Origin of the sequence: Streptomyces sp. NPDC005761 (assembly GCF_040630635.1) — a bacterium.
In the GTDB taxonomy this organism is placed as follows: domain Bacteria; phylum Actinomycetota; class Actinomycetes; order Streptomycetales; family Streptomycetaceae; genus Streptomyces.
Map to the genome: position 1 here is coordinate 13,373 of NZ_JBEXXX010000012.1, position 57,068 is coordinate 70,440.

The window sequence follows — 57,068 nt, forward strand, 5'->3', positions numbered from 1 at the left end:
GGGCGCGAGACCCGGGCGGGCGCGAGACCCGGGCGGGCGCGAGACCCGGGCGGGCGCGAGACCCGGGCGGGCGCGAGACCCGGGCGGGCGCGAGACCCGGGCGGGCGCGAGACACTGCGTGCCCCTCGGACCGGCGGGCACGGAACACCGCGAGTGCCCCGGACCCCGCAGGGCGGACACCGCGGGCCCTCGGACCGGGCGGGGAGGAACACCGCGGAACCCCCGGCCGGCGGGCGCGAGACACCGCATGGACCGTCCGGCGACCGGGGCGAGCCGGTCGCCGGACTGATCCGGCAGCCTACGCCGCCGGAGCCGCCGAAGCGGTCAACACGTCCGCGAGCACCCGCGCCGCGCGTTCCGCGTCGGCGAACCCCACGTACAGCGGGGTGAAGCCGAACCGCAGCACGTCCGGCCGCCGCAGATCCCCGACGACGCCGCGCGCGATGAGCGCGCCCATCACGGGTTCGGCGTCCTCGCACCGGAGCGCGACCTGGCTTCCGCGTTCCGCGTGGGCGGCCGGGGTGACGGAGGTGACCCGGCCCTCGGGGGCGTACGCGGCGACGCACTCCAGGAAGAAGTCCGTCAGCGCCAGGGACTTGGCCCGCACCTCGTCGATCCCGACGCCGTCCCAGACGTCGAGGGAAGCCTCCAGGGCCAGCATGGACAGGATGTCGGGGGTCCCGACCCTGCCCCGTACGGCGCCGTCCGCGGGCGCGTACCCGGGCGTCATCGCGAACGGGTCGGCATGCGACGTCCACCCCGGCAGGGGCGAGTCGAAGGCGGCCTGATGCCGCTCGGCGACGTACAGGTAGGCGGGCGAACCGGGCCCGCCGTTCAGGTACTTGTACGTGCAGCCGACCGCCAGGTCCACCCCGTGGGCGTCCAGCCCGACGCGAAGCGCGCCCGCGCTGTGGCACAGGTCCCAGACGGTGATCGCGCCCGCGGCGTGCACGGCGGCGGTGAGGCCGGGCAGGTCGTGGAGCCGGCCGGAGCGGTAGTCGACGTGGTTGAGCAGCACGGCTGCGGTACGCGGGCCGAGCGCGCCCGGGACGTCGGCGGGGGCGACCGGGACGATCCGGTGGCCGGTCATCCGGGCCGCGGACGTGGCGATGTACCCGTCGGTGGGGAACGTGGAGGCGTCGACCAGGATCTCGTCACGGCCCGCCGGCGCGAGCCTGCTCGCGGCGACGACGGCCTTGAAGACGTTCACGCTCGTCGAGTCGCCGACGACGATCTGTCCCGCGGCCGCGCCGACGATCGGGGCGATGCGGTCTCCGATCCGCTCCGGCGCCGTCCACCAGCCGCTCTCGTCCCAGGACCTGATGCGCAGCTCGCCCCACTCGCGGGTGAGGACCTCCTGGAGCCGGGCGGGCACGTGGCGGGGCAGCGCGCCCAGCGAGTTGCCGTCCAGGTAGACGGTGTCGTCGAGGGTGAAGAGCTTCCGCAGCGGTGCGAGTTCGTCCGCGGTGTCGAGCGCCTGTGCGCGCTCCTGGAGATCAGACATGGCTGCGGGCCGTCCAGAGCTCGGGGAACACGTTCTTCGTGGCGCGCTTCTCCAGCCAGGCCACCCCGGCGGAGCCGCCGGTGCCGGTCTTGGAGCCCATGGCCCGCCGGGTCGCGACGAGGTGGTCGTTGCGCCATCGCCAGACGAGCTCACCCACGTCGGTGAGCACCTCGCCGAGCCGTACCAGTTCGTCGTTCTGGTCGGGGTTGGCGTAGATCTCCGCCCAGACGGCCTCGACCTCGGGCGAAGGCTCGTACTTCTGGGTCAGGTCGCGGCCCAGCACGTCCTGCGGTATCGCGTGGCCGCGCCGGGCGAGCAGGGCGAGCGCCTCGTCGTACAGACCGGGCTCGCCGAGGGCCTTCTCCAGCTCCGCGTGTACGCGGGGCGCGCCCCGGTGCGGTACGAGCATGGACGCGGACTTGTCGCCGAGCAGGAACTCCATCCGCCGGTACATGGCCGACTGGAAACCGGAGCCCTCGCCCAGCGAGGACCGGTAGGAGTTGAACTGGGCGGGGGTGAGCTGGGCGAGCGGCGTCCAGGAGGCGTTCAGCGCCTCCAGCTCGCGCAGGGACCGCTTCAGGGCGTCCTGCGCGATGTCCAGCCGGTCCTCGCGCATCGCGTGCGCGGCGGTCTCCCACTCATGGACGATGACGGTGAACCACAGCTCCATGACCTGGGTGGTGACCAGGAAGACCATTTCGCCGGGGTCGTCCGAGCGGAGGTGCTGGAGGTGGGTCAGGACATCCGCCTGGACATAGTCCTCGTACGGAGTCGTTCCCGCGAAGTCGAGGTGCGGGGTCTGCGCACCGGTGGCTTCGGGGTCGGGGTGAATCGTCGACATTGCTGTCTCCTCGACACGAGCTTCCGGGTAGCGGTCCGCCCCCACCCTGAGGTGGTGGAGCTCCGGTCCCCTGCCCGCATCCTAAGCGGAGATCCGCAGGCCGCGACAGCGCACGGGCCCCGCGGACGGCGATCGTCCGCGGGGCCCGGCCGGGGCGTGCGCCTGCTAGCCGAGGGTCTCGGCGGCGGTCGGCGAGGAGTCCCGGAGGAACGACGAGCAGCGCTCGTACTCCTCCTGCTCACCGATCGACTGCGCGGCCCGCGCGAGGGCGTGCAGGGCGCGCAGGAAGCCGCGGTTCGGCTCGTGCTCGAACGGTACGGGGCCGTGGCCCTTCCAGCCGGCCCGGCGCAGGGCGTCCAGGCCACGGTGGTAGCCGGTGCGGGCGTAGGCGTACGACTCGATGACCCGGCCGCCCTCGTACGCCTCGTCGGCGAGCTGTGCCCAGGCCAGCGACGAGGTCGGGTACTTCGCCGCGACTTCGGCGGGCGCGGTGCCGGCGGCGAGCAGTTCGCGCGGCTCCGGGTCGTCGGGCAGATGGGTCGGGGCAGGGCCCCCGAGCAGGTTCTCGTGGATCGACATGGGTTCAAGTGTGCCTGCCTCCGGCGCCGCCCGGGGCATCCGGTGCGCACAATGCCGCGAAACGTCTAGGACCTGTCCGGAGCGGGTTCCAGCGGAGGGCTCGTGACGCCGCAGTGCATGGTGCACTCCGGCTGCGCGGTGTCCTGCACGGCCGGCGGCGTACGCACGGTCGTCCACGCGATGAGGGCGCCGAGAACCAGCAGCCCCGCGCACATGGGGATGGCACGCCGGAAGGTCGCGGCGAACTCGCCGGCGTCCCGGTAGGCCTCCGGCCCCATCCCGGCGAGCAGTGGCAGGGCGGCCACCGCGATCAGTCCGGCGGCACGGGCGGCGGCGTTGTTGATGCCGCTGGCGAGGCCGGCCCGTGCGGTCTCCACGGAGGCCAGGACGGTCGCGGTGAGGGGCGCCACGAGGGTGACGAGGCCGACGCCGAGTACCGCGACGGCGGGGAGCACGTCGGCCAGGTATCCGGTCACGGAACTGGACCCCGGCCCCACGCGCAGCATCAGCAGCATTCCGGCGGCGGCGATCAGGGGACCGGCGGTGAGCGGGATACGGGGGCCGATGCGCCGGCCCAGCTCGCCGGACGAGGCGGAGAACAGCAGCATCAGCACGGTGGTCGGCAGCAGGGCGGTGCCGGCGCCTAGCGCGGAGTAGCCCGCCACGACCTGGAGCTGGATGGCGGAGAGGAAGAAGAAGCCGCCGAGCGCCGCGTACACGCAGAGGGTGACGATGTTGACGGCGGTGAACTGCCGGGACGCGAACACCGACGGTGGCAGCATGGGGTCCGCCCGCCGCCGCTCGACCTGGACGAACGCGGCCCCGAGCAGCACGCCGCCCACGGCCGCACCGATCACGGCCGGGGAAGCACCCTGCCCCGGCGCCTCGATCAGCGCGTACGTCACCAGCGCGAGCGCGAGCGCGGCGAGAGCGGCCCCCAGGACGTCGAAGCGGCCGTGCGCGTGCGGGTCCCGGGACTCCGGTACGTGGCGCAGGGCGACGGGCACGCAGATCGCGGCGAGCGGCAGGTTGAGGAGGAACACCCACCGCCAGCCGGGCCCGTCGACGAGCCATCCGCCGACGAACGGCCCGACGGCGGCACCTACCCCGCCGAGCCCCGACCACAGCCCCACCGCGCGGGCCCGGTCGTCCGGGTGGAAGCTCGCCTGGATCAGGGCCAGCGACCCCGGGGTGAGCAGCGCGCCGCCGACACCCTGGAGGGCGCGGGCGGCGATGAGCACGTTCGCGTCGGGCGCGACTCCGCAGAGCAGCGAGGCGGCCGCGAACCACACCACGCCGACGACGAAGACCCGGCGCCGCCCGTACCGGTCACCGAGCGCTCCCCCGAGCAGGATCAGCCCGGCAAGGGTCAGCATGTAGGCGTTGACGGTCCACTGGAGCGCGGCCAGGCCGGTGCCGAGGTCCTCACCGATGCGGGGCAGGGCGACGTTGATGACCGTGGAGTCGAGCATGGCCATGCTCGACCCGAGCACGGTCGTGAGGACGACCCAGCGTCCGGTGGGGGAAGCGACGCGAATACCGCCGGGCCCTGCTGCTTGCTCCGCCATGGGCTCAGCATCGCAAAATCGGGCCCCTCCGGCGATCGAGGAGCGGAGGTCCGGGGCAGCGTTCCTGAACGGCCCCCACTCCCCGCCCCCCTATGCGGCGCCCCGCACCGCCTCCACCGCCCTGATCAGCGCCTCCACTCCTGCCTCCACCTTGCTCCGCGCACACCCCACGTTCAGCCGTACGAAGCCCTCCGCCCCGTACACGCTCCCCGGCATCACCGCGACCCGCTCCCGCTCGACCAGCACGCGCTGGAGCGCCTCGTCACTCTCGACGCCGGCCCGCCGCAGGTCGATCCAGGCCAGGTACCCGGCCTGCGGCGGCTCCCACTCCAGGCCGGGGAACGCCGCGTTCAGCCGCTCCGCGACCAGCGCCAGGTTCCCGGCGACGTACGCGCGCGCGGCGTCCAGCCACCCCGCGCCGTCCCGGTACGCGGCGATGTGCGCGGTGAGCGAGAGCACCGCCGGTGAGGCCAGGCCCTCCGCGGTCTCCATCCGGCGCAGGAACTCCGTCCGGTCCTCGGAGCGGCCGATGAGGCCGTACGAGCCGGTCAGCGCCGGGAAGTTGAAAGCCTTCGAGGCCGAGGTGACGAGTGCCCAGCGCCCGTCACCCGCCACCCGCGTCCACGGCACATGGACGCGCCCGTCGTGCACGAAGTCCGCGTGGATCTCGTCGCTGATCACCGCCACACCGTGGAGCGCGGCGAGCGCGGCCATCTCCGTGAGCTCCGCCTGTGTCCACACCCGCCCCGACGGGTTGTGCGGCGAACAGACCACGAGCACCTTGCTGTCCTCCCGCGCGAGCTCCCGCTCCAGCGCCTCCGTGTCCCCGAGACCCACGCCCCGCAGCTCGCGGCCGAGCCCGGTGACCGCCTTGCGGAAGCCGTCGTACGTCGGCGTGTGGACGACGACCCCGTCCCCCTCGGCCGTCCACATCTGGAGCAGCTGCGACAACTGGCTGAGCACGGACGGCCCGTACACCAGGCCATCGGTGTCGATCACGGTGCCGTAGCGGGTCGCGAACCAGTGGGCCACCGCCGGGCGGAAGTCGCCCAGCCGCCAGTCGGTGTAGCCGAACACGCCGTGGTCGAGCCGCGCCCGCAGGGCGCTCAGCACCTCGGGAGCCGTCTCGAAGTCCATGTCCGAGATGGTGAACGGCAGCAGCCCGTCCACCCCGAACCGTTCCGCGACCCCGTCCCACTGCACACTCCAGGTGCCACGCCGGTCGATGACGGTGTCGAAGTCGTAGGACGTGCTCACAGCTCTTCCCTCACATCGTTCGTGCCGGGTACGGACATGCCACGGGCCCGGCACCCCAAGGGGTGCCGGGCCCGGGCAGGCATCCGTACGGGTTACTTCAGCTTGGTGCCGGTGGACCGCAGGTTGGCGCAGGCCTCCGTGACGCGCTTGGCCATGCCGCCCTCGGCGGACTTGCCCCAGCTGCGCGGGTCGTAGACCTTCTTGTTGCCGACCTCTCCGTCGACCTTCAGCACGCCGTCGTAGTTACGGAACACGTGGTCCACGATCGGACGGGTGAAGGCGTACTGCGTGTCGGTGTCGAGGTTCATCTTCACGACGCCGTTCTCCAGCGCGGTGGCGATCTCCTCGGCGGTGGAGCCGGAGCCGCCGTGGAAGACGAAGTCGAACGGGGAAGCCTGGCCGTACTTGGCGGCGACGCCCTCCTGGAGGTCCTTGAGGAGCTCGGGGCGCAGCACGACGTTGCCCGGCTTGTAGACACCGTGCACGTTGCCGAAGGACGCGGCCAGCAGGTAGCGGCCCTTCTCGCCCAGACCGAGCGCCTCGGCGGTGCGGAGCGCGTCGTCGACGGTCGTGTAGAGCTCGTCGTTGATCTCGTGGGTGACGCCGTCCTCCTCGCCACCGGTCGGGGTGATCTCGACCTCGAGGATGATCTTGGCGGCGGCAGCCTTGGCCAGCAGCTCCTGGCCGATGGCCAGGTTGTCGGCCAGCGTCTCGGCCGAGCCGTCCCACATGTGAGACTGGAAGAGCGGGTTGAGACCCTTGGCGACGCGCTCCGCGGAGACGTCGATCAGCGGACGTACGTACGTGTCCAGCTTGTCCTTGGGGCAGTGGTCGGTGTGCAGCGCGACCGTGATGTCGTACTTGGCGGCGACGATGTGCGCGAACTCGGCGAGGGCAACGGCGCCCGTGACCATGTCCTTGTTGTACTGGCCGCCCAGGAACTCCGCCCCACCGGTGGAGATCTGGACGATGCCGTCGCTCTCGGCCTCCGCGAAACCGCGCAGCGCAGCGTGCAGGGTCTGCGTCGACGTCACATTGATGGCCGGGTAGGCGAACTTGCCTGCCTTCGCCCGGTCGAGCATCTCGGCGTAGACCTCGGGGGTTGCGATGGGCATCTGTCCGCTCCTTGGGATGTGCGGTGTGCGTTGCTGGTTCCCTGACCTGGGGGCGACGTCATCGTCGCCCCCATCTTCCCAGACTCTGGCCCCGGCTCCACCCGGTGTACTCGCCAGCGTTCCCACGTTCTCGCTGCAGAGATACGACAAGGGGGGTCGGTTTCACGTGAAACCGACCCCCCTTGAGGGAAACCGCAGGTCAGGGCAGGTCGAGGTCCGGGACCGAGTAGACGTGGACATACGGGAGGCCCGCCTCGGCGATGGCCGGAGCCGCGCCACGCTCCACGATCACGGCGACGGCGACGACTTCGCCGCCCGCCTCACGGACCGCCTCGACGGCGGTCAGCGGGGAACCACCGGTCGTCGAGGTGTCCTCGACGACCAGGCAGCGGCGGCCCTTGACGTCCGTGCCCTCGATCCGGCGCTGCATGCCGTGGGCCTTCTGCGCCTTGCGCACCACGAACGCGTCCAGTTCCTGCCCGCGGGCGGCGGAGGCGTGCAGCATCGATGTGGCGACCGGGTCGGCACCCAGCGTCAGCCCACCCACACAGTCGTAGTCGAGCTCCGCGGTGGCGTCGAGCATGACCTGACCGACCATGGGAGCAGCCTTGCCGTCCAGCGTGATGCGGCGCAGATCGATGTACCAGTCGGCCTCGAGGCCGGAGGAGAGCGTCACCTTGCCGTGAACCACGGCCTTGTCCTTGATCTGCTGCAACAGCTCAGCGCGTACGTCAGTCATGACTACGAGGATAAGGCGCCCACCGGCTCCGTCTGCTCATCGCCCACCCCGACGCCCACCGGCTCCGTCTGCGTCATCGCCCACCCCGACGCCCGGTGGCGCCTGCGCGCTCAGAGCCTGCGCCAGCTCCAGGTCGTCGCGATCTCCAGGGGCTCGATCGGGGTGACGTAGCGGGGCGCGGTGTTCAGCCCGTTCGGCGGGCCCGACTGCGGCTCCACACAGACCGCCTCGTCCTGCTCGTCATAGATCACGACCCATTCGGTGCGGCTCTTCACCGTGAGCTCCAGCTGCTCCGGCCAGGTGAGGGTCACATCGACGCCGTCGGGCATACCGAAGCAGTCGTCCCACGGGCCGGCCAAGGGAGGGATCCGGCGCCCGGTCGGCAGATGGTTCGCCCCCCGCTCCTCCTGCCACGCGGCGTCGAAGTCGATCCGGACGTCCTCGCCCCCGCCGAGGCTGCGCCGGAACCACGGGTGCCAGCCCGCCTGGGCCGGGAAGGAGTCCCCGTACGTCTCGACGCCGAAGGCCAACGTCAGCGAGGACTCGGTCAGTTCGAAGGTCTGCGTCACCCGCCCCGGGTACGGCCAGGGGTCGGACAGGTCGTAGTAGAACGCGGCCTCCGTGCCGCTCTCCCGCGCAGTGCGCCAGGCAGTGTCACGTCCCGTGCCGTGGATGGCGTGCGGCGGGCCCGTCAGCGGCAGCTGATGCAGCACACCGCCGTTGTGGAACTGTCCGTTCTCGGTCCGCCCGCACCACGGCACCATCGGGAAGCAGCCGTACCGCTCCCCCTGCCGCAGCAGCTCGGTGCCGCCGATCCTCAGGCTGCTGATACGACAGCCGTTGGCGGGGTTCACGGTCAACTCTGCGTCGCCGACGGACAGCCGGACGTCCTTCTCGCTGCTGCTCACACGTCGACCCTACTGGCGCGGCTACCTCCGGCGCCGCAACGCCCGGCCCACGACCACCGCGGAGGCGAGGGCGAGCGCGGCCGCGGGGGCCACCCAGCGGAGGGTCGCACCCGCCCCGCTCGCATCGGGTGACGGCACAGGGGCGTACCGGCCGCGCGGCGGAGCGTGGTCGACCTCCTCCGCGCTGCGTCCGATCATGGTGCGCCGGGCGTGCGCGGCCTCGGCCGGCGGCCCGTCCGGGACGGTGAACTCGATCCCGGCCACCGGGTCCATCGACGACGGCGGCACCGGGGTATCGAAGACGGAGGACCGGTCCGGCGGCTGTTCCCCGGCCGGTGACTCGTCCGCGGCCGCATCGTGCGAGGGCAGGGCCTCATCGGCGCGCGAGGTGTCCGCCTCCTCGGCGGCCTCCTCGATGGCCTGCTCCACCGCCTCACCGACGGCCTGCTCCTCGGGGGCGATGGCTGCGGGCTCGTCCACGGCCCCACCCGCGGCGTCGTCCGGGGTGTCCTGCGGCCCCTCATGCTCGTCGTGCCCGGAGAGGGACTCCGTCACCAGCTGCTGCGCGAACCTGTCCAGCAGACGGTGGGCCGCCGACAGCGCGGCCGCCCGGTCCAGCTCCAGCAGCCGGCCGTCGCCGCTCACCGTGCCCTCGAAGGCGATCGCCGTGCCGTCCTCGCGAGCGGTCAGGCGGACGGTCAGGGACAGCTTCGCCGAGCCGCTGCCACGCGCCTCCGTCCCCTCGCCGGCCACGGTCAGCCCGTACGCGTCCTCCCCGGCGTCCTCACCCTGCAGCGGGGTGAGCCACAGCGCGCCCCGGTAGGTGATCGTGTGGCCGCCGGCCCGGACCTTGAGCCGGCCGGCCAGCGGACCCGCGGACGCGTCGGCGTCCTGCTGGAGACCCGGCACACAGCGCGCGACCCGTGCGGGATCGCCCAGCGTCCGCCGAAGGGCCGGGACCGGAACCGGAACGAACACCTCATGCTCCATAAAAACCGAGCCTACTCAGCCCCGGCCACCGCGTCAGCGCTTCGGGCTCCCCGAAGCCCCGCCGCAGGCCCGGCACGCGCCGCTCACTGCTCCTCCCGGTACCGGGGATGCACCAGGGTCGACGGGGCCTGGCCCCGCATCCGCCCGGCCTCAGCCCGCCGCCCCGCCTCCCGCAGCGCGGGAGCCGTCAGGGACCGCAGCGGCAGCACCCCGGGGTCCAGGCCGAGGGCCGGTGCGGTGACAGGTCCGGCCAGCACGAACCCCCAGCCGTGCGCCTGTGCCGTCCGGCCCGCGGCCCGGTCGGGACCGGCCGCGAATCCGGCGTACCGGCCGCTGACCCGGTAGGGGCGGGTGTGCAGCCCCGCCGCCCGGACCGACGCCTCGACCGTCCAGTACGTGCGCGGCCGGCTCACCGCCGGCCCCCCGTGCACCACCAGCCGGCCGGCCGGTGACAGGGTCCGGGCGACCAGTCCGTAGAACTCCGCCGAATAGAGCTTGGTACTGGCCGAGATCCCCGGGTCCGGCAGGTCCGTGATCACCACGTCGTAGCGGTCACGCACCGACCGCAGCCAGCTGAACGCGTCCCCGGTCACGGCCGTCGTCCGCGGGTCCCGGTACGCGTGTGCGTTCAGCTCGGACAGCGCGCGGTCGGTACGGGCCAACCGGGTGACGGCGGGATCCAGCTCCACCACCGTCACGCTCCGCACGTCCGGATAGCGCAGCACCTCGCGGGCCGCCAGGCCGTCACCGCCGCCCAGGATCAGCACCCTGGCGTGCGGCCCGTTCATCGCGGGGTGCACCAGCGCCTCGTGATAGCGGTACTCGTCGCGGAAGCTGACCCGTAGCCGCCCGTCCAGGAAGAGGTCGAGGGAGCGCCGGTCCGAGCCGGTCAGCACGACCTCCTGGACCTCGGTCTGCACGGCGACGCGCACCTGGTCCCCGTAGACCGCGCGCCGCGCCGCCCGTTCGAAGTCGTCCGCCAGCACCGCCGCCAGGGCGAGCACGGCGATCACCGTCACGTTCGCGGCGATCAGCACCCACCGGGACCGGGCCGTGAGATCCCGCCGGAACACCCACAGGACCAGCGCCCCGCCCGCCGCCGCGTTGACCGCCCCGGTGAACAGCGCACCCGTCAGCTGCCCGAGCATCGGCAGCAGCAGGAACGGGAACGCCAGCCCGCCGACCAGCGCGCCCACGTAGTCGGCGGCGAAGAGATCGGCGACCGCCCCGCCCGCGTCCTGCCGGTCCACCCGCTGGATGAGCGTCATCAGCAGCGGGATCTCCGCACCGATGAGAATCCCGATCGCCAGCGAGAACCCGACCAGCGCGTACCGCGACTCCCCGATCCAGGCGAACGACGCGTAGAGCACCAGTGCGGAGAAGCCGCCGACCAGGGCGAGCGCCGCCTCGATCAGCCCGAAGCCCACCGCGGCACTGCCGCGCAAACGTTTCGCGAGCAGCGAGCCGATGCCCATGGCGAACACCATCACGGACAGCACGACGGACGCCTGGGTGACGGAGTCACCGATCAGATAGGAGGCGAGCGCGACGAGTTCGAGCTCGTACACCAGCCCACAGGCGGCACAGATGAAGACGGTGGCCAGCACGAGGAACCTGCCGGTCCTCGGGCGCACGGGAAGCCGCGCCGCACCCCCACGCAGCGGCAGCTGCTGGTCGATCATGCCGCGAACGCTACGTCACTGAAACCTCGCCGCTTGTCACCCACAAGGGTGTAATCGGCGCACTCCCAACGGAGTTGGTGCCGGTCACAGCGCCGCCACCGCCGGCATCCGCACACCCACCCGGGTCCGCGTCACCACCAGCCGGCCCTCCTGCGGGTACGCGTGCCAGGTGCGCCACCGCACCTGGCCCTCGGTCCGCTGGGCGAGCATGGCGGTGAAGGCGTGCGGGCTCCCCGGGAACGTCCCGGCCAGTCCGTGGGGGTGGTCGGCGACGAGGGCCAGCAGCTCCTGCGCACGCCCCGCGAAGGAGCCGGCGCCGAGGGTCTCGACCCGCGCGGCGAACTCGTACTCCCAGTCCCCCAGCCGCTTGGAGACGCCCAGGGGAAGGGGGGTGCTGCTGCCGGGCATGCAGGCGACGGTTTCGGAACAGCTGCCCTGCTCCTCCTCCAGAAGCACCTGGTGGGAAGCGCCGAGCAGGCGCAGCTGCAGTTGCGCACCGGCGAGCTGGAGGTCGAGGACGGCCAGCGCGGGGAGCGGTTCGCGCCCCAGCGCCCAGGCCAGATCGGCGGCACGGGTATCGGAATAGGCCGTATGAAGGGTCGTGAGCATGGGTCGGCTCCGCAAAACACACATGGACACGTGGACAGGGGGCGCCCCGACGTGGTGCACGTGGGAGGTGGGAAGCGCCCGATCAGGTCCAACTGGGGTCCGAGGGCTGAATGTTCTCTCAACCGAGGGAATCACGAACTACGCCGCACTCGCAGCGTTTTTACCCAACTTGACGTGGTTTCCATCCCCTCGGGGGCCTGCCGGTTCAGGTGTTCACCGACGACGCGCCGCACGGCCCAACAAAAAGGCGCCCGGCGGGACTTAGAGGGCTTCCCCTCGTCCCGCCGGGCGCCGGGCCGGCCGTCCTGCCCGGCCGCGGACCAGCTGCCCCGTGTCAGCTGCCTCCGCCGCATCCGCCCCCGCCGCCACCGCACGACGAACCGCCGCCGCACGAAGAACTCCCGCCGCACGAGTGGCCACCCGAGTGGCCACCCGAGTGGCCTCCGGAGTGACCACCCGAGTCACTGCCCCCGTCCCCGGCCCACCAGCTGCCGCCGCTCGCGCCGCCACCGGCAGCTCCGCTGCCTGCCGCCCCGCGCCGCCCACCCCGGCCCAGCGGGCTCCCGCTGCTTCCCGCGCTCGCCATCATCACGACGAGGAGCACGACCCCCACGACCACCATCACCCCGATGAACACACCCATCACGGACCTCACGCCCTTCCGTCCCCCGAAGCGATGTCCCCCGCTCCGTACCGATTCCCGCGTGTCAGGGGGATGCCCCCGCCCTCGTACGGCCAAAGCAGACTTGAGGAACTCCAGAGCTTCCGCACAGGATGGCGGTCATGACACAGGGACGACCGCTGCTCAACCGCCGCCTCGCCGAGTTCGGTACGACGATCTTCGCGGAGATGTCCGCGCTGGCCGTCCGCACCGGCGCCATCAACCTCGGCCAGGGCTTCCCCGACACCGACGGCCCCGAGGAGGTCCGCGAGGCCGCGGTGCGTGCGCTGCGCGCCGGGCACGGAAACCAATACCCGCCCGGGCCCGGCGTCCCCGAGCTGCGCACCGCGATCACCGCCCACCAGCAGCGGCGCTACGGCCTCCGGTACGACCCCGACACCGAGGTCCTCGTCACCGCGGGCGCCACCGAGGCCATCGCGGCCTCGCTCCTGGCACTCCTGGAGCCGGGGGACGAGGTCGTCGCGCTGGAGCCGTACTACGACTCGTACGCCGCCTGCATCGCCATGGCGGGCGCCACCCGCGTCCCCGTGACCCTGCGCCCCGAACCGTCCACCGGCACCTACCGGCTGGACCTCGACGAACTGCGCGCCGCCGTCACCCCGCGCACCCGGCTGCTGCTGCTCAACACCCCGCACAACCCCACCGGCACCGTCCTGAGCCGCGAGGAACTCGGCGCGATCGCCGAGCTGGCGTGCGAACGCGATCTCCTCGTGGTCACCGACGAGGTCTACGAGCACCTGGTCTTCGAGGGCGAGCACCTGCCGCTCGCCGGCTTCCCGGGAATGCGCGAACGGACGGTCACCATCAGCTCGGCGGGCAAGACGTACTCGTTCACCGGCTGGAAGATCGGCTGGATCACCGCGAGCCCCGAGCTGGTGGCGGCGGTGCGCTCGGCCAAGCAGTACCTGACGTACGTCTCCGGCGGGCCGCTCCAGTACGCGGTCGCCGAGGCCCTGCAGCTGCCGGACAGCTTCTTCGAGGGTCTGCGCGCCGATCTGCGGGCCAAGCGGGACCTGCTCTGCGACGGGCTCGCCGAGGCCGGGTTCGCGGTCTACCGCCCGGCCGGCACGTACTTCGTCACCACCGACATCCGCCCGCTGGGCCACGGCGGCGACGGCATCGCGTTCTGCCGGGCGCTGCCGGAGCGTTCGGGGGTCGTGGCCGTCCCCAACGCCGTCTTCTACGACCACCGGGAGCAGGGGGCGCCCTTCGTGCGCTTCACCTTCTGCAAGCGCACGGAGGTGCTGGAGGAGGCCGTCTCACGGCTCAGGGCCATGTGACACAGCACAGCGCGGGGGCGGTCCGTCGGGACCGTTCCCCGCGCCGTGCCGGCGTCGCGCGTGGCTCAGGCGTCCGGAGCGGCCTGCTCCGTGCCTTCCGCCTTCTCCTCGGCGGGCGCCAGACCGAGGCGCTCCAGGAGCCACTTGTCGAACTCGATGGAGGCGCGCACCCAGCTGACCGTCGAGGAGACGAAGTGCTCCAGGGAGACGCCGGTGCCGATGAGCATCTGCGCCTCACCGATGAGCCGGACCGAGGTGCCGGTGTCCTCGGAGCCCTCCTCGGGCTCGTGGGTGTGCGTGTAGACCTTGGGCCACAGGGTGCGGCGGTTCCAGTCGTCGATCGCGTCGAGGAGGACCGGGCGCTGGTCCGTGTCGTGCGGGCGGTCGTAGAACGTACGGACCGAGAAGACCTGCTGCTCGCCCTCGCCACGGAACATGAAGTAGGTGCGGAAGTCTTCCCACGGCGCCGCGAGGTCGCCCTCGTCGTCGACGACGTACTTCAGCTCCATCTGCTCCAGGAGCTGCTTGACGAGGTCCTGGTCAGGGACGACGGGGCCCTCCGGTCCTGCCGCCTGCGGTTCGGGCTGGCCCCCGAAGTTAGGAATCGAGGACGGATCGATGCTCACCGTAATTTCCCTTCGTGCGGTTGGCTGCCATCCTCTCCCATCCCGGGCGGGGCATGGCAAGCCCGCACGGCCCCGATCCGCCACAAGCTGATATCCAGCCGGTGGGACCGGGGCCGCAGAAGGGTTCCGGTTACGCCGCGTGGGCGTCGCTCACGTCGCGGCGCCGACGGTCAGGCCGTCGCCTGCCCGGTCGACGCGGACCGTGTCACCGTCCGTGATCTCACCCGCCAGGATCTCCTTCGCGAGCCGGTCGCCGATCGCCGTCTGGATGAGGCGGCGCAGCGGCCGGGCCCCGTAGGCCGGGTCGTTGCCCTCCTCGGCCAGCCAGGCCAGGGCGGCGGGGGTGACGTCGAGGGTGAGCCGCCGGTCGGCCAGGCGCTTCGCGAGCCGGTCGATCTGGAGCCCCGCGATGTGGGCGAGCTCGTCGCCGGACAGGGCGGAGAAGACCACCAGGTCGTCGAGCCGGTTGAGGAACTCCGGCTTGAACGAGGCCCGCACGACCTCCAGGACCTGCTGCTTCTTCACCTCGGGCTTGGTCAGGGGGTCGACCAGGTACTGGCTGCCGAGGTTGGACGTCAGGATCAGGATGGTGTTGCGGAAGTCCACCGTCCGGCCCTGCCCGTCGGTGAGCCGGCCGTCGTCGAGGACCTGGAGCAGGATGTCGAAGACCTCGGGGTGCGCCTTCTCCACCTCGTCCAGCAGGACGACGCTGTACGGGCGGCGGCGGACCGCCTCCGTGAGCTGGCCGCCCTCCTCGTAGCCGACGTACCCGGGCGGGGCGCCGACCAGCCGGGCCACGCTGTGCTTCTCGCCGTACTCGCTCATGTCGATGCGGACCATGGCCCGCTCGTCGTCGAAGAGGAAGTCCGCGAGCGCCTTCGCCAGCTCGGTCTTGCCGACACCGGTCGGGCCGAGGAAGAGGAACGATCCGGTGGGCCGGTCGGGGTCGGCGATACCGGCCCGGGTGCGGCGTACCGCGTCCGAGACGGCCTGCACGGCCTCGCTCTGGCCGATGAGCCGCTTGCCCAGCTCCTGCTCCATGCGCAGCAGCTTCTGGGTCTCGCCCTCCAGCAGACGGCCGGCCGGGATGCCGGTCCAGGCACCGACGACATCGGCGATGTCGTCCGGTCCCACCTCGTCCTTGACCAGGGTCTCCTTGGGCTCCTTCGCGGCCTCCTGCTCGGCCTCGGCCGCCTCGGCCAGCTCCCGCTCGAGACCCGGGATCTCTCCGTACAGCAGCTTGGAGGCGGTGTCGAAGTCGCCGTCGCGCTGGGCCCGTTCGGCCTGGCCGTGCAGTTCGTCGAGGCGCTCCTTGAGGTCGCCTACGCGTTCCAGGCCCTGCTTCTCCTTGTCCCAGCGGGCGTTGAGGCCGCGCAGCTCCTCCTCCTTGTCGGCGAGGTCGCGGCGCAGCTTCTCCAGCCGCTGCCTGGACGCCGGGTCGGTCTCGTTCTTGAGGGCCAGCTCCTCCATGTGCAACCGGTCCACGGAGCGCTGGAGTTCATCGATCTCGACGGGCGAGGAGTCGATCTCCATGCGCAGCCTGGAGGCCGCCTCGTCGACGAGGTCGATGGCCTTGTCGGGAAGGAAGCGGGAGGTGATGTAGCGGTCGGAAAGCGTGGCGGCGGCGACGAGGGAGGCGTCCGCGATCTGCACCTTGTGGTGGGCCTCGTAGCGCCCCTTGAGTCCTCGCAGGATCGCGATGGTGTCCTCGACGGAGGGCTCGGCCACGAGCACCTGCTGGAAGCGGCGCTCCAGCGCGGGGTCCTTCTCGATCCGCTCGCGGTACTCGTCGAGCGTGGTGGCGCCGACCATCCGCAGTTCACCCCGGGCCAGCATGGGCTTGAGCATGTTGCCCGCGTCCATGGCGGAGTCGCCTCCGGCGCCCGCGCCGACGACGGTGTGGAGCTCGTCGATGAACGTGATGATCTGGCCGTCGCTCTCCTTGATCTCGGAGAGGACGGTCTTCAGCCGCTCCTCGAACTCGCCGCGGTACTTCGCGCCCGCGACCATGGCGCCCAGGTCCAGCGAGACGAGCCGCTTGTTCTTCAGGGACTCGGGGACGTCGCCCTTGACGATGCGCTGGGCGAGCCCTTCCACGACGGCCGTCTTGCCGACGCCGGGCTCACCGATGAGCACCGGGTTGTTCTTGGTGCGCCGTGAGAGCACCTGGACGACGCGACGGATCTCCTGGTCGCGCCCGATGACCGGGTCGAGCTTGCCCTCGCGCGCGGCCGCGGTGAAGTCCGTACCGAATTTCTCCAGGGCCTTGTACTGGCCCTCCGGGTCGGGTGTGCTCACCCGGCGTCCTCCCCTGCTCTTCTCGAATGCGTCCAGCAGCCTCTTCGCACTGGCGCCCTGCCCGTCGAGGATCTCACCGGCGCGGCCGCCCTCGGCGGCGATGCCGATGAGCAGGTGCTCGGTGGAGATGTAGTCGTCCCCGAGCTCCTTCGCCCGCTGGGCGGCGTCGGCGATGACGGCGAGCAGCTCGCGGTTGGGCTGCGGCGGCGCGACGGTCGACCCGGTCACGCTGGGCTGCCCGCCCAGGAGCCGCTCGGTTTCGGTACGTACGGCGATCTGGTCCGCCTCCACGGCGGCCAGCAGATCGACGAGGTTCTCGTTGTCCTCGCCCGAGAGCAGCGCGAGCAGCAGATGCCCCGGGGTCAGATCGGGATGCCCGTCCTTCACGGCCCTGTTGGTCGCCGCGTTGATGGCGTCCCGGCTCCTGTTGGTCAGCTCGGCGTCCACGTGCGCTCTCTCCTCCTTGCGATGACTGGTCCGTCCTCACTACTGACACGATCAACGTGCACAAAGTTGAGTCTATTCCACTCAAGGCAAAATGGTGACGCTTCCAGGACCTCGATTCCGTTCCGAGTGAACCGGCCGCTTCGTTCACCCGCCACCGGAGAGCGGCCCCGGGCTGCCTACGCTGATCCCATGGCAGTCGACGTACGCAACCCCGGCCCGGAGTACCTCGCCTTCTGGCGCGAGTCCCACTACTCCACCCTCACCACACCCCGCTCCGACGGCACCCCGCACGTGGTGCCCGTGTGCGTGACGTACGACCCCGAGGCCGGTCTCGCCCGCATCATCACCAACAGGCACAGCCGCAAGGTCGCCAACATCCTGGCCGCGGGCCCGGACGGTGCCCGTGTCGCGGCCTGCCAGGTGCACGGGCGCCGCTGGGCGACCCTGGAGGGCGTGGCCAGGGTGCGTACGGAGCAGGACAGGGTCGAGGACGCGGTACGCCGCCACACGGAGCGCTACGAGCGCACGCCGTCGCCCAACCCGGACCGGATCGTCATCGAGATCACCCTGGACCGGGCGCTCGGCCGGGGGTGACCGCTCCCGCCTCGGTGCTCCAGTGCGCCAGGCTCGCGCGGGCGGCCCGCAGCTCGTCGTCGTCCCCGGACAGCTCGGCCTCCATCTGCGCGACGACCGCGCCGAGCAGTCCGGCGGCGGCTCCGGGATCGCCCGACGCCCCGGTCCAGGCCGCCTGCGCCCGCCGGTAGCGCAGCGGCTCGCGCCCCGGGGCCGGCCCGCCCGAGGCGTCGGCCGCGATCGCGGCGAACAGCGCGGCCGCCCGGCGTGCGTGACCGGCCCGGCCGGTCCGTTCCGCCTGCCGGGCCCGCAGCGCGAGACCCGCGGCGCTGCGCCCCGTCCCGTACGCGGGATTGCGTGCCAGGGCCAGGTCCCCGCTCAGGTCCACCGCACGCTGGAGCGGGCGTGGCGGCCCCAGCGGTGAGCGGCCGGGCAGCATCTCGGCCAGGCCCCGGTAGAGCTCGCCCAGGACGAGGTGGGAGGGCCCGTCAGGCTCGCCCTCCGTCAGCCGGCGCAGCAGCTCCGCCGTGAAGTGCGTGTTGCCCCGGCCCGAGGGATCGGTGCTCGCCCTGCTGGTCCGGTCGCACGCCAGCACGAGGTGGACGTCGGCGGCCCCCGGGGCGTCCAGGGCACGGCCCGCGTAGCAGCAGTCCAGGATCAGGACCCTGTGCCGGGCGCGCACGGTGCCCATCACGGCGAGCACGTCGTCGACGGGGAGCGAGGTGCGCCGGGCCGCGTGCGGGAGGTCGGCGGTGCCGGGAAGCGCGAGGCACAGCCGATTCGCCGCGTCGTTCACCCCGTGGCCCGCGTAGTAGAGGAGCAGCAGGTCGAGCGGGGCGGCGAGCTCCGCGTAGGACGCCAGGGGTCCCAGCACGTGCGCCGTCTCCACGGGGTCGGTCAGGGCGATCAGCGAGGACGGGTCGAACAGGCCGTCGGGGCCGGTGAACGCCTGCGACAGATCCCGCACATCGGCCGCTGCCGCGGGCAGCGGCGGCAGACCCCGGACGAAGGACGACGCGCCCACGAGCAGCAGGCGCGAGTTCATCCCGTCGGGGACCACCGGTTCGGGCGACGGCCGGCTCACCTACTCCTCCCCGGTCACGCCCAGCGCTCGCTGCACCTCGCCGAGCAGCCGTACGGCGTCGTCCGCGTCGCCCGCCTCGATCTCCTGCTCCGTGCCGTCGGGACGCACCACCCGCACCATGACCCGGCCTGCCTTGCGCCGTTCGACGAGCCAGTTGAAGAACGGCACGTACAGCGGCGCACCGGCGGCCAGCACCATGACCGCGTCGGCCGCGCCGCCCTGCTCCCCCGGTGCGGCCGGCACCATCCGGACCCGGGAGGCACCGCGCAGCTCCCCGCTGTCGTCCAGCCAGCCGGCCAGATCGCGGGCGTGCGCGTCGGCCGCGGCGCCGGTACCGGGGAACTCGATGACGTACTCCTGCACGGACTGCCTTCTTTCTCGTTCACCTGCGTGGTCTCGGAAGCGGTGCGGGACACCTCGGCCCGGGCCTGGGCTCAGCAGTCGAACCGTGGCGCGCCCGGATCCCCGCCGGGCGGCACCGGCTGCCTGCCCCGTACCGGGCCGGGCGCCGTCCGCGGTCGCGGCACCCGCCCGGGGCTCGCGAACAGCGGGTGATGACCCGGCACTTCGTAGGGGAGGCGGAAGGCGGCAGCCGCCTCCGACGCGTCCAGCAGATCCGTCAGCAGCCGCTCCACCGGATTGAGGACATGCGCGGGAGCACCCTGCGCATAGGTCATGGGCAGCGTGTTCCTGTTGAGTCCCGCCGTGTTGGCCCACGCCGCCGCCCGCTCCTGGGCCGGTGGCCGGCACACCACGGCCCCGCCCGCGGTGGCGCCGAACTGCTCGGCGAGACCGGGCGGCAGCGCCTCGGCGCACGCCAGGGAGATGCGGGACCGGCAGGCCGGCCCGGCGTAGCGGCGCACCGCGTCCTGAAGGAGCGGCAGAGCCTGGCTCGCGAACATGTCCGGGGCCTCGGCCACGTTCCAGGTCGGGCGCACCTGCCCCGGGGCGGTGAGCCGCGCGTACTCGTCCGCGAGCATCCGGAAGGCGAGCCGCACGTCTTCCGTGACGGTGTACGGCTCCAGACAGATCCCGGCGACGGCCGGGTACGGCAGCCGGCCGAGTTCGGCCCAGAACGGCTCCCAGGAATGCGCGGACCAGCGCAGCGGCGAGACGGCGAAGGAAGTGGTGCGCCCGGTGTCGCGCCGGGTGCAGGGCGCGTGCGCCAGTGGTTTGCGGAGCTCGGCGAGACCTTCGGGGTGCGGGGTGAAGGGCACGAGCCAGTCGCGCACCTCGTCGGTGTCGAACACGGGGTCCGCGCGTACGTGGCGCGGGCCGGCCGTGAGCCGGTCACGCAGGGCGAGTGCGGCCCGTACCGCCGAGTCCTGGTCCGCGCCGCGGGCCTGGCCGAGGAGCGCGCCGTGCAGCAGCCGCGCGGACGGGTCGTTGCGCAGGCGCAGTTCGAAGCGGAAGCCCGGGCCGAGCGCGAGCAACGCCTCCAGCCAGGCCAGCTCCTGGCCGACGGCCTGTGTCCTGCGCTGTTCCTCGGGGACGTCCGCGTACCCCCGGTGGTCATCGAGCGCGGCGGCGGGCGCGAGCCGCACCGCGACCCACGCCCACACCCCCTGCTGGGAGGCGGCGGTCAGCACCCCGGCGGGCACACCGGGTGCCGTCAACGGCCGCCCTCCGTCCAGGGCTGCCGGGGCGGTACGGGCGGCGGCGGCATCGGGGTGGGCGCCTGGGCCTGGACGGGGAGGGGGGCCGCGACGTCCTCCTCGATGTGCGGGAGGCCGTGGGGGAAGGCCAGTTCGGGCGAGACGGTGCGTCCGTCGACGGCGACGTGCAGTCCCTCCCTGGCGGCCGCGTGCAGCGCCTCGCGCATGGCGCGCGGCGGCTCGGTCCGCATCATCACCTTCTCCATGTCGGTGCCGCCGAAGCCCCTGAAGAAGTCGGAGAAGAACTGCCCGACGATCTCGGTGCCCCGCCGGTTGCGCCACATCACCCAGCCCATGTAGAGGCTGGTGCCGTAGGGGAACACCGAGAGGTACGCGACGTAACTCCCGTCCTGGAGCACCATCCGGTGGGTCACGTACGGATGACGGCCCCCGGTACGGATGCGCCGGAACACGGGGACGATCGGCAGCCGGCGCTCCTGCACGACCCTGGCGATCTCGCTGTACGCGGATTCGGTGTGCATCCACTGGTCGGCCAGCAGAACCCGCCACTCACCGATCGGCTCGGTGACCTTCGAGGCGAGGAAGACGACGACGAACGCGATGATGGAGATCTGCAGCCCGATCCCCATGAGGCCCAGACCACTCTCCGGGTCACCGGCCAGGGTGATGAGCCCGATGAAGCCGAAGAAGAGGAACACCCCGAACCCCACGCCGGCGGCCCGCAGCCACACCGTGAGGAAGACCTTCCAGTTCACCGTGTCGTCGAAGGAGATTTCGACGTCGTGGTGGCGCAATGTCTTGTCGAGGTACGCGGCGTTGCCGTCGCCTCCGCGCCAGCCCGGCAGTTTCTCGACGTCGTGTCCGCTCATGAATGACCCTTGGAATGGAGGGAAGGAGCATGGAGAAATGTGACCCTGCCCACATCGGGGATGAAAGTCAACTCGACTTCTGGGCAACTGGCGGCCGGAAAACCACTTTGGGAAAAGCACAACGGCGCCACCGTGTTCAGGTCACGGTGGCGCCGTTGTGTGGGGGAGTGACTGAGCGACGTGGAACGACGGGGGATCGCTCAGGCACTGCGGGGGGTGGCGGAGATGGCTTCGGGCTCGAACAGCTGGTGGTCACGCTGCGCGAGGTTCACAAAAATCATGTCGTACCGAATGGCACAGCGCACGGGCTGCGGCGCTCCGCGCGGCTTGCGAAGGCACCGGTAGGCGCGCAGTTCCCCGTCGTCCTCTCGGGCGACGACGACCGGGTCGCCGAACAGAGTGACCATCAACGAATCACCACGGTGGGGGAGTGCCGTGACGAGGTCGATGAAATGCCACCCTGAGCGGTAGGCGGTTGCCATCTCTCGCCGGAAGGTCCGGTCGTCCGGCGGGGTGGTCATGTCAGACGCTCACGTGGTTCGGAGTGGACCAGGCGATATCACCCGGCGATGCAGCCTCGACACTCCACGCAATGTCATCCGGAGCGGCATTCCCGCCGAGCCAGGCAATGTCGCCAGGTGCGTCCGCCTGATTCGACCAGGCGATGTCGCCTGCCGCGGACCCGGCCCCGCTCGTCCAGGCGATGTCGCTGCCGCTCAGGGCCCCAAGGCTCAGAGCCGCGACGAACGAGGCGGCAAGCGCCGAGCGAAGCATTCGCTTATACATAGTCGGCTTCGTCCTCACTTGTGGATTCTTCTCCCCCGCACCTAAGACGATGTCTCACCTGGGCACACGAACACCACCGAGTCGATGCATCATGTTCCTGCATGTTCAGGAACCTGGGGGGTGGAGATATGGTCACAAGTGATACAAAGCAGACACATCCTCACGGCATCACTGAACTCTGCGACGAAGGAAGGCGCCTCTACGCAAGTGCGCTGCGTTCAGGTCGCATAGCGCGGACCGAAGTAGAGCCGGCGCCCTGCCTCATGGACTTCGCGCTGCTGCACCCCGACCCCGACGACGCCGCCTGGCTCAGGCCCGTTCCGCCGTCGGCCGCACTGGCGAAGCATCTGCACCCCATCGAACGCGAGATCCAGGAACGACGACAGCACTCGGTCCGGCTGGCGGAGTCGTTCGGGCCGTTCATGGACATCAGCGCGCAGGATCCACCGACCACCCACGCCATCACCGTGCTGGAAGGCTTCAACCGGATCAACGCCGCACTCGATCTGGCCACTGCAGAGTGCCGGACCGAGGTCCTCACCGTCCAGCCCGGCGGCGGCAGGAGCGAGGACCGCCTCAGCGAGGCCCTGGAGCGCGGCCTCTCCGTGGTGGACCGCGGGGTCAGCATCCGCACCCTCTACCAGCACACCGTCCGCCACAGCCCCGGCACCCTCGCGTACGCCGAGCAGATCGCCGACGACAACGTGGAGATCCGGACCCTCGAAGAACTCATCGAACGGCTCATCATTTTCGACCGTACGGTCGCGTTCATTCCCGCGACGGACGACCGGCAAATCGCCCTGGAACTGCGGCATCCCGGACTGGTCGAATACCTCGTCAACGTATTCGAGCAACTCTGGGCCCGAGCCGCTCCGCTCCGCGAGGAGATCAAGTACGACCCGATTCCCCGAGGCATCAGCGGTGTTCAGCGCGCCATCGCCCAACTGCTCGTCGAGGGCCACGTGGACGACTCGATCGCACGCCGGCTCGGGATGAACGTCCGCACATGCCGAGCACACGTCGCCAAGCTGAATGCCGCTCTCGGCAGCAACAGCCGCGCCCAGCTCGGCTACCTGATCGCCCGGTCAGGAATCCTCGACCAGGATTCCTGACCGGACCGGCCCCGAAAGATCCCCACCCCCGGGCCGGACGGGCGCAGCCACGCAACGGGGGAGAAGCGCGGCCACATCCCTTGTTCAGCCGGGGGAGTTCCCGGCTCCCCCGACACGCCCACACTGGCCCGAGGACTACGCTTCCACCACCGTCATCTTGCTGCACTGCCAAAAGTGGGGGGTCCCGAATGGGCAGGGATGGGGACACACCCGTACACCCGCATGGGGACCTCGAACTGTGTGACGCGGCGGTCAGGATCTACACCGAGGCGCTGAGCGCGGGACGGATACCCAGGGCCGCCCTGGAGCCCGCGCCCTGCCTCGTCGAGCTGGCACTGGTGCATCCCGACCCCCAGGACCCTGCCTGGATACGTCCGGTTCCGCCGTCCGCAGCCCTCACCCACCTGCTGCAGCCCGTCGTACGCGAGATACACGAGCGCATCAGGCTCTCCGCCGCACTGGCCGATTCGCTGGCTCCCCTCGCCTCCGTCGCCAGCACGGACCCCAATCTCGCGATCACCGTGCTCGAAGGCCTCCCCCTGATCGAGACGACCATCCAGAACGCCCTGGACGGCGCGCAGGAGGAGATCCTGACGCTGCAACCGGGAAGCACCCGCCCGGTGGACCAGCTCAGGAAGGCGCTGTCACGCGCCCTGTCCACGGTCGAGCGCGGCGCCACCCTCCGCCACATCTACCAGCACCCGGCTCGGTACAGTCCGGCCGTCAAGGCGTATCTGAACGAGGTTCCACCCGGCCACATCCAGGTCCGCACCATCGAGCAGACCGTCGAGCGGCTCTTCATCTTCGACCGCGCCGTGGCCTTCATACCCGCGAGCGCCAAGCGCGACGTGGCCCTGGAGATCCGCCACCCCGCACTCGTCCGCTACCTGATCCAGGTGTACGAGGTCCTGTGGGCCCAGGCCACCCCTCTCACGGAGCCCCTGCGCGCGGCCAGGCCGAGCGCCTCGGTCACCACGGTCCAGCAGAGCATCGCGCGCCTCCTCGTCGAAGGACACGTCGACCAGGTGGTGGCCCGCAAGCTGGGCATCAGCGTCCGCACCTGCCGCGCCCACATCTCCAGACTCATGCAGACCCTCGGCGCCACCAGTCGCACCCAACTCGGCGCACTGCTCGTCCAGTCCGGCGTCGTGGAACCCGGCCGTTCATGACGCCCTCACACCCCCACCACGGCCGGGAGCTCTGCGACGAGGCGGTCAGCCTGTACGCCGACGCGGTGGCCAGGGGCGCGATCACCAGGTCCGCCGTCGAACCGGCGCCCTGCCTCATCGACACGGCGCTCCTCCTGCCCGACCCCGACGACAGCCGGCTCCTGCGCCCCGTGCCGCCGTCAGCGGCCCTCGCGCACCTGCTGCACCCCGTGGCCGAAGGGCTCCTCGACCGGGTCCGGGCCTCCGACCGTCTGGCCAGGACCCTGGTACCGCTGGCCACCTCCTTCAGCGGTGCCCCGCATCTCGCCATCAACGTCCTCGTCGGGCCCGCGGCCATCCAGGCAGCCATCAGCCGCACGCTGTACGAGACGGACGACGAGATCCTCACGATCCAGCCCGGCAGCACACGGCCGCCCGAAGAGCTGCAGACGGCACTGTCCGGCACCCTGCCCACCGTCGAGCGAGGCGTGCGGCTGCGTCATATCTACCAGCATTCCGCGCGCTACAGCCCGGCGCTCAGGGAGTACATGGACCAACTGCCGAGCAGCCTCCTGCGCGTGCGCACGCTGGAGCAGGCCATCGAACGGCTCCTCGTCTTCGACCGCAAGGTCGCTTACCTCCCCGCCAGTGCGGACCGCGCCACCGCCCTGGAGATCCGCCACCCCGCGCTCGTCGCCTTCCTGGCCCAGATGTACGAGACCCTCTGGGCCCGGGCCACGCCGTTCACCCAGCAACTCCCCACCACGCTCCCCGGCACCCCCGTCACCGCCGTCCAGCAGAGCATCGCCCGCCTCCTGATCGAGGGGAACCAGGACGAGGCCGTCGCCCGCAGGCTGGGCATCAGTGTCCGCACCTGCCGCGCCCACATCTCCAAACTCATGCAGACCCTCGGCGCCACCAGCCGCACCCAACTCGGCGCCCTCCTCGTCCGCGACGGCATCGCCGAAGGCGCCACACCGCGCACGGCAGAAGAGCCCGCAGCACCGCGCACAGCGGAGGAGCCCGCCACCCCCGGCGTTCCGGGGTGACGGGCTCCTTCCAGGGGCTCCTCGACGGGGCAGGGCCCTCGTTCAGTCCTTCGGCCGCTTCGGGCGCCAGACCACCAAGGCACTGGTCTGCTGCACATCCTGATACGGCACCAGATCGCGGCGGTACGAGGCATGCACCTGCGCCTCGCGCTGCTGCATGGCCACCGCCGCCCCGTCCACGGCCGCCGAGAGCTCGGCGACTCGCTGCTGGAGCGCTGCGACCTGGTTCTCCAGCTCGATGATGCGCTTGATGCCGGCCAGGTTGATGCCCTCGTCCTGCGACAGCTGCTGCACGGTGCGCAGCAGCTCGATGTCGCGGGCCGAGTAGCGCCGGCCCCGCCCGGCCGTGCGGTCGGGCGAGACCAGGCCGAGGCGGTCGTACTGGCGCAGCGTCTGCGGATGCAGGCCCGAGAGCTGGGCCGCGATCGAGATCACGTACACCGGGGATTCATCGGTCAGCTGGTACGGATTACGTCGTCGGCCGTCCACCTCAAGCTCCCTTCGCTGCCTGGAACAGCTCCGCCCGCGGGTCCTGGTCCGCGGTCGCCTTTCGGTAGGTCTCCAGCGCGTCCCGGGCCTCGGGGCCCAGCTCCGTGGGGACCGTCACCTCTACGGTGACCAGCAGGTCGCCGCGGGTGCCGTCCTTGCGGACCGCACCCTTGCCCCGGGCCCGCATGGTGCGCCCGTTGGGCGTGCCGGCCGGAAGCTTCAGGGTGACCGGCGGTCCGCCGAGCGTGGGGACCTTCACCTCACCGCCGAGTGCCGCCTCCGTGAAGGTGACGGGCACGGTGACCGTGAGGTTGTCGCCCTTGCGGCCGAAGACCGGGTGGGCGTCGACGTGGACGACGACGTAGAGGTCGCCGGCCGGTCCGCCGCGCTCGCCCGGGGCGCCCTTGCCGCGCAGCCGGATCCGCTGGCCGTCGAGGACGCCCGCCGGAATCCTGACCTGCATGGTGCGGGACGACTTCGCCCGGCCGCTGCCCTTGCAGACCTCGCAGGGGTCCTGGGCGATGAGGCCCCGGCCCTTGCAGTCCACACAGGGGTCGGTGAGGGAGAACCCGCCGCCGCTGCCGCGCGAGACCTGACCGGTGCCGACGCAGGTCGGGCACACCCTGGGGGTGCCGTTCTTGTCGCCGGTCCCGGAACACGCCTTGCAGGGTGCCTGGCTGGACATCCGCAGCGGGACCGTGGCCCCGTCGACCGCCTCGGTGAAGCTGAGCGTCACCTCGGACTCGATGTCCTGGCCGCGGCGCGGCTGCACCCGTGTGCCGGCGGAGCCGCCCCGGTTGAAGAGACCGCCGAAGACGTCGCCCAGACCGCCTCCGCCGCCGAAACCTCCGGCACCGCCCTGCTGGCCCCCGCCCGGGGCGCCTCCGAAGAGGTCCCCCAGGTCGAAGTTGAAGTTGCCCTGGGCCCCGCCGGGTCCGGCGCGGAAGCCACCGTTGCCGAAGAGGGCGCGCGCCTCGTCGTACTCCTTGCGCTTCTTGGTGTCACCGAGGACGTCGTTCGCCTCGGAGATCTCCTTGAAGCGCTCCTCCGCCTTGTCGTCGCCCTTGTTGGCGTCCGGGTGGAACTCGCGGGCGAGCTTCCGGTACGCCTTCTTGATCTCGGCGTCGGTGGCGTCCTTCGGGACGCCGAGAACCTTGTAGTAGTCCTTCTCGACGAAGTCCTTCGTACTCATCGACGTCCCTCCTTCCGGACGCCCGGCCGGGTGGCCGGGTGATGTGCTGCCAGGTGGTCGGACGGGAAGTCAGACCTCCTCGCCGCCACCGCTCTCCTCGTCGTCAGCCGCCTCTTCCTTCGCGGCCGCGGGGGTCGCGCCCGGCTGGGGCTCGGCCACCGCCACTCGCGCGGGACGGATGGTGCGCTCGCCGATCCGGTAGCCGGGCTGCAGGATCGCCACGCAGGTCGTCTCGGTGACGTCCGGTGCGTAACTGTGCATCAGGGCTTCGTGGATCGTCGGGTCGAAGGGCTCGCCCTCCTTGCCGAACTGCTGCAGTCCGAGCTTGGCGACGACCGTCTCCAGCGATTCGGCCACCGACTTGAACCCGCCCACGAGCTCACCGTGCTCGCGGGCCCGGCCGACGTCGTCGAGCACGGGCAGGAGATCGGACAGGAGACCCGCGACTGCGATCTCCTTGACCGTGACCCGGTCCCGCTCCACGCGGCGGCGGTAGTTCTGGTACTCGGCCTGGAGCCGCTGGAGGTCGCCCGTGCGCTCGGAGAGCGCGGTGCGGACCTGGTCCAGCTGTGCGGTCAGTGCCGTCGTCTGGTTCGCGTCCCCGGCCGGGGCCGCCGCCTCCTCCGAAGAGGGGGTGGCGGCCTTCGGCTCGGCGTCGTCAGGGGTGGCGCCGGAGGGGACGTCGGGCTTCTCCTCGAAGCCCGGAGTCTCCTCGGTCACGCCGCACCGCCCTTGGAGTCCTTCTCGTCGTCGACGATCTCGGCGTCGACGACATCGTCGGTGCCGTCGGAGGACTGGCTCTGGCCGGCGCCCGGCTGCGGGTCACCCTGCGGGCCGCCCTCGGCCTGGGCGTTGGCGTACATCGCCTGGCCCAGCTTCTGGGAGACGGCCGCGACCTTCTCGGTGGCCGTGCGGATCTCGGCGGTGTCCTCGCCCTTGAGCTTCTCCTTCAGCTCGGTGAGCGCGGTCTCCACCTCCGTCTTCACGTCGCCGGGGACCTTGTCCTCGTTGTCCTTGAGGAACTTCTCCGTCTGGTAGACGAGCTGCTCGCCCTGGTTGCGGGACTCGGCGGCCTCGCGACGGCGGTGGTCCTCGTCCGCGTACTGCTCGGCCTCTTCGCGCATCCGGTTGACCTCGTCCTTCGGCAGCGAGGAGCCACCGGTGACGGTCATCTTCTGCTCCTTGCCGGTGCCGAGGTCCTTGGCAGCGACGTGCATGATGCCGTTGGCGTCGATGTCGAACGCGACCTCGATCTGCGGCACACCGCGCGGGGCCGGCGGCAGACCGGTCAGCTCGAACATCCCGAGCTTCTTGTTGTACGCCGCGATCTCGCGCTCGCCCTGGTAGACCTGGATCTGCACGGACGGCTGGTTGTCCTCGGCCGTCGTGAAGATCTCGGAGCGCTTGGTCGGGATCGTGGTGTTGCGCTCGATGAGCTTGGTCATGATCCCTCCCTTGGTCTCGATGCCGAGGGACAGCGGGGTGACGTCAAGGAGCAGGACGTCCTTGACCTCGCCCTTGAGGACACCGGCCTGGAGCGAGGCGCCGATGGCGACGACCTCGTCCGGGTTGACGCCCTTGTTGGCCTCCTGGCCGCCCGTGAGCTCCTTGACGAGCTCGGCGACGGCCGGCATACGGGTCGAGCCACCGACGAGAACGACGTGGTCGATCTCGGAGAGCTGGATGCCCGCGTCCTTGATGACGTTCTGGAACGGGTTCTTGCAGCGGTCCAGGAGGTCAGCGGTGAGCTGCTGGAACTGCGAGCGCGTGAGCTTCTCGTCCAGGTGCAGCGGGCCCTCGGCCGACGCCGTGATGTACGGCAGGTTGATCGAGGTCTCCGTCGAGGACGACAGCTCGATCTTCGCCTTCTCCGCGGCCTCGCGGAGACGCTGGAGAGCCATCTTGTCCTTGGACAGGTCCACGCCGTGCCCGTTGGCGAACTGCTTCACCAGGTAGTCGACGACGCGCTGGTCCCAGTCGTCACCACCGAGGTGGTTGTCGCCGTTGGTGGCCTTCACCTCGACGACGCCGTCGCCGATCTCCAGGAGGGACACGTCGAAGGTGCCGCCACCGAGGTCGAAGACGAGGATCGTCTGGTCGTCCTTGTCGAGCCCGTACGCCAGCGCGGCGGCCGTCGGCTCGTTGACGATGCGCAGGACGTTCAGGCCCGCGATCTCGCCGGCCTCCTTCGTCGCCTGACGCTCGGAGTCGTTGAAGTACGCCGGGACGGTGATGACCGCGTCGGCCACCTTCTCGCCCAGGTAGGACTCGGCGTCACGCTTGAGCTTCTGCAGGATGAAGGCGCTCATCTGCTGCGGGTTGAAGCTCTTGCCGTCGATCTCGATCTTCCAGTCAGTGCCCATGTGGCGCTTGACCGAACGGATCGTCCTGTCGACGTTGGTCACTGCCTGGCGCTTGGCGACCTCGCCGACCAGTACCTCGCCGTTCTTCGCGAAGGCGACGACGGACGGCGTGGTCCTGGCGCCTTCGGCGTTGGTGATGACGGTGGGCTCGCCGCCTTCGAGAACGCTGACGACGGAGTTAGTCGTGCCCAGGTCGATGCCGACCGCACGTGCCATTTCAATTCCTCCAACTGACTACTTGAGTGGATCTGACTCAAGGATGCATGACACCCGTCCCAGAGTCAACAGACCTGAGTCGGGTCGACTCAACTATCGTGCACGCACCTCCCGCCACCAGCTGAAACGCTCACCTTCGCGGTCACGGACACACCGCACATACGGGTAAGCGTCGGCAATCCGTCCCGCATACGGGCGACACCCACCCGCCCCCACGGCGCACACGCCCTTCCCCATCATCGCCTCATGGGATCGTTCTGTCACAAAATGCCGCGAGCCGCTCAAAACCGGCAAGCGATCCGCCGACTCCAGTCAGCCGACCCAGGCAGGTGCGAACGATGCAGACGCAGTGGCAAAGGCAGAGCCACCGCCCCCGACGGCGGCCGGGACCTGCCCGGCGCACCTGGCAGCCGCCGCGGCCACGCCGCCTCCGGGCCGTCCGCAGGGCCCTGCGGGCACTGGCTCCGGCGGCCCCGCCCCGCCCCACCGCGAAACGCCTCCTGGACCTGGCGCTCGGCTCGGCCCTCCTGCTCCTGGCCGCCCCCCTGCTCGCCGCGGCCGCGCTGATCCTTGCCGCCCGAAGCGGCCCCGGGGGCGTCGTCACGCGCTCGGCCCGGCTGGGAGCGGACGGCAGACCGTTCGTCCTGCGCTCGCTGCGCACCCGCCGGCTGCGGCTGCACGTGATCTCGCGACTCCCCCACGTCCTGCGCGGCGAGCTCTCCCTCGTCGGCCCGGCCCCGCTCACGCCGGGCGACGTACGCGGCGGGCCGGCCGGTGCGAGAGACTGGCGGCGGGAACTGAAGCCCGGCCTCACCGGCCTGGCCCAGATCCGCCACCGTTCGGCGATGCCGTGGGACGAGCCGGACCTCCTCGACCAGTACTACGCCGAGCACCACCGGCCGGGCCTGGACCTGGCGATCCTCGCGGAGGCCGTCGGCGCACCCCTGCTCCGGGCGGCCCGGAGCCTCGCCGGGCGCGGCAAGGCAGACCTGAGCGACACAGATCACCGCCTGCCCGGCTACAGGACGGCGGAATAAGTGGATAGTGTCAGCACAGACTGATTAAGTTACTGCTTAGTAAGCATCTCAGTAATCAGCGATCATCGCTGGATCCCACCCTCGCAGGCCCGAGGAGCCCCCAAATGCAACTCGCCGCGATCATCGTGTCGCTGGTGCTGACCGTCGTCGGCGTTGCGCTCATCGCCCGAGCGGTCGCGCAGATCTACCGGTTCGTCCGCCTCGGACAGCCGGTACCGGCAGGCAGCCGCACCGACGACCCCAAGCAGCGCACGATCACCCTGGTCAAGGAGTTCCTCGGCCACACCCGGATGAACCGGTGGGGCATCGTGGGCTTCGCGCACTGGTTCGTCGCGATCGGCTTCCTGACGCTGCCGCCGACGCTGCTCCAGGCGTACGGACAGCTCTTCAAGGCCGACTGGGTGCTGCCGATCATCGGTGAGTGGCTGCCGTTCGAGCTCTACATCGAGTTCATCGGCCTGATGACGACGGTCGGCATCCTCGTGCTGATCGCCATCCGGCTGCTGAACCTCCCCTCCCGGGCAGGCCGCAAGTCCCGGTTCGCGGGCTCGAAGGCCTGGCAGGCGTACTTCGTCGAGTACGTCATCCTCGTCATCGGCCTGGCGATCCTGACCCTGCGCGGTCTCGAGGGCGCGATCCACCACGTCGGCGGCTACGAGGCCGCGTACTTCGTCTCGTACCCGCTGGTCCTCGCCTTCAAGGGACTCGCTCTCGGCACGCTGCAGAACCTCATCTACTTCGTCGCGATGATCAAGATCGGCGTCTCGCTGATCTGGATGATCACGGTCTCGCTCAACACCAACATGGGTGTCGCCTGGCACCGCTTCCTCGGCTTCCCGAACATCTGGTTCAAGCGGAACGCCGACGGCGAGGTCGCGCTGGGCGCGCTGCAGCCGATGACCAGCGGCGGCAAGGAGATCGACTGGGAGGACCCGGCGGAGGACGCCGTGTTCGGTGTCTCCCAGGTCGAGCAGTTCTCCTGGAAGGGCATCCTCGACTTCTCCACGTGTACGGAGTGCGGCCGCTGCCAGTCGCAGTGCCCCGCCTGGAACACGGGCAAGCCGCTCTCCCCGAAGCTCCTGATCATGTCCCTGCGCGACCACGCGCACGCCAAGGCCCCGTACCTGCTGGCCGGCGGCGGCAAGGACATGGAGGGCAACGAGAAGGCGACCGAGGAGCAGCTCAAGGACGTCCCGGCGGCCGCCCTCGCCGAGGCCGAGCGCCCGCTGATCGGCACGGTCGAGGAGAACGGCGTCATCGACCCGGACGTGCTCTGGTCCTGCACCACCTGCGGTGCGTGCGTGGAACAGTGCCCGGTCGACATCGAGCACATCGACCACATCGTCGACATGCGCCGCTACCAGGTGATGATCGAGTCCGCGTTCCCGTCCGAGGCGGGCACGATGCTCAAGAACCTGGAGAAGAAGGGCAACCCCTGGGGGCTCGCCAAGAAGCAGCGCGTCGAGTGGACCAAGGAGGTCGACTTCGAGGTCCCGATCGTCGGCAAGGACGTCGAGGACCTCTCGGAGGTCGACTACCTCTACTGGGTCGGCTGCGCCGGAGCCCTGGAGGACCGGGCCAAGAAGACCACGAAGGCCTTCGCGGAGCTGCTCCACATCGCGGGCGTCAAGTTCGCGATCATGGGCGGCGACGAGAAGTGCACGGGTGACTCCGCCCGCCGCCTGGGCAACGAGCCGCTGTTCCAGCAGCTCGGCCAGGAGAACGTCGCGATGCTGAACATGGCCTTCGGCGAGGACGACGAGGACGACTCGACGAAGAAGGCGAAGGCCTCGAAGAAGATCGTCGCGACCTGCCCGCACTGCTTCAACACCATCGCGAACGAGTACCCGCAGCTCGGCGGCGAGTACGAGGTCATCCACCACACGCAGCTGCTCCAGCACCTCGTCGACGAGGGCAAGCTGATCCCGGTGACCCCGGTCGAGGGTCTGATCACGTACCACGACCCCTGCTACCTGGGCCGTCACAACAAGATCTACACGCCCCCGCGCGAGATCATCGCGAAGGTCCCGGGTCTGCGGAACGAGGAGATGCACCGCCACAAGGAGCGCGGCTTCTGCTGCGGCGCCGGTGGTGCCCGGATGTGGATGGAGGAGCGGATCGGCAAGCGCATCAACAACGAGCGCGTCGACGAAGCCCTCTCCCTCAACCCGGACATCGTCTCCACCGCCTGCCCGTTCTGCCTCGTCATGCTGACCGACTCGGTCAACGGCAAGAAGAACGACGGCAAGGCCAAGGAGTCGATCCAGGTGGTCGACGTGTCGCAGCTGCTGCTCGACTCCGTGAAGACCCCGGCCGACCCGGCGGGCGAGCCGGAACCGGCGGACGCGCCCGAGCCGGAACCGGTGAAGTAACCGGAACCCGCGTCATCGCGTTGCAGAAGCGGCCGGACCTGCCTCGGGGGCAGGACCGGCCGCTTCTGCTTCACGGCTCCGGTGACGCATCATGTGGGGCGGCCGCCGCGACGAAGGAGACGGCCGGGAGGACCACGACGTACGAGGTATTCCTGCGGGGATACGCATTCGGAGGCATCCCGTGCGGATACGCATCGCAAGGGCGAGAGCCACAACGCGAACCGGACGGGCAACCGGCGCGGCAACGACCGCGGCGGCCGGCGGCCTCTGCGTACTCCTGCTGACGGCCTGCGGCGGCTCCCCCGCCTCCTCGGCCCCCAAGAACGGCGACGCCCCTCCCACGGCCCTGTCCGGCCTGGCGGGTGCCGAGCGCCACCCGGTCCCGCACGGGACCGGCAGCCACACCCCCGACGACTTCAACGGCGACGGCCACCGCGACCTCGTCCTGGACGACCTCGTGAAGCCGGCGGCCGACAGCCACGGCGACGACGCCGGGATCGGCATCGTGTACGGCTCCGCCACCCGCGGCCTCGACCCCTCGGTACGCCAGCTGCTCAGCGCGCGTACGAACGCCGCCAAGACCGGCGACACCCTTCCCTCGGCGTTCGACGCCGAGGCGTCGTGCGACCTGGACCGGGACGGCTTCACCGATCTGATCGTGGCCACCGACCCCCCGTACAACGGCATCGGCCGCCCGCCCGTCCCGCTGCAGATCCTCTTCGGCTCCCCGGCGGGCCTCACCGGCAGGGCGGTCACCCTGCGCATCCCGGACCGGGCCCGCTTCGGCAACGCCTGGCCCGACCACCCCGTCTGCGGCGACTTCGACGGCGACGGGAAGCCGGATCTGGCCGTGACGGCGAGCGCGGGACGGCTCAGCTTCCTGCGGGGCCCGTTCACGCGCGACGGCCGCCCGCACGCCGCAGGCGGCACGATCCCCGGCGCGGGCCCCGCCCTGTCCGCGCCCGAGCCCCGGACGGACACGAACCGCGACGGGTACGACGACCTGGTGTACACGGCCCTTCCCCATGAACCCGGCACCCCCGGCACGGGAACGCTGCTGCTCGGCAGCCCCGACGGACCGGGCCGCCCGGGCGGCACGTACCGCTTCGGGGCCCCGGCGGGCGCACTCCCGACAGCACCCCTGCGCAGGCCCGCGGACAGCACCGCGCCGGCCCGTGCGGAAACGACTCTCCTCCAGCGGTACGCGGACTTCGACGGCGACGGGAAGCCGGACACGGTGGTCCGCACCCACCGGGGCGAGACCGCCGACCTGATCGCCCTGTACCCGGCGGCCACACCGGACCGCCCGCTGATCACGTTCACCAGCGCCCTGTTCACATCGGGCTGAGGGCAGCCCCCCCAGGGTTCCCTTAGGGGATGTCACAGCTGAGCGTCAAAGGCGGGCCATTCCCCCGCCCCTTCCACCCGACCCGCGCGGACCAGGTACGTTCGATTACGTGGCTGGATTCAGGATCGGACGCGGCCGGGACAACCGCACCCCGCAGCAAGCGCGACAGCAACCGCGGCAGCAGCCGTACGGCAATCAGGCACCACCGCCGTACGGACAGCAGCAATGGCCGCCGACGGGAGGCAGCGGCGCCCCGCCCCACGGCGGCGGCTACACCAACAACGCCCCCGGATACAACAACGGCGGCGGTTACAACGGCGGCGGGGCCGACGAGCCCGAGTACTTCGCCGACCCGTACCCGCAGCCCCACCAGGGCGACCCGTACGCGAACAGCCCCGGTCACACCCAGGCCTTCAGCATCAACGAGGACCCCTACGGCGACGGCAACACCTACCGCGCCGGCCAGGCGCCCGCCCAGCCCGCGGGCCCGCGCCTGCACTGGAAGCAGCTGCTGAGCGGCATCGTGACGCGCCCCGGACCGACGTTCTGGCAGATGCGCGACTACCCCGTCTGGGGCCCGGCGCTCGTCGTCACGTTCCTCTACGGCCTGCTGGCGCTGTTCGGCTTCGACCAGGCCCGCGAAGACGCGATCAGCGCACCGGTCGGCAACGCCATCCCCTACGTCATCATCACGGGCGTCGGCTTCGTGCTCGGCGGCCTGGTGCTCGGCGCGGTCACCCACACCCTCGCCCGCCAGCTCGGCGGCGACGGGGCGTGGCAGCCGACCGTGGGCCTCTCCATGCTGATCATGTCGATCACGGACGCCCCGCGCCTGATCTTCGCGCTCTTCCTGGGGGGCGAGAACTCCCTGGTCCAGATCCTCGGCTGGCTCACCTGGCTGGCAGCCGCGGCCCTGCTCACGTCGATGGTGAGCAAGTCCCACGACCTGCCGTGGCCGAAGGCGCTGGGCGCGTCGACGATCCAGCTGCTCGCCCTGGTCTCGATCCTCAAACTGGGCACGATCTAGAAAGAACGAGAGCCCCCGCGGCCCCCGGAAGGGGCTGCGGGGGCTCTCGCGTCCCGTCCGTCAGGCGTCCAGTACCTGCCCGCTGCGCCGCACGACGGGCTTCTCGACACTCCACGGGAAGTTGATCCAGCGATCGGTCTTCTTCCACACGTACTCGCACTTCACGAGTGAATGCGACTTCTCGTAGATCACGGCCGAGCGCACCTCGGCGACATGGTCGATACAGAAATCGCGCACCAGTTTCAGCGTCTTCCCGGTATCGGCGACATCGTCGGCGATGAGGACCTTCTTGTCCGAGAAATCAATCGCGTTCGGCACGGGCGCCAGCATGACGGGCATCTCCAGGGTGGTGCCCACCCCCGTGTAGAACTCCACGTTCACCAGGTGGATGTTCTTGCAGTCCAGCGCGTACGCCAGACCACCGGCGACGAACACCCCGCCCCGCGCGATGCTCAGCACCACGTCCGGCTCGTACCCGTCGTCCGCCACGGCCTGCGCCAGCTCCCGCACGGCGTGCCCGAAGCCGTCGTACGTCAGGTTCTCCCGCACATCGTCACTCATCGGGCATCACACCTGCGTCCGGTGGAAGTTCATGTACGAACGCGACGCGGTGGGACCACGCTGCCCCTGGTACCGCGACCCGTACCGCTCGGAGCCGTACGGGAACTCCGACGGAGAACTCAGCCGGAACATGCACAGCTGACCGATCTTCATCCCCGGCCAGAGCTTTATCGGCAGCGTCGCCAGATTGGACAGCTCCAGGGTCACGTGCCCGGAGAACCCCGGGTCGATGAACCCGGCCGTCGAATGCGTCACCAGCCCGAGCCGGCCGAGCGAACTCTTTCCCTCCAGCCGCGACGCGAGATCGTCGGGCAGCGAGATGACCTCGTACGTCGAGGCGAGCACGAACTCACCGGGGTGCAGGATGAACGCCTCGTCCCCGTCCGGCTCGACGGTACGGGTCAGATCGGCCTGTTCGACGGCCGGATCGATATGCGGATAGCGGTGATTCTCGAACACCCGGAAAAAGCGGTCGAGCCTCACGTCGATGCTCGACGGCTGCACCATCGACGCGTCGAAAGGATCAATACGTACGCGTCCGGCGTCGATCTCGGCCCGGATGTCCTTGTCTGAGAGAAGCACTCACCGAGGATACGCAGAACGCGCGGGCCCACCCCCATCGGGCCGCCCGCGCGCCTGTCGCCTGCTCCCGCAGACCGTGCCGCTCGCTCTCCTACCGCTCCTCGAACACCACGGGCACGGCATGCCGCAACCGCGCACAACGAGGACAGCGGATAAGCCGCCCGGGACCGATCCGCCCGGGCCCGAGCTGCTGCATCGGGAACGAGGCGGTAGTGAAAACGTGCCCTTCGGCACAGCGGACGACGGTGCGCTCCATGGAGTCCATCAAGTCCCTTCCCCATCAAGCCGTGGACGAGAAAGCCACATTAGGGGATGAACAGGACGCCACCGCACGCGGCACTCCGACCCCCCACGCTACGCCCCCAACTCCCGCCCGCCACACCCCCGTCCACCCCACCGACATGCCACGGCGACTCACACCCGGGCTCACGCCTCGGGGGGTCTGCGATGGGGTAGAGTGTGGGACGATGCGTCGCTGGTCAGCCAGTACGTTTCGCGGGTGTAGTTTAATGGTAGAACATGAGCTTCCCAAGCTCAGAGCGCGAGTTCGATTCTCGTCACCCGCTCCACGAGAAAGCCCCAGGCCAGCGGCCGGGGGCTTCTTTGTTGTCTGGACCAGTTCAGGCACCTCGTGTCATATCCATGCCAGACACCTCGCCGCTCAGCGCGTAGAGGCCCTGCGGGCCGAGTCGATCGGCCGCGTTCTCGAACCGGTGAGCGAGGCAATCGCACGACCTGTCGCACGAGCTGAAATCCACAGGAACCGGCACGCACAACAAAGACAACGGGACCTCCTGGCACACTCGAGCCTCAGCAACCCCCCGAACTGCACCAGGGGCCCTGCCTTCATGCACAACAACCGCGGAATCACCGACCTGTCAGCCACTCTCGGTCACACCGCACTCAAGATCGATAGGGCAACGGCCGCTTGCGATCCGTTCCGGATCGGTGGCCTGGGGCGAAGGGGCGGATGTGGGCATGTTGGAGCGGATCTGTGCTCCGCCCTCCGGGTAAAGAGCCTGCGGCACCTGCCCGTTGACGCCGAAGACCAGCGGTCGTACCGTCTCCGTACAGAGATGTGACCATCGTTCACACACAAGGACATGGGGTGGGGTCGTGGGGCAGCGCAAGGTCGTGGTGTCGGGTGGCGGTACGGGGATCGGGCGGGCGGTGGCCGAGGTCTTTGCGGCGGACGGCGACCACGTCGTCCTCATCGGGCGGCGCGAGGAGCCCCTGGAGAAGGCCGCCGGAGAACTCGACGCCGCGCATGGTGCGGGAACGGCCTCCTGGGTCGCCGCCGATCTGAGCGATCCCGGCCAGGCCCGCAGAGCCGTGGAGTTCTGCACCGCGGGCGGCGCGCAGGTCGACGTGATCGTCGCCAACGCCGGCGGCAACGTCGCACCGGCCCTCGACGGCACCCTCGAAGGCGTCGCGGACAGCTTCCGCCGCAACTTCGAGGCCAACGTGCTCACCGCCGTGCTGCTCACCGAAGGATTGCTGCCCCACCTCACCCGGCCCGGCGGGCGGATCATCCAGATGTCGTCCATCGCCGCGCTGCGCGGCCCCGGTTCGTACGGCGGCTCCAAGGCCACCGTCAACGCCTACACCGTCGACCTGGCGCAGAAGCTCGGCCCGCAGGGCATCACCGTGAACGCGGTCGCTCCAGGCTTTGTCGCCGACACCGAGTTCTTCGGCGACCGGGCCACGCCCGAGTTCGTCGCCGCCCGGACCAAGCAGTCACTGACGGGCCAGGCGGGCCGCCCCTCGGACATCGCCGCCGCGGTGCACTACGTGGCGTCACCTGAAGCGGCGTACATGACGGCGCAGATCGTGCATGTGAACGGGGGCGCAACACTGGGGCGGTGACGGCTCGTCACTGGTTCGCAGCCGTCCCGCACGCGACCAGCCCGACTCCACACTCGTTGAGCCGGGACCGATGCGAGGCGGCCTGATCCACCCTCCACATCAAGGAGCACGAACCATGCCCACCCCCGCACCCCAATTCGATGGGTAGGAGGGGGAACCCCTGCAGTTGCCGCCCATGCCCTAACACACGCCCCAAGCGCTCCGGTTGGCCATTCAGGAACACGCTCCTCACCTCCTCCCGGACTTCTACTTCCGGGGGTTCGACGTCGACGCCTCGCTCCCACACTGGATGACCGTCCGACCTCTGGCCTCTACAAGCCCCAGCGGGCCCCAGATCGTGGACCTGGCCGGCGGGCGCGGCTGGCTCATCTGCACCTTCATGCCGCGCCACGCCGATCCCCAGATCCTCGTCACCGAAGCCTTCCGGGCCTGACGTCTGCACCACCGGAGCGTCTCCAGCACGGGTGGCCCCCGGTCCGTTTCCGTCGCCCGCTCCCACACGGAACCTCAGACTGATGACCCGCTGTCGGCGTGCCCATCCGTGCCCAGCAGAGCGGACGACAGCGGTCAGATACGACCCTCAGAGGGAATGGCCCCTCCACCTGCCCGCTGCAAAAACCCAGCTTGGAAGCCTGGGAACGCTCCTTCGACGAACTCGCCCACAGTGCCCGGGCCACTGCGTGGATCTCGCCTACCTGCACCGTCGCCGGCTTTCAGACGTGCCCACCGCGGGCGGCTCCTGGCCCCTGGCGCTACCGGCGGCTACGCGGTTCAGGCACACGGCCTGGTCGACCGGCTCCGCCAGGCGGTTCGAGACCCGTGGGGACGCCGACCAACAGGTCGTCTGCAAGCCGGCGTCCCCGCGAAGTTGCTGCGTGTTCGCTCCTGTGCCCCAAGACGGGCTGACTCGGCGAAGCTTGGATGCCTCGCCGGGTGCCCCGGATACGGCGGTGCCCGATGCTCGTTCGGCTGCGATATCAGTGGTTTCCTACAAGGCGGTTTCGCGGTCGTCCCACTGGTAGTCGCTGACGCGGTTGGTCAGGGTGCCCCGACCCGTGCCTCCGTAGACGTCGAGGGTGCTACGGCCTACGCCGAAGAGATCGTTGTGGCCGTCACCGGTAGCGTCGCCGACGGAGAAGAGCGACTGGAACCGCTGCCAGCCGCCCGTACCGATCAGGGTGCGGGTGCCGAACCATCCCTTGCCATTGCCGGGGTAGAGCCAGAGCTTGCCGGCGGTGTCACGGGCGATGAGGTCGTTGGTGGTGTCCTTGTTGAAGGAACCTATGCCGACAAGGGCATTGATGCTGTTCCAGCCCGCCCCGATCCTGGCGCGGGTGCCGAACCACCCCTTGCCGTTGCCCGGGTAAATCCACAGCACCCCGGAGGTGTCGGCTGCGAGCAGGTCGCCCTTGCCGTCGCCGTTGAGGTCACCGGCCGCAGTGACACGGCGCATACTGTTCCAGCCCGCGCCGATCTTGGCGCGGGTGCCGAACCACCCCTTGCCGTTGCCCGGGTATATCCACAACACGCCAGAGGTATCACGGGCGAGGAGATCCTCCTTACCGTCACCGTTGAGGTCACCGTGCCTGGTGAGCGCGGTCATGGAGTTCCAGCCGGCTCCGATGAGGGTGCCGGTGCCGTCACCGCGGAGGAACCACAGTCGGCCGTTGCGGGAGCGGAACAGCAGGTCGCTCCTGCCGTCGGCGTTGAGGTCGCCGAAGATCCGGGCAGGCCGGGCGTCGTCGTTGCTGCTGTTGTACCACTCCATGTATTCCAGTCCGGTCAGGCAGCTGTGCAAGGTATCGCCGAGACGGAACGAGCTGACGTTGTTGGACAGGTGGCTGTTGGCGTCGTGGAAGCCGGCCAGGTCCAGGCCCTCATGACTCCCGGTCCACATCAGAACGTCGTGCACGTCGTCGATGTACTGGTAAGACGATCTGGTGTAGACGCAGATGTAATCGGACGCCGTGCGGTTGATGAGGGACGAAGCCTTGTTGTCGAAGGAACCCAGGCTCGGCTTGCTGCCGGAGTACGTTGCCATGGCTCCCGCGCCATACGCTCCGTCGAGCAGACAGATCTTCCCCTTCGGGCAGCGGTCGTAGCCCGATGACGCTGCCGCGGCCGGCGCTGTCTCCCCAGCGAGCAGGCCGATCGCCGCGGCCGCACTGACGAGAGCGGAGCGGAGCGATATACGCATGGTTGACCCCCCAGGATCAGAGGAGGAAACCATAGCGGTGCGTACCTTGGCCAGGGCAGTTCGCCGCCCTCCAAGGCATCGGCGACCTGACGCCGCCCCTCCTGCGGCGCTCACGCCGCTGCTGGAACGCCGGCACGTCCGCAAGGCGGACCAGACGCCGAGGTGCATACTCCAGTATGCTTTAACTTATGTCCTCAACGACTCGCATCACCGTCACGCTCCCCAGTGACCAGGTGGCGGAGCTCCGCAAGCTCACGGACAACGTCTCCGGCTATGTAGCGGAAGCCGTGGCCCGCCAGATCCGGCACCAGCTCCTGGGCGACGACCTTCGCCGCCACGAGGAAGAGCACGGAGGCTTCAGCGACGAGGAGCTCGCGGAAGCCCGCTCGAAGATCCTCGGCGCCGCCCGCTCCTCTAAGGACGCGGACGCCGCGTGAGCGAGCGCATCGAGACCGTCGTCCTGGACTCGGAAGGGCTCTCCGCCTGGATCGCGCAGGACCGCAAGCTCCTCGCGATGCTTCAGGTCTTCCACGACATGGGAGCCGACCTGGTGATCGGGGCGAACACCATCGTGGAAGTCAGCCACTCCCGTACCAATATGCCTCGCCTGAACTGGGCCCTGTCCCGCATCAAGGTGGAGCCGGTCACCGAACAGGCGGCGAAAACGGCAGCGGAGCTACTCAAGGGAGCCGGACTGCACGGGCACAAGTCCGCCATCGACGCCACAATCGCCGAGGTCGCGCTCCGCCAGCCGAAACCCGTCGCCCTGCTGACCTCCGACAGCGACGACATGCCCAAGCTCTGCGGCAACCAGGTCCGCATCATCCCTCTCTGACCAGCCGGCCCGCCCGGAGCACGCGTCGCACTGCCAGCTCTCGTGCCCCATCCGTGCCCAACAGAGCGGACAGCAACGGTCAGAGACGGCTCCCAGAGACCGGGAGCCGCCCACCTGACCAATCCGAAATCGCAGGTCAGAGGCCCTGCAACAGCCTAGGAACCGTTGATTCCCAAGCTCGGAGCGCGAAGTCGATCCCTGCCACCCGCCCATGAGAGAAGGCCCAGGTCAGTGACCTGGGCCTTCCTCGTCGTCCTGAGCCGCCCGCACCATCCGGTCCGGCCCGCCGGCCACGTCGGCAGTCGGGCCGACCGGGATCCGGTCAGAACTCCAGCACCTCGCGGTCGAGGGGGTACCGCGCCCGGTGAGGGCCGTCGTACGGCGAGGGCGTGATCGGCAGGACGCCGGTCGGCTGCAGGCCGAGGTTGTCGTCCCAGATCCGGGGTTCGACCTGCCCGACGACGCGGAACTTCCGGAAGGTGAACGGTGGGCTGTCGGTCGGGAAGAACTCGGCTGTGGTCATCACCTGGAAGTGCAGGTGCGGCGTGGTCGAGTTGCCGCTGTTGCCGATCAGCCCGAGCACCCGGCCGGGTTCGACGTGGTCGCCTTCCCGGACCTTGAGCGAGCCGGGCTTCAGGTGCGCGTAGAGCAGATAGCGGCCCGGCGCGACCTCCACGGTGACGTGGTTGCCCACGGTCTCCTCGATCGGCGGGACCGGCGGCGTGACGGGGGGCGCGTTGTCCGGGATCCCGTCCTGGACCTCCACCACCCTGCCGCCGTCCGCGGCGACGACCGGCTGCCGGTAGCTCAGGTAGCTGGTGAGCCTGGTGGGGTCGCCTTCCCAGGTCTGTCCCTGCTCACCGACCCGGTACCAGTCGATCGCGAAGCGCTGCGGCACGTAGAAGCGGCCGTTGATCGGGCCGAGGCCGCGCCGGTGGTGGGTGTTGCCGCAGCACGACTCGCTGGAGTACCAGGTGCCGGGGCGAACCGGTGGGGCGAGGTTCAACGGCGCGGTGTGGGCGGTCGGGGTGACTTGCACCGTCTCCTCGAACGCGGAAGGGCCGCCGGGGGCCAGGATGGCGCCCGACAGATGGTGTTCGAGGACCTCGGGCGCCGGCTGACCGCGGCGCAGCGTCAGGTCGAGCCAGATGACCCACTTCTGGGACCCCTGGATGACGGTCGGTGTCGGCGCGGGGGGCGGCGGGGTGTACCCGTCCGCACCCGGCAGGGGGTCGCCCACCGGATTGGCGGCCTCGGCCAGCGCCTGCCCGCTCAGCGAGCCGACGACCCGTTTGGTGCGGGCGTCCAGGACGTCGACACGATCGAGCCGCACCGGCGTGCTGCTGGAGAGTGCGTTCGTGGTGAGCAGTTCGTACGAGAGGTGCGTCCTGCCGTCCGTGGCGTTGAACGGCGCCGGCTTCGTCATCACTGCCGCCGTCAACGGGGTGAACTGCGGGCCGGGAACCGGAGCGGTCGCGCCGGCTCCGTATCCGGGTGCCGACGAGGCCACCAGCAGGCCGGCTGCCAGTACGGCACCGGCGAGCCCGCGAAGGAGCGGGCTACGGCCAGTGCGGTTGCGAGGGTCGCGCTCTGCCATGGTGCTCTTCCAGTCGTCGGGTCCGGGACCGTGAAGGGCACCGGCACGCCCCGCCGAGGCGCAGGCCCATGTAATCCGGCGACGCGCCGCTCCGGGCGGACGGCGCCGGAGTCAGGTACCGAACTACACCCGTCCAGCGGCATCGACCACCGAGCCTCGTCTGTGGCAACTTCGGGCCCACCCGGAGCGACACGTCGGCGCCTCGGCCGTACCGCCGCCGGGGACGGCATGGCGACGGTACGGCGGCGGGGCCGGGCCCCTCCGGGCCCACCCGGAGCGACACGTCGGCGCCCGGCCGTACCGCCGCCGTGGACGGCATGGCGACGGTACGGCGGCCGGGCCGGGCCCCTGTCAGCTCTTGCAGGCGGCCACGTTGTCGCTGGTGCCGGGCACGGCGGCGGAGCGCGCGGCCTGGAAGTTGGCCTCGAACGCGTCGAAGACCGCCGGCGTGGTGATGCGCAGCATGGCCTCGTCGTTGTCGCGCAGGGCCGGGCCGCTCCAGTTGTGGCTGCCGGTGAACATCACCTTCTGGACGGTGTCCGCGTACATGCCGTCGACCATCCAGTTCTTCGAGTGCACGATCCGGTTGGGCGTCGTGGGGTCGCCGTCGTCATCGTGCTGGTAGCAGCGGTTCGTGATGCCGGAGACGCCGTGCAGGGCGCTCCAGGTGCCGGAGTCGGTCTCGCTGTAGACCAGATCGACCAGGCAGTCCTGGCCCGCCAGGGCGCGCAGCTTGTCCGCGACGGCCTGCCGGGTGATCTTCAGCATCGCGGCGTGGACGGTGGTGCGGCGCGCGGTGCCCGCGGAGTCGGTCCAGCGGCAGGTGATGTTGTCCATCGCGTTGACCACGGTGTCCGTGGTCGCGTCGCTGCCCGAGCGGGGGAAGAAGTAGTACTTGTACTCGCCCGCGTTGCCGTAGGTGTAGGACCAGGCGGTGCGGTTCTGGGCCGGGAGACGGGTGAAGTAGTCCACGTAGCCGTCGTACAGGTCGGTGTTGCCGGCGACGGTCACCGAACTGTTCCAGTAGCGGCTGTAGTTGGACGGCGTCAGGTTCGAGGTGAGCTGGACGACGACGTCCTTCTGTGCGCCGCCGCCGACACTGCTCGCGAGCAGGAACTTGTTGTGGTTGATCCCCGTCGTCGACGTACTCAGACACGAGCGGTCCTTGGCGCACAGAGCCACCCAGGAGGTGGCGGAGGTGCTGGTGCCGAGGCTGCTCCTGAGCAGGTCGTAGGAGGCCCGGTACTCCAGGGTGCTCTCGTCGAGGACGACCTTGACGCCGACGCCGCGGTCCTTCGCGGCGCCGAGGTCCGCGGCGATCGTCTCGTCCCACAGGTGGTACATCGCGAGCCGCAGGACCGAGCCGCTGTCCGCGTTCGCGATGACGGAGCGGACCTGGGAGCGGATGGCCTGCTGCTCGGTGGTGGTGCCGGTCGGCTTGTTGAAGACCGGGCTGGTGGGGACGGTCGCCGCGGCGGCCGGCTGGGCGGGCGCGACCAGCGCGGCCACGCAGGCGGTGACGGCGAGCAGGACACCGGCCGCGCGCTTGCCCGGCGCGGAGACGGACCACCGGGACACGGGCCATGAACGGGGTACGGCGAGCGTCGGTATCATCGTCGTTCTTCCTCTTCCTCGCGCTTCCGTGCGGTGCACCGCACGGATCTGTCGGCTCGTCAAACCGCCTCAGCAAAGCACGACTTCAGCGCGAGGTCACCCGGCTCAGGCGCCGACCCTGGGGCATCGGCTCCGGTCGCCGTCACTGCGATGTGAGCACGCAGGGCGGCCACCCGGCTTCGGAGAGCGGTACAGGAAGCTCAACACCGTCGAACCGGCGATCAGCCCGCTCAAGCCCCCCGGAGCAGTGCCCCTCGCTCCCGCTCCGCTGACGAAGTCCGGGCCAGAGGCCTGGGGCCTCGTCGTCGCCCGGATCCGTCAGCGCGTGCTGAGTGTGTCGCGTACGGTGGCGTCCGCGCAGGTCGGGGTTCAGGCGGCGCTCTTCTTCACGGATGCGATCACGGCGGAAGCGACGCCGGTCGCGACGAGGCTCCCCACCATGGTCATCCCCACGCCGACCATGAAGAGGCCGCTGGAGTCGTCCGACCAGTCGTAGTAGGCGGCAGCGGTCAGGCCGGCCGTGACGCCGAGGACGGCGCCTGCGACGTAGCGGCGGGATGCGGCCCAGTACACCGGCACCAGCAGAGTCAGCACCAGCCCGATCACCTGCCACGCCTCGTACGGGCCGGTCTCCGAACCATCAGGTTGCACGTCACGGTGCTGGTCCCATCCCAGCCAGGCAGCCCACACCGCTGACGTCATCACAGTCAGGACGAGGATCGCGGTCAGTTGGGGAACGAGTTTCAGAGGTCGTTGCGACATGGCTCAAGCGTCGCGGCCTGCCCGGGAACCGACCACGGTTCACGTACTCACCTCGGTATGAGTACTGGGGCCATGGATCACGACTTCCCCGTGGCACAGCCGCACCAGATCGGTCGGGGAGTCAGGGGTACTGGCGCTCCTGGCAGCGCCGGCTGTCGGTGGGCCCCTGGGTCGGCGTTCCGGGCCCGGCGCAAGTACCGGCTCGAGGGCTTCAGAAGACGGGTGGTGTCACCACGAAGTTCTCGCCGCCGTACAGGGATTCGTAGCGGATCTCGATCACGAGGCGACGGGTGATGAGATCCCAGAACCAGTCGTGCTGAGCATCACTGAATTCGTCCAGAGACAGCAGGAAGGCGGACTGCCCTGCCAGCACCACGGCGCCGGGACGCAGGGAGTGCGCCTTGGGACGCACCGGGAACGAGCTCAGAATGCGCTGCTGTGTGTGGTAGTCCCACTGCCCCATGGCCTCCCCGTCCAGCCGCACGGCTGAGCTCGTCACGATGGCCGGCCCGAGTCCGGCATTGACGACGTTGAGCCCTGCTTCGGTACCTTCGTACTCCTTCACCCGACGCATATGAAGCATGGGCCTCACCGACTGGCGGCCATGGCGCCGGCTGTCCCGGGCCTGTGTGTAGCTGACCCAGAGAGAGCCGAGCGCGATGACTATCGCTGCAACAGCGGTGACCGTGTCCGAGCTCATAGCCGTTGCCCCCGTGCGACGCCGTGGATGGTGAACGGATTTTCCCCACGTGACCACCGGTCCACTCCACAACCTGTGGACGCGCTGCGACACCGCGGCACCCGTGCTCACGGGCGGCTCCCGATTCCTGTCACCCGCTCCGGCAGGGACCTCGGCGCCGCGGAGGTCTGCACGGGGCGCGGCGGAGTGTGCGCGTTGGCGGCCGGGCACGGTGGTCGGGCGCGGTGGCCCGGGGCGCGGCGGGTGGGCGGGGCGGGTCCTTGCGATGAGTTCTGCGGGGATCGTGAGTCCTTGTCTTGACAAGGGCGACAAGCCGAGCACCGAGGAAGGGCGACGGCCATGAGGGATCCGGAGTACGTCCGAGACGTCTGGCCGGTCGTGCACGCCGAACGTGCGGCGCTCGTCCACGACCTCGAAGGCCTCGATGACAGCCAGTGGGAGCAGCCGTCCCTCTGCGACGGCTGGACGGTCCATGACGTCGCCGCCCACCTGGTCGACACCGCCCGCACCACGCGGTTCGGTTTCGTCGTCGGTCTTGCCCGGGCACGGTTCGACTTCCACCGCCAGAACGCTCGCGGTGTGGCGCGCGAGCGCGGTGACTCGCCGTCGGAGACGCTGGCGCGGCTTCGGCGGGTGGCCTCGCGCACGTCCACCCCGCCGGCGCCCCTCGACAGCCGGCTCGTCGAGGAGATCGTTCACGGCGAGGACATCCGGCGGCCGCTGGGGCTCACTCGCCCGTACCCCCGTGATGCCGTCGTCCGGGCGCTGCGCCTCCAGGTTCGCACCCCGGAGTCTCTCGGTGGCGCCCGGGAAGTCGTGGCCCCCCTTCGCCTGACGGCGGTCGACGCCGATGTGTCGATCGGTGACGGTGCGGAAGTGTCCGGGCCCGTGCTCTCGCTGCTTCTCGCCGTCATGGGACGCCGCGTGGCGCTCGACGACCTTCACGGCCGGGGGGTGGGTGCGCTGGAGCGGCCGGCCTGACGATCCGCCGCCTCGGACTGTTCCTCGGCCTACGCCGCCGTGAGCGAGGCGTCCTCGGCAGCGCGCCCACAGCGGGCGGGCGATGGCCTGCTCTGAGCGTGGGACGGTTATTGACCGATCGTTCTGAATGAGCTTAAGGTCTCCATCATGGCCAGGACCAAGGAATTCGACCCGGACGCCGCACTGCAGTCGGCCCTCGAGCTGTTCTGGCGGCAGGGCTACGAAGCGACATCGGTCGCCGACCTCGTCGACCACCTCGGCATCGGCCGCGCCAGCATCTACGCCACCTTCGGCAACAAGCACGAGCTGTACCTGAAGGCGATGGACCGGTATTCCGAGGGGCGTGATCCGCTCCTCCTCACCGAGTTGTCCCAGCCGGGACCCGCGCTGCCCGCGGTGCGGGCGGTGGTGCGCCGCTTCGCCTCGGAGGCCACCTCCCCCGACAGCCGGCTGAACGGCTGCCTCATCACCAACACCGCGGCCGAACTGACCCCGCACGACCCTGCGGCGACCCGCCGGGTCGAGGTCAGCTGGGAGCACTTCGAGACCCTGCTGCAGTCCGCGCTCGTACGGGCGCGGGCCCAGGGCGAACTGCCCGATGACCGCGACCCCCGCGCACTGGCCCGCATGCTGCTCGTCCTGATGCAGGGCGTGCGGATCGTCGGCAAGGCGTCCAGCGACCCCGCCCGGGTGCGGGACGCCGCCGAGCAGGCACTGACCCTGCTGGACTGAATCCCACCCGCGGCAACCACCGGCCCCACTGCCGCGCGCCCGAATAATTGACCGATCGATCCAATATGGGGAGGGGTATGACTGCCAAGGAAGTCACCCGCGTCGTCCACGTGCGGCACAGATACGCCTTCGCCCTGCTCGGGACCGTTCAGACCACGCTGATCTTCACGCTCGCGGCGATCGCCGTTCCGCTCCCTCTCATAGGACGTGAATTCGACTTACGGCGGACCGACTTGATCCTGCTGAGCTCCTCGTACGGCTTGACCTTCGCCGGGTTCCTGCTCTTCGGCGGCCGTCTCGCCGACCGCTACGGCGGGCGGCGCACCCTCGCCGTCGGCCTCCTCCTCTTCGCCGCCGCCTCGGGCGCCGCCCCGTTCGCTCCCGGCATGGGCGCCCTGCTCGCGGCCCGCCTCGTTCAGGGCGCCGGTGCGGCCGTCATCGCTCCCGCCGCCATGGCGGTGCTGCGCGTCGTCCACCCCTCCCCCACCGCGTACGCCAGGGCGATGGCCACCTGGGGCGGTCTCTCCGTACTCGGCGCGACCGCCGGCAATCTGCTCTCCGGCGTCATCGTCTCGTTGCTCTCGTGGCGTTGGACCTTCGTCGTTCCGCTCGTGGTGGCGGTCGCCGCCCTGGCTCTCTCGTCCCGGTCCCTGCCGCTCACCGCTCCCCGCCGGGGCAGGGCTCTCGACCTGCCGGGTGCTCTGCTCGCCACCGCCGGGATCACCCTCGCCAGTTACGGTCTCGTCGTCACCGATGTCCGGCCCTGGTCGTCGGCCGGCGTGCTCGTGCCGGTGCTCGGCGGAGCGGGACTGCTGATCGCGTTCCTGTACGCCGAACGTCGAGCCCGCGACCCGTTGCTGCCGCTCCGCTTCCTGCTCGACCAGCGGCGGGCCCTCGCCCTCACCGCCATCGCGCTGAGCGCCTGTGGGACCGCGATGACCTCCGTCGTCCTCTCGCTCCATCTCCAGCAGACGCGCGGCTGGTCGCCCCTGCAGACCTCGGCGGCCTTCGTGCCCTTCGCCCTCGCGCTGCTCGCGTCGGGCCGGGCGGCTGGGCCGCTCGTCAGCCGGTACGGGGCCGGGGCCGTCACGACCACCGGGCTCGGCACCGGCGCGGCCGGGCTCGTCCTGCTCGCCTCCACCGGACTCCACGCACACACCCCGTACGCCTACGGACTGCTGCCCGGTCTCGTGCTGCTGGCGGCCGGCACCGCGGCCGCCTTCGGCGGGGCCGCCGTGCTCACCACCGAAGGCGTACCGGCACGGCAGACCGGGCTGGCGGGCGGTGTGCTGAACAGCGCGATGGAGCTCGGGCCGACCGTCCTGTTCGCCCTGCTGCTCACGCTCGGCAGCGACGCGCTGTCCCTGGCCGCTACGGGAACGGCCCTTGCCGCCACCGCCCTTCTGAACCACCGCGCCAACTGATCCCCCACTCGAAGGAGTCATCGAAGAATGAACAGCTTCACTGGCAGGACCGCGCTCGTCACGGGAGCCGGCTCCGGTCTCGGCCGCGCGATCGCGCTCGCCTTCGCCGCCGAGAACGCGTCCGTGATCGCCGCGGGCCGCACCGCGGCCTCCCTGGACGAGACGGTCGGCCTCATCGAGGCAGCGGGCGGCACGGCCGCCGCGGTCACGGCCGACGTCACCGACTCCGACCGGCTCCGGAACCTCGTGCGGGAGAGCGTCACCCGGTTCGGCAGCCTGGACATAGCCGTCAACAACGCGGGGATACTCCGCGGCACCGGCCCTGTCGGAGAGGTCAGCGAGGAGGACTGGGACGCGGTGCTGCGTACCAATGTCACCGGCGTCTGGCTGGCCATGAAGCACGAGATCGCTCACATGAAGGAGAACGGCGGCGGGGTCATCGTCAACATCTCCTCCAACCTCGGCGCACACCTGCGCATCCCGAACCTCGCCGCGTACATCACGTCGAAGGCGGCGGTCTCCGCACTGACCCGCGCCGCCGCCCTCGACCACATCCACCAGGGCATCCGCATCAACGCGGTCAGCCCGGGCGCCGCCGCCGCTCCCATGTCACTGCGGCCCGGCGAGACCGAGGCCGACCGGGCGGAGCGGGTGAAGTCGGAGAATCCGCTCGGCCGGGTCGCGGAGGCCGGGGAAGTGGCGGCCGCGGTGCTCTACCTCGCCTCGCCCGCGGCCGGTTCGGTGGTCGGCGCCGACCTGGTCGTCGACAGCGGGTCATCGGCCTGACGGTCCGGCGGCGGCACTCCGTCGAGCAGAAGGACGTGAGCGGCGCCCCCTCCCGCAGGACGGACACCGTCCCGTGGGACCGGGGGTGCCGGTGGCTCCCCCGCTCGGCTCGCGCATGCGATTGTGCCGCGAGGTGGGTGAGCGGGACGGCGTGTTCGCGAGGCCGGTCGGCGAAAGGAGCACCGGGGGCCGGGGTTGGAGCAGGCAGGCCGGCGGCTCGATTCTCAGTGCTGGGAGCGGTCGGGCGCTGCGGCTTCCAGGTCGGCGACGGTGCCGGACATGATCGTGCGGGCGTGTTCCGTGATGTGCGGGAGGGGCCAGTCCCACCAGGCCAGGCTGAGGAGGCGGGTGATCTCGTCGTCGCTGTAGCGGCGTCGGATGAGCCGGGCGGGATTGCCGCCGACGATGCCGTAATCGGGGACGTCGTCGACGACGACGGAGCCCGAGGCGATGATCGCCCCGTGGCCGATGCGGACTCCCGGCATCACCGTGGTCCGGTAGCCGAACCAGACATCGCTCCCGACCGTGGTGTCGCCCCGCCCGGGCAGTCCCGTGATGAGGTCGAAGTGGTCGGCCCAGGAACCGCCCATGATCGGGAAGGGAAACGTCGAGGGGCCGTCCATCCGGTGGTTGGCGCCGTTCATGATGAAGCGCACGCCCTCGCCCAGGGCGCAGAACTTTCCGATGACGAGCTTCTCGGGCCCGTAGTGGTACAGGACGTTGCGGGTCTCGAAGGCGGTCGGATCCTCGGGGTCGTCGTAGTAGGTGAACTCCCCGACCTCGATCAGCGGCGAGCTGACCAGCGGCTTGAGCAGTACGACCCGCGGTTGTCCGGGCATGGGATGCAGAACGGTGGGGTCGGCGGGGACAGATGGCATGTCTGGTCGCTTCCTCTGTGAGGGTCGGGGTGACGTCAGGCTCGGTGGTCAAACGCCCAGGTCGTCCTGGTCGGAGACAGCGCCCAGCAGTCCCCGGCCGTGGTCTTCCGCTCCATTGTCTTCACCGGTCCGAGCACAGGCATGGGCACTCCCTCGTGAAGCCGCTCCCCAGCGGCGGGGCCGGGCGGGGCAGCCTCTGCCGCGAGAATTGAACTCTCACGGCGCAGCGCTTCTTCTGCCTCGAGCACCTGAGAGCCGGGCCCGGCTTCGACCGCTGCCCGCGGCCGTCCCGAGGGCCGGCACGGTTTCGGGGCCGGCGTGACGCGGGCCCCTGACCGGCCGTCCCGACCGGCGTCGCCTGCGCATCTCGACGAATGCGCCGTGCCGTTCGGGTGACAACCGTTCGCGCCGCCCGGATCCGGCAGCCGTCGGGGTCCATACCTGACCCCATGGACAGGAAACTACCGAGACGAACGGTGCGTACGGCGATGCGAGGAGAGAATTCCGGATCCCTTCGGCACCGCGTGGTCGCCGGATGCTGTGCCCTGCTGCTCCTGGCCCTGACCTCGGGCGCGGGAGCCCAGGCGGCCTCGTCACCCGGCGACGGCGGTTCCGAGCGGCTCGACCCGCGGATCACGGAGATCATGCGGAAGCCGGACTACCCCAACGCCCAGTGGGGCCTGCTCCAGCAGGATCCGGACAGCGGGCGGGTCGTCCACAGCCGCTTCGCCGAACAGTTCTTCATCCCCGGGTCGGTGGCCAAACTCTTCGGCACCTCCGGGGCGTGGGACACCCTCGGCGGCGACCACCGCTTCAGGACGCCGGTCCACGCGATCGGCGAGCGCCGCGGAAGCACACTGAGCGGCAACCTCGCCCTCGTCGCCCAGGGCGACCTGACCATGGGCGGCAGGACCCGCCCCGACGGCACGGTCGACTACACCGACCTCGACCACACGTACGCCAACGACTTCCCCGGCGCCACGCTCACCCCGGAGAACCCGCTCGCCGGGATCAACAAGCTCGCGCGGCAGGTGCGCAGCTCCGGCATCACCCGCGTCGACGGAAACGTGATCGTCGACAACCGGCTGTTCCGGCCCGAGCCGGTCTTCGTCCCCGTCCCGACGCCACTGATCATCAACGACAACCTCATCGACCTGCTGACCACCCCCGGCGCCCGCCCTGGCGCGCCCGCACAACTGGACTGGCGGCCGAGAGTCGCTCCGTACCGCGTCACGTCGACGGTGAGGACCGTGGCCGCGGACGGGCCGACGGACATCCAGGTGACGACCACCGACAACGGCACCCGGATCCGGCTCTCCGGCACCATCGCGGCCCGCTCCCAACCGGCTCTGAAGGTCTCCCCCATCACCGACCCGGCGGCCTTCGGGCGCACCGCGCTGATCGAGGCGCTGGGGCGGGCCGGGGTGAAGGTGACGGCGAAGCCGACCGGCGCCAACCCGGTCGGGCAGCTTCCCCGCTCGTACGAGGGCAGGCCGCGCGTGGCTCTGTACACCTCGCCGCCGTACGCCCAGTACGCCAAGCTCATCTTCAAGGTCAGCCACAACCTGGGCGGAAACCTCGCCATCTGTCTGATGGCGGTCGCGACCGGCAGCAAGGACTGCATGGACGGCTTCCCGGTCCTGGCCGCCTTCCTGGATCGCGCCGGCGTGGACCGCAAGCAGATCCAGCTCCTGGACGGCCGCGGCGGGAACCCCGTGGACCGGACCACGCCCAAGGCCGTGGTGCAGCTGCTGACGTACTGGCAGCACACCCCCGAGGCGGCGGTGTTCCGGAATGCGCTGCCCATCCTCGGAGTCGACGGCCTGCTGGCCGAGAACTGCACCCACTGCCCGGCCCGAGGGAAGGTGTTCGCCAAGACCGGCGCCGCCGTCGGGCTGGACGCGCTCAACAACCGCCTGGCCGTCGGCGCCATCACGATCGCCGGCTACCTGGACAAGGGCAACGGCCGCTACGACGTCTTCTTCGCGGGCGTGAACGGCGCCTCCACCCCGACAACCGACGTCACGGGCGTGCTGGACATCGCCGATGACCTCGCCATGATCTCCGCGTACTTGCAGGAGGAGACGGCACGACGAGAAGGCTGAAGTCATGAGGAAGCCCCAGGCCGGTGGCCCGGGGCTTCTTCGTTGTCCGGGCATCCGGTGGGCAGTGCTCTCGCCGGCCCCAGGCCCTCACGCCCCAGCCGCGGCTACGGCGCCCGACCGGGTCGGGCGCCGCTCGCCAGTGATGGCGGATCCGGGGGCGCGGCCCGGCGGGGGAGTCCTCAGTCCCTCTGCGCCTTCTTCAAGGTGGACTGAAGGGCGAAGAACGCCGGCTTACGAGCGAAGTCACCGGTCATGACCGTCGCGGAGCCCTCCCCGCTGAAGAAGACCGGAACCCAGGAGTACTTGTCGGTGAAGCCCCAGATCGTGAAGGAGTTGCAGCCGTCGACAGCCAGGCACGCGGACAGCGCCTGCTGGTAGTAGTCGGCCTGCTTCCGCAGTTGCGCATCGGTGGGCTCGCCGCTCTCCGGCAGGTCCATACGCACGTCCAGCTCGGTGATGGCCGTCTCGAGGCCGAGCCCGTCGAACCGGCGCAGGCTCTCCTCGAGGCCGCCCGGGAAGCCGTACCGCGTGCTCAGGTGCGCCTGCGAGGAGAAACCGTGCACGGGCACACCCTGCTTGAGCAGGTCCTTGATGAGGGCGTAGTAGGCGTCGCTCTTGGCGTTGACGTCCTCGACGCCGTAGTCGTTGAAGAAGAGCTTTGCCTTCGGGTCCGCCTGGTGCGCCCAGCGGAACGCGTCGGCGACGATGCCCGGCCCGAGCCGGCGGATCCAGATGTTCTCCTCGGTGCGCAGTTTGCCCTCACCGTCGAAGATCTCGTTGGCCACGTCCCACTGCTGGATGCGGCCGGCGTAGCGGCCGACGACAGTGGAGATGTGCTTGTGCAGGATGGCGCGCAGCTCCTCGTCCGAGAAGTTGCCCTCCTCCAGCCAGGCGGGGTTCTGGCTGTGCCACAGGAGCGTGTGCCCGCGCACGACCTGGTGGTGACGGTCGGCGAAGTCGACGATGGCGTCCGCCATCCCGAAGTTGTAGCGGTTCTGCTCGGGGTGGATGTACTCCCACTTCATCTGGTTCTCGGGGGAGAGCGAGCTGAACTGCTGCCCCAGGATCTTCCGGTACTTCTTGTCCGAGGTGAAGGGGTCCGGATAGTCCTGCTCGAGGTGGTGGCCGCCGCCCGCCACGGCGGTGCCCACGAAGAACCCGTCGGGAGCGGCCCGGCGCAGCTGATCGAACCTGGCGTTGGAGTGTGGCGCGGCCCGGTGGCCGTGCGACGGGTCGGCCGTGGCCGAGGCAGCCACCAGCGGCAGCGTCAGGGCTGCCGTGGCGAACGCGGCAGTGATGAAGCGGAAGTGTCGCATCGGGGAACTCCCATTCCGGTCAAGCTTCGAAAGTTTCGAACAACTTTCCGAATGTATGGCTCCCGGACGCTACGAGTTCGCCGACGCGGGCGTCAATACCCGCGTCGCGCCGAATGTGGGCCGGGCCGGAAGGCTGCTGCGCATCCCCACTTGTGACGGCGACGGCACCGTTCGACCGGAGCGAGGGCCGGCGGTCGGGAGATGGAGCAAGCGGTACGGGCCGCCATGCCCCGTTCCTACGACACGGGCATGACGGAGCGGCAGAGCGGCAGGGGACTATCACCCATGCCTCGAATCGGGGGTGGGGCTTCTTCAGGGCCGGCCGCACCGACAGGTACGTCCGTCCGTCGCCGGTCCGCGCGTCGTCGATCCGCACGAACTGCTTGGTTCCGGCCCAGGGGGCCGCACCGGTCGATGCCGTCACGGGTGCGGTGGCGGTGCCACTGGCCGTCACCGTCACCGATGCGGTCGCGGTCGCCTGCTCGCCGTTCTCACCACTGCACCCGGTCAGGGCGACAAGACACCGTGGCCGGCGGCCCCTGCCGCCGGGCGAACGCGAGCGCGGTGCGCACCCGCCGCCACCGGCTGACCGCCGGCCGCCACGCCACCGTCCGCACCCGCACCTCGGGGGCGCCGTCGAGGTCCAGCTCGGCCCGGCGTTCCCAGGCCCGGACGAAGGCTTCCTGGACCACTCCCGCGCCTCGGCGAGGTCGCCCGTCATGGCGTACAGCCGGCCGATGGGACGCCCGACGCTCGCGGCGTGGAAGCTGTCGAACTCGCGCTCCTACGCGCCCTGTTCGGCGGACGGTCCATCCGGTGGTCGCATGTTCCCTCTCACGCCGCAGGGAGCCTTTCGGCTCCCTCGACGCGCAGGAGATCGGCGACGGGGCACGCTCCGGACTCAGTCCTCCCCCTCCAGGCTTCCCTCCGTCTCCAGGTACGCCTGGCGCAGGGCGTCGAGCACGGCCGGATCGGGCTTGGCCCACATGCCGCGGGACTCGGCCTCCAGGAGGCGTTCGGCGATGCCGTGGAGGGCCCAGGGGTTGGCCTGCTGGAGAAACGCCCGGTTGACCGGGTCCAGGACGTACGTCTCGGTGAGCTTGTCGTACATCCAGTCGGCGACCACGCCCGTCGTGGCGTCGTAGCCGAAGAGGTAGTCGACCGTGGCCGCGAGCTCGAAGGCGCCCTTGTAACCGTGGCGGCGCATCGCCTCGATCCACTTCGGGTTGACGACGCGGGCGCGGAAGACGCGGGAGGTCTCCTCGACCAGGGTGCGGGTCCGGACGGTCTCGGGGCGGGTGGAGTCGCCGATGTACGCCTCCGGGGCGCTGCCCTTGAGCGCCCGCACCGTGGCGACCATGCCGCCGTGGTACTGGAAGTAGTCGTCGGAGTCGGCGATGTCGTGTTCGCGGGTGTCGGTGTTCTTCGCCGCGACCGCGATGCGCTTGTACGCGGTCTCCATCTCCTCGCGGGCCGGGCGGCCGTCGAGTTCGCGGCCGTAGGCGTAGCCGCCCCAGACCGTGTAGACCTCGGCGAGATCGGCGTCGGTGCGCCAGTCGCGGGAGTCGATGAGCTGGAGGAGACCCGCTCCGTACGTACCCGGGCGGGAGCCGAAGATGCGGGTGGTGGCGCGGCGTTCGTCGCCGTGAACCGCCAGGTCGGCCTGGGTGTGGGCCCGTACGTGGTTCTGCTCGGCGGGCTCGTCCAGCGAGGCGGCCAGCCGGACCGCGTCGTCGAGGAGGCCGATGGTGTGAGGGAAGGCGTCGCGGAAGAAGCCGCTGATGCGGAGGGTGACGTCGATGCGGGGGCGCCCGAGTTCGGCTGCCGGGATCGCTTCCAGACCGGTGACGCGGCGCGATGCGTCGTCCCAGACCGGTCGGACGCCGAGGAGGGCGAAGGCTTCGGCGACGTCGTCGCCGGCGGTACGCATCGCGCTCGTGCCCCACAGGGACAGGCCGACCGAGGTGGGCCAGTCGCCGTTGTCGGTGCGGTAGCGCTCGAGGAGCGAGTCGGCCAGGGCCTGGCCGGTCTCCCACGCGAGCCGGGACGGGACGGCCTTGGGGTCGACGGAGTAGAAGTTCCGGCCCGTCGGCAGGACGTTGACCAGTCCGCGAAGAGGGGAACCCGAGGGGCCGGCGGGAACGAAGCCACCGTTCAGCGCATGGACGCAGTGGTCGAGTTCGTCCGTCGTGCCGGCCAGTCGCGGCACCACCTCGCGCGCGGCGAAGCCGAGGATGTCGGCAACGGCGCTCGGGTGCCCGGCGGCCACCCCGGCGACGGCGTCCGTCCCCCAGCCCGCGTCCTCCATCGCCTGGACCAGGGCGCGGGCCTGCTCCTCGATGTCGTCGGCAGCCGTGCGGGTGGCCGCCGACTCGTCCAGGCCCAGGGCCTCGCGCAGACCCGGCAGGGAGGTCGTACCGCCCCAGATCTGGCGGGCCCGCAGGATCGCGAGGACGAGGTTGACCCGGGCGGGGCCGGTGGGTGCGCCGCCCAGCACGTGCAGGCCGTCGCGGATCTGGACGTCCTTGATCTCACAGAGCCAGCCGTCGAGATGCATGATGAACTCGTCGAAGCCCTCGTCCTCGGGGCGTGCCTCGAGCCCGAGGTCGTGGTCGAGCCTGGCCGCCTGGATCAGGGTCCAGATCTGGGCGCGGACCGCCGGGAGCTTCGCCGGGTCCATCGCGGCGATCTGGGCGTGCTCGTCGAGGAGTTGTTCCAGCCGGGCG

The 57,068-nt window shown here is 70.5% G+C and carries 50 protein-coding genes, 1 tRNA gene and 1 pseudogene (1 of these 52 cut by a window edge); 19 read left to right on the forward strand and 33 right to left on the reverse strand.

All coding sequences use genetic code 11. The features are described 5' to 3' along the window. Positions 1-298: 298 nt before the first annotated feature. The 11 genes from kynU to ABZ434_RS14210 form a co-directional block, all read right to left on the reverse strand. The gene (kynU, locus tag ABZ434_RS14160; RefSeq protein ID WP_359135319.1) at positions 299-1,504 is read right to left on the reverse strand and encodes a kynureninase; all 1,206 of its coding nucleotides are present in this window, start codon (positions 1,502-1,504) and stop codon (positions 299-301) included. Then, positions 1,497-2,345, reverse strand: coding sequence for a tryptophan 2,3-dioxygenase family protein (locus ABZ434_RS14165; RefSeq protein WP_359135321.1), 849 nt, complete (start codon positions 2,343-2,345; stop codon positions 1,497-1,499). Before ABZ434_RS14165 ends, kynU begins: the two co-directional genes overlap by 8 nt. Positions 2,346-2,510: 165 nt before the next feature. Beyond that, a complete protein-coding gene (locus ABZ434_RS14170; protein ID WP_359135323.1) occupies positions 2,511-2,924 on the reverse strand; it encodes a DUF3151 domain-containing protein in 414 nt (137 codons plus the stop codon). 65 nt (positions 2,925-2,989) lie between these two features. Then, entirely contained in the window at positions 2,990-4,492 is a 1,503-nt protein-coding gene (locus ABZ434_RS14175; protein WP_359135325.1) for an MFS transporter, read from the reverse strand. A gap of 90 nt (positions 4,493-4,582) precedes the next feature. Continuing rightward, positions 4,583-5,749, reverse strand: coding sequence for a MalY/PatB family protein (locus ABZ434_RS14180; RefSeq protein WP_359135327.1), 1,167 nt, complete (start codon positions 5,747-5,749; stop codon positions 4,583-4,585). A 92-nt stretch (positions 5,750-5,841) separates the two neighbouring features. Then, positions 5,842-6,864, reverse strand: a complete 1,023-nt coding sequence (fbaA, locus tag ABZ434_RS14185) for a class II fructose-bisphosphate aldolase (RefSeq protein ID WP_359135329.1) — start codon at positions 6,862-6,864, stop codon at positions 5,842-5,844. Positions 6,865-7,063: 199 nt separating this feature from the next. Continuing rightward, complete coding sequence (gene pyrE / locus ABZ434_RS14190; protein ID WP_359135331.1) at positions 7,064-7,603, reverse strand: orotate phosphoribosyltransferase; 540 nt, start codon at positions 7,601-7,603, stop codon at positions 7,064-7,066. Between the two features lie 110 nt (positions 7,604-7,713). After that, complete coding sequence (locus ABZ434_RS14195) at positions 7,714-8,511, reverse strand: aldose 1-epimerase (protein ID WP_359135333.1); 798 nt, start codon at positions 8,509-8,511, stop codon at positions 7,714-7,716. 21 nt (positions 8,512-8,532) lie between these two features. Further along, positions 8,533-9,501: an SRPBCC domain-containing protein gene (locus tag ABZ434_RS14200; protein ID WP_359135335.1), complete on the reverse strand. Its 969-nt coding sequence runs from the start codon at positions 9,499-9,501 to the stop codon at positions 8,533-8,535. Positions 9,502-9,584: 83 nt separating this feature from the next. Continuing rightward, positions 9,585-11,183 carry a polyamine aminopropyltransferase gene (locus ABZ434_RS14205; protein ID WP_359135337.1) on the reverse strand — a complete coding sequence of 533 codons (1,599 nt, stop codon included), beginning with the start codon at positions 11,181-11,183 and terminating at the stop codon, positions 9,585-9,587. Positions 11,184-11,267: 84 nt separating this feature from the next. After that, complete coding sequence (locus tag ABZ434_RS14210) at positions 11,268-11,792, reverse strand: DUF2617 family protein (protein ID WP_359135339.1); 525 nt, start codon at positions 11,790-11,792, stop codon at positions 11,268-11,270. Between the two features lie 783 nt (positions 11,793-12,575). Between ABZ434_RS14210 and ABZ434_RS14215 the strand changes: the two genes are divergently transcribed. Then, complete coding sequence (locus ABZ434_RS14215; protein WP_359135341.1) at positions 12,576-13,754, forward strand: pyridoxal phosphate-dependent aminotransferase; 1,179 nt, start codon at positions 12,576-12,578, stop codon at positions 13,752-13,754. 65 nt (positions 13,755-13,819) lie between these two features. Here ABZ434_RS14215 and ABZ434_RS14220 read toward each other — a convergent pair whose 3' ends face one another. Continuing rightward, entirely contained in the window at positions 13,820-14,380 is a 561-nt protein-coding gene (locus ABZ434_RS14220; RefSeq protein WP_359135343.1) for a YbjN domain-containing protein, read from the reverse strand. Between the two features lie 150 nt (positions 14,381-14,530). Beyond that, positions 14,531-17,125, reverse strand: a complete 2,595-nt coding sequence (clpB, locus tag ABZ434_RS14225) for an ATP-dependent chaperone ClpB (protein WP_359135345.1) — start codon at positions 17,123-17,125, stop codon at positions 14,531-14,533. Between the two features lie 189 nt (positions 17,126-17,314). Here clpB and ABZ434_RS14230 point away from each other — a divergent pair, with 189 nt between their 5' ends. Then, positions 17,315-17,719, forward strand: a complete 405-nt coding sequence (locus ABZ434_RS14230; RefSeq protein ID WP_359135347.1) for a pyridoxamine 5'-phosphate oxidase family protein — start codon at positions 17,315-17,317, stop codon at positions 17,717-17,719. On the opposite strand, the gene ABZ434_RS14235 is transcribed toward ABZ434_RS14230, so the two are convergent. The 5 genes from ABZ434_RS14235 to ABZ434_RS14255 form a co-directional block, all read right to left on the reverse strand. Next, positions 17,688-18,782 (reverse strand): caspase family protein, encoded by a 1,095-nt coding sequence (locus ABZ434_RS14235; protein ID WP_359135349.1) that lies wholly within the window; start codon positions 18,780-18,782, stop codon positions 17,688-17,690. The two genes, ABZ434_RS14230 and ABZ434_RS14235, sit on opposite strands and share 32 nt — an antisense overlap. Further along, positions 18,783-19,145 carry a hypothetical protein gene (locus tag ABZ434_RS14240; protein ID WP_359135351.1) on the reverse strand — a complete coding sequence of 121 codons (363 nt, stop codon included), beginning with the start codon at positions 19,143-19,145 and terminating at the stop codon, positions 18,783-18,785. Between the two features lie 71 nt (positions 19,146-19,216). After that, positions 19,217-20,398, reverse strand: a complete 1,182-nt coding sequence (locus tag ABZ434_RS14245; RefSeq protein ID WP_359135353.1) for a hypothetical protein — start codon at positions 20,396-20,398, stop codon at positions 19,217-19,219. Next, on the reverse strand, positions 20,395-21,267 hold the full coding sequence (locus tag ABZ434_RS14250) for a hypothetical protein (protein WP_359135355.1): 873 nt from the start codon (positions 21,265-21,267) through the stop codon (positions 20,395-20,397). Before ABZ434_RS14250 ends, ABZ434_RS14245 begins: the two co-directional genes overlap by 4 nt. A gap of 200 nt (positions 21,268-21,467) precedes the next feature. Then, positions 21,468-21,788 (reverse strand): (2Fe-2S)-binding protein, encoded by a 321-nt coding sequence (locus tag ABZ434_RS14255; RefSeq protein WP_136314816.1) that lies wholly within the window; start codon positions 21,786-21,788, stop codon positions 21,468-21,470. Between the two features lie 366 nt (positions 21,789-22,154). Between ABZ434_RS14255 and ABZ434_RS14260 the strand changes: the two genes are divergently transcribed. The 3 genes from ABZ434_RS14260 (at position 22,155) to ABZ434_RS14270 (ending at position 25,362) form a co-directional block, all read left to right on the forward strand. Beyond that, entirely contained in the window at positions 22,155-23,165 is a 1,011-nt protein-coding gene (locus ABZ434_RS14260; RefSeq protein ID WP_359135357.1) for a helix-turn-helix transcriptional regulator, read from the forward strand. A 188-nt stretch (positions 23,166-23,353) separates the two neighbouring features. Beyond that, a complete protein-coding gene (locus ABZ434_RS14265; protein ID WP_359135359.1) occupies positions 23,354-24,334 on the forward strand; it encodes a LuxR C-terminal-related transcriptional regulator in 981 nt (326 codons plus the stop codon). Then, complete coding sequence (locus ABZ434_RS14270) at positions 24,331-25,362, forward strand: helix-turn-helix transcriptional regulator (RefSeq protein WP_359135361.1); 1,032 nt, start codon at positions 24,331-24,333, stop codon at positions 25,360-25,362. Before ABZ434_RS14265 ends, ABZ434_RS14270 begins: the two co-directional genes overlap by 4 nt. A gap of 42 nt (positions 25,363-25,404) precedes the next feature. On the opposite strand, the gene ABZ434_RS14275 is transcribed toward ABZ434_RS14270, so the two are convergent. The 4 genes from ABZ434_RS14275 to dnaK form a co-directional block, all read right to left on the reverse strand. After that, positions 25,405-25,851 (reverse strand): helix-turn-helix domain-containing protein, encoded by a 447-nt coding sequence (locus ABZ434_RS14275; protein WP_014155378.1) that lies wholly within the window; start codon positions 25,849-25,851, stop codon positions 25,405-25,407. Position 25,852: 1 nt separating this feature from the next. After that, positions 25,853-27,043 carry a molecular chaperone DnaJ gene (gene dnaJ / locus ABZ434_RS14280; RefSeq protein ID WP_359135363.1) on the reverse strand — a complete coding sequence of 397 codons (1,191 nt, stop codon included), beginning with the start codon at positions 27,041-27,043 and terminating at the stop codon, positions 25,853-25,855. Between the two features lie 69 nt (positions 27,044-27,112). After that, positions 27,113-27,763 (reverse strand): nucleotide exchange factor GrpE, encoded by a 651-nt coding sequence (gene grpE / locus ABZ434_RS14285; protein WP_359135366.1) that lies wholly within the window; start codon positions 27,761-27,763, stop codon positions 27,113-27,115. Then, positions 27,760-29,622, reverse strand: coding sequence for a molecular chaperone DnaK (dnaK, locus tag ABZ434_RS14290; protein WP_359135368.1), 1,863 nt, complete (start codon positions 29,620-29,622; stop codon positions 27,760-27,762). The genes grpE and dnaK overlap by 4 nt, the downstream gene beginning before the upstream one ends. A gap of 338 nt (positions 29,623-29,960) precedes the next feature. Between dnaK and ABZ434_RS14295 the strand changes: the two genes are divergently transcribed. The 4 genes from ABZ434_RS14295 to ABZ434_RS14310 all read left to right on the forward strand — a co-directional run bounded on the left by ABZ434_RS14295 (position 29,961) and on the right by ABZ434_RS14310 (position 35,406). Further along, positions 29,961-30,659, forward strand: a complete 699-nt coding sequence (locus tag ABZ434_RS14295) for a sugar transferase (RefSeq protein ID WP_359135370.1) — start codon at positions 29,961-29,963, stop codon at positions 30,657-30,659. 104 nt (positions 30,660-30,763) lie between these two features. After that, positions 30,764-33,031: a (Fe-S)-binding protein gene (locus ABZ434_RS14300; RefSeq protein WP_359135372.1), complete on the forward strand. Its 2,268-nt coding sequence runs from the start codon at positions 30,764-30,766 to the stop codon at positions 33,029-33,031. A 187-nt stretch (positions 33,032-33,218) separates the two neighbouring features. Then, a complete protein-coding gene (locus tag ABZ434_RS14305) occupies positions 33,219-34,379 on the forward strand; it encodes a VCBS repeat-containing protein (protein WP_359135587.1) in 1,161 nt (386 codons plus the stop codon). A gap of 109 nt (positions 34,380-34,488) precedes the next feature. Next, positions 34,489-35,406, forward strand: coding sequence for a Yip1 family protein (locus ABZ434_RS14310; RefSeq protein ID WP_359135374.1), 918 nt, complete (start codon positions 34,489-34,491; stop codon positions 35,404-35,406). A gap of 60 nt (positions 35,407-35,466) precedes the next feature. Here the strand turns inward: ABZ434_RS14310 and ABZ434_RS14315 are convergent, their stop codons facing one another. Together ABZ434_RS14315 and dcd are read right to left on the reverse strand one after the other, a co-directional pair. Next, on the reverse strand, positions 35,467-35,967 hold the full coding sequence (locus ABZ434_RS14315; RefSeq protein ID WP_326737201.1) for a phosphoribosyltransferase: 501 nt from the start codon (positions 35,965-35,967) through the stop codon (positions 35,467-35,469). Between the two features lie 6 nt (positions 35,968-35,973). Further along, entirely contained in the window at positions 35,974-36,549 is a 576-nt protein-coding gene (gene dcd, locus ABZ434_RS14320) for a dCTP deaminase (RefSeq protein ID WP_359135377.1), read from the reverse strand. A gap of 495 nt (positions 36,550-37,044) precedes the next feature. Here dcd and ABZ434_RS14325 point away from each other — a divergent pair. The 3 genes from ABZ434_RS14325 (at position 37,045) to ABZ434_RS14335 (ending at position 38,848) form a co-directional block, all read left to right on the forward strand. Continuing rightward, positions 37,045-37,118, forward strand: a tRNA-Gly gene (locus tag ABZ434_RS14325). A 547-nt stretch (positions 37,119-37,665) separates the two neighbouring features. Further along, positions 37,666-38,415 (forward strand): SDR family oxidoreductase, encoded by a 750-nt coding sequence (locus ABZ434_RS14330; RefSeq protein WP_359135379.1) that lies wholly within the window; start codon positions 37,666-37,668, stop codon positions 38,413-38,415. 289 nt (positions 38,416-38,704) lie between these two features. Beyond that, a complete protein-coding gene (locus tag ABZ434_RS14335; protein ID WP_359135381.1) occupies positions 38,705-38,848 on the forward strand; it encodes a hypothetical protein in 144 nt (47 codons plus the stop codon). A 555-nt stretch (positions 38,849-39,403) separates the two neighbouring features. Here ABZ434_RS14335 and ABZ434_RS14340 read toward each other — a convergent pair. Further along, positions 39,404-40,612, reverse strand: coding sequence for an FG-GAP-like repeat-containing protein (locus ABZ434_RS14340; RefSeq protein ID WP_359135383.1), 1,209 nt, complete (start codon positions 40,610-40,612; stop codon positions 39,404-39,406). A gap of 188 nt (positions 40,613-40,800) precedes the next feature. On the opposite strand from ABZ434_RS14340, the gene ABZ434_RS14345 reads away from it, so the two are divergent. Both ABZ434_RS14345 and ABZ434_RS14350 read left to right on the forward strand, forming a co-directional pair. Next, positions 40,801-41,049, forward strand: coding sequence for a type II toxin-antitoxin system CcdA family antitoxin (locus tag ABZ434_RS14345; protein WP_359135385.1), 249 nt, complete (start codon positions 40,801-40,803; stop codon positions 41,047-41,049). Beyond that, positions 41,046-41,447, forward strand: a complete 402-nt coding sequence (locus ABZ434_RS14350; RefSeq protein ID WP_359135387.1) for a PIN domain-containing protein — start codon at positions 41,046-41,048, stop codon at positions 41,445-41,447. The genes ABZ434_RS14345 and ABZ434_RS14350 overlap by 4 nt, the downstream gene beginning before the upstream one ends. A 322-nt stretch (positions 41,448-41,769) precedes the next feature. Here ABZ434_RS14350 and ABZ434_RS14355 read toward each other — a convergent pair whose 3' ends face one another. From ABZ434_RS14355 to ABZ434_RS14370, 4 genes are all read right to left on the reverse strand, one after another. Further along, a complete protein-coding gene (locus ABZ434_RS14355; RefSeq protein WP_359135389.1) occupies positions 41,770-43,044 on the reverse strand; it encodes a M23 family metallopeptidase in 1,275 nt (424 codons plus the stop codon). 351 nt (positions 43,045-43,395) lie between these two features. Then, positions 43,396-44,658: a phospholipase D-like domain-containing protein gene (locus ABZ434_RS14360; RefSeq protein ID WP_359135391.1), complete on the reverse strand. Its 1,263-nt coding sequence runs from the start codon at positions 44,656-44,658 to the stop codon at positions 43,396-43,398. 369 nt (positions 44,659-45,027) lie between these two features. Further along, the gene (locus tag ABZ434_RS14365) at positions 45,028-45,420 is read right to left on the reverse strand and encodes a hypothetical protein (protein ID WP_359135393.1); all 393 of its coding nucleotides are present in this window, start codon (positions 45,418-45,420) and stop codon (positions 45,028-45,030) included. Positions 45,421-45,631: 211 nt separating this feature from the next. Continuing rightward, positions 45,632-46,120, reverse strand: a complete 489-nt coding sequence (locus tag ABZ434_RS14370; RefSeq protein WP_359135395.1) for a hypothetical protein — start codon at positions 46,118-46,120, stop codon at positions 45,632-45,634. 339 nt (positions 46,121-46,459) lie between these two features. On the opposite strand from ABZ434_RS14370, the gene ABZ434_RS14375 reads away from it, so the two are divergent. The 4 genes from ABZ434_RS14375 (at position 46,460) to ABZ434_RS14390 (ending at position 50,043) form a co-directional block, all read left to right on the forward strand. Next, entirely contained in the window at positions 46,460-47,101 is a 642-nt protein-coding gene (locus ABZ434_RS14375) for a maleylpyruvate isomerase family mycothiol-dependent enzyme (RefSeq protein WP_359135397.1), read from the forward strand. Between the two features lie 147 nt (positions 47,102-47,248). Next, the gene (locus ABZ434_RS14380; RefSeq protein WP_359135399.1) at positions 47,249-47,833 is read left to right on the forward strand and encodes a TetR/AcrR family transcriptional regulator; all 585 of its coding nucleotides are present in this window, start codon (positions 47,249-47,251) and stop codon (positions 47,831-47,833) included. Between the two features lie 77 nt (positions 47,834-47,910). Continuing rightward, positions 47,911-49,257 (forward strand): MFS transporter, encoded by a 1,347-nt coding sequence (locus tag ABZ434_RS14385; RefSeq protein ID WP_359135401.1) that lies wholly within the window; start codon positions 47,911-47,913, stop codon positions 49,255-49,257. 27 nt (positions 49,258-49,284) lie between these two features. Continuing rightward, a complete protein-coding gene (locus tag ABZ434_RS14390) occupies positions 49,285-50,043 on the forward strand; it encodes an SDR family oxidoreductase (protein WP_359135403.1) in 759 nt (252 codons plus the stop codon). Positions 50,044-50,267: 224 nt separating this feature from the next. Here ABZ434_RS14390 and ABZ434_RS14395 read toward each other — a convergent pair whose 3' ends face one another. Continuing rightward, positions 50,268-50,921: a CatB-related O-acetyltransferase gene (locus ABZ434_RS14395; protein ID WP_359135405.1), complete on the reverse strand. Its 654-nt coding sequence runs from the start codon at positions 50,919-50,921 to the stop codon at positions 50,268-50,270. A gap of 488 nt (positions 50,922-51,409) precedes the next feature. Here ABZ434_RS14395 and dacB point away from each other — a divergent pair, with 488 nt between their 5' ends. Continuing rightward, a complete protein-coding gene (dacB, locus tag ABZ434_RS14400; RefSeq protein ID WP_359135407.1) occupies positions 51,410-53,026 on the forward strand; it encodes a D-alanyl-D-alanine carboxypeptidase/D-alanyl-D-alanine-endopeptidase in 1,617 nt (538 codons plus the stop codon). Between the two features lie 179 nt (positions 53,027-53,205). Here the strand turns inward: dacB and ABZ434_RS14405 are convergent, their stop codons facing one another. From ABZ434_RS14405 to cobN, 3 genes and pseudogenes are all read right to left on the reverse strand, one after another. After that, a complete protein-coding gene (locus tag ABZ434_RS14405) occupies positions 53,206-54,342 on the reverse strand; it encodes an endo-1,4-beta-xylanase (protein ID WP_359135409.1) in 1,137 nt (378 codons plus the stop codon). A 527-nt stretch (positions 54,343-54,869) separates the two neighbouring features. Beyond that, a pseudogene (locus ABZ434_RS14410) lies at positions 54,870-55,081 on the reverse strand (sigma factor); the annotation flags it as partial. A 162-nt stretch (positions 55,082-55,243) separates the two neighbouring features. Then, positions 55,244-57,068, reverse strand: partial view of a cobaltochelatase subunit CobN gene (cobN, locus tag ABZ434_RS14415; RefSeq protein WP_359135410.1) — the 3' portion only. It continues 1,775 nt past the right edge of the window; only the last 1,825 of its 3,600 coding nucleotides appear in the window; its start codon lies off the right edge, out of view — the gene reads right to left on this strand; the stop codon is at positions 55,244-55,246.

Coding starts and splice junctions, on each gene's coding strand:
- kynU (WP_359135319.1), bottom strand. CDS start 1,504: ATGTCTGATCTCCAGGAGCGCGCACAGGCGCTCGACACCGCGGACGAA.
- ABZ434_RS14165 (WP_359135321.1), bottom strand. CDS start 2,345: ATGTCGACGATTCACCCCGACCCCGAAGCCACCGGTGCGCAGACCCCG.
- ABZ434_RS14170 (WP_359135323.1), bottom strand. CDS start 2,924: ATGTCGATCCACGAGAACCTGCTCGGGGGCCCTGCCCCGACCCATCTG.
- ABZ434_RS14175 (WP_359135325.1), bottom strand. CDS start 4,492: ATGGCGGAGCAAGCAGCAGGGCCCGGCGGTATTCGCGTCGCTTCCCCC.
- fbaA (WP_359135329.1), bottom strand. CDS start 6,864: ATGCCCATCGCAACCCCCGAGGTCTACGCCGAGATGCTCGACCGGGCG.
- pyrE (WP_359135331.1), bottom strand. CDS start 7,603: ATGACTGACGTACGCGCTGAGCTGTTGCAGCAGATCAAGGACAAGGCC.
- ABZ434_RS14200 (WP_359135335.1), bottom strand. CDS start 9,501: ATGGAGCATGAGGTGTTCGTTCCGGTTCCGGTCCCGGCCCTTCGGCGG.
- ABZ434_RS14205 (WP_359135337.1), bottom strand. CDS start 11,183: ATGATCGACCAGCAGCTGCCGCTGCGTGGGGGTGCGGCGCGGCTTCCC.
- ABZ434_RS14210 (WP_359135339.1), bottom strand. CDS start 11,792: ATGCTCACGACCCTTCATACGGCCTATTCCGATACCCGTGCCGCCGAT.
- ABZ434_RS14215 (WP_359135341.1), top strand. CDS start 12,576: ATGACACAGGGACGACCGCTGCTCAACCGCCGCCTCGCCGAGTTCGGT.
- ABZ434_RS14230 (WP_359135347.1), top strand. CDS start 17,315: ATGGCAGTCGACGTACGCAACCCCGGCCCGGAGTACCTCGCCTTCTGG.
- ABZ434_RS14250 (WP_359135355.1), bottom strand. CDS start 21,267: ATGAGCGGACACGACGTCGAGAAACTGCCGGGCTGGCGCGGAGGCGAC.
- ABZ434_RS14255 (WP_136314816.1), bottom strand. CDS start 21,788: ATGACCACCCCGCCGGACGACCGGACCTTCCGGCGAGAGATGGCAACC.
- ABZ434_RS14260 (WP_359135357.1), top strand. CDS start 22,155: ATGTTCAGGAACCTGGGGGGTGGAGATATGGTCACAAGTGATACAAAG.
- ABZ434_RS14265 (WP_359135359.1), top strand. CDS start 23,354: ATGGGCAGGGATGGGGACACACCCGTACACCCGCATGGGGACCTCGAA.
- ABZ434_RS14270 (WP_359135361.1), top strand. CDS start 24,331: ATGACGCCCTCACACCCCCACCACGGCCGGGAGCTCTGCGACGAGGCG.
- dnaJ (WP_359135363.1), bottom strand. CDS start 27,043: ATGAGTACGAAGGACTTCGTCGAGAAGGACTACTACAAGGTTCTCGGC.
- dnaK (WP_359135368.1), bottom strand. CDS start 29,622: ATGGCACGTGCGGTCGGCATCGACCTGGGCACGACTAACTCCGTCGTC.
- ABZ434_RS14295 (WP_359135370.1), top strand. CDS start 29,961: ATGCAGACGCAGTGGCAAAGGCAGAGCCACCGCCCCCGACGGCGGCCG.
- ABZ434_RS14300 (WP_359135372.1), top strand. CDS start 30,764: ATGCAACTCGCCGCGATCATCGTGTCGCTGGTGCTGACCGTCGTCGGC.
- ABZ434_RS14315 (WP_326737201.1), bottom strand. CDS start 35,967: ATGAGTGACGATGTGCGGGAGAACCTGACGTACGACGGCTTCGGGCAC.
- ABZ434_RS14335 (WP_359135381.1), top strand. CDS start 38,705: ATGACCGTCCGACCTCTGGCCTCTACAAGCCCCAGCGGGCCCCAGATC.
- ABZ434_RS14340 (WP_359135383.1), bottom strand. CDS start 40,612: ATGCGTATATCGCTCCGCTCCGCTCTCGTCAGTGCGGCCGCGGCGATC.
- ABZ434_RS14345 (WP_359135385.1), top strand. CDS start 40,801: ATGTCCTCAACGACTCGCATCACCGTCACGCTCCCCAGTGACCAGGTG.
- ABZ434_RS14355 (WP_359135389.1), bottom strand. CDS start 43,044: ATGGCAGAGCGCGACCCTCGCAACCGCACTGGCCGTAGCCCGCTCCTT.
- ABZ434_RS14360 (WP_359135391.1), bottom strand. CDS start 44,658: ATGATACCGACGCTCGCCGTACCCCGTTCATGGCCCGTGTCCCGGTGG.
- ABZ434_RS14365 (WP_359135393.1), bottom strand. CDS start 45,420: ATGTCGCAACGACCTCTGAAACTCGTTCCCCAACTGACCGCGATCCTC.
- ABZ434_RS14370 (WP_359135395.1), bottom strand. CDS start 46,120: ATGAGCTCGGACACGGTCACCGCTGTTGCAGCGATAGTCATCGCGCTC.
- ABZ434_RS14375 (WP_359135397.1), top strand. CDS start 46,460: ATGAGGGATCCGGAGTACGTCCGAGACGTCTGGCCGGTCGTGCACGCC.
- ABZ434_RS14380 (WP_359135399.1), top strand. CDS start 47,249: ATGGCCAGGACCAAGGAATTCGACCCGGACGCCGCACTGCAGTCGGCC.
- ABZ434_RS14385 (WP_359135401.1), top strand. CDS start 47,911: ATGACTGCCAAGGAAGTCACCCGCGTCGTCCACGTGCGGCACAGATAC.
- ABZ434_RS14390 (WP_359135403.1), top strand. CDS start 49,285: ATGAACAGCTTCACTGGCAGGACCGCGCTCGTCACGGGAGCCGGCTCC.
- ABZ434_RS14395 (WP_359135405.1), bottom strand. CDS start 50,921: ATGCCATCTGTCCCCGCCGACCCCACCGTTCTGCATCCCATGCCCGGA.
- dacB (WP_359135407.1), top strand. CDS start 51,410: ATGCGAGGAGAGAATTCCGGATCCCTTCGGCACCGCGTGGTCGCCGGA.
- ABZ434_RS14405 (WP_359135409.1), bottom strand. CDS start 54,342: ATGCGACACTTCCGCTTCATCACTGCCGCGTTCGCCACGGCAGCCCTG.